General features: G+C 64.5%; 41 protein-coding genes (1 of these 41 only partly in view). 26 read left to right on the top strand and 15 right to left on the bottom strand.

Annotated features, from left to right (window positions below; all coding sequences use genetic code 11):
- The first annotated feature begins 210 nt into the window (after positions 1–210).
- The 7 genes from AC1RKI_RS24610 (at position 211) to AC1RKI_RS24580 (ending at position 8,333) form a co-directional block, all read left to right on the top strand.
- Positions 211–603 (top strand): OsmC family protein, encoded by a 393-nt coding sequence (locus tag AC1RKI_RS24610; RefSeq protein WP_061957655.1) that lies wholly within the window; start codon positions 211–213, stop codon positions 601–603.
- A 384-nt stretch (positions 604–987) separates the two neighbouring features.
- On the top strand, positions 988–1,809 hold the full coding sequence (locus tag AC1RKI_RS24605; protein WP_341248437.1) for a hypothetical protein: 822 nt from the start codon (positions 988–990) through the stop codon (positions 1,807–1,809).
- A 355-nt stretch (positions 1,810–2,164) separates the two neighbouring features.
- A complete protein-coding gene (locus tag AC1RKI_RS24600) occupies positions 2,165–2,797 on the top strand; it encodes a response regulator transcription factor (RefSeq protein ID WP_061957654.1) in 633 nt (210 codons plus the stop codon).
- The gene (locus AC1RKI_RS24595) at positions 2,794–3,351 is read left to right on the top strand and encodes an Hpt domain-containing protein (protein ID WP_251164836.1); all 558 of its coding nucleotides are present in this window, start codon (positions 2,794–2,796) and stop codon (positions 3,349–3,351) included. The genes AC1RKI_RS24600 and AC1RKI_RS24595 overlap by 4 nt, the downstream gene beginning before the upstream one ends.
- Complete coding sequence (locus AC1RKI_RS24590; RefSeq protein ID WP_341248433.1) at positions 3,344–4,321, top strand: DedA family protein/thiosulfate sulfurtransferase GlpE; 978 nt, start codon at positions 3,344–3,346, stop codon at positions 4,319–4,321. Before AC1RKI_RS24595 ends, AC1RKI_RS24590 begins: the two co-directional genes overlap by 8 nt.
- Positions 4,322–4,442: 121 nt before the next feature.
- A complete protein-coding gene (locus AC1RKI_RS24585) occupies positions 4,443–7,202 on the top strand; it encodes a hypothetical protein (protein ID WP_492797674.1) in 2,760 nt (919 codons plus the stop codon).
- 120 nt (positions 7,203–7,322) lie between these two features.
- Positions 7,323–8,333, top strand: a complete 1,011-nt coding sequence (locus tag AC1RKI_RS24580; RefSeq protein WP_061957651.1) for an LLM class flavin-dependent oxidoreductase — start codon at positions 7,323–7,325, stop codon at positions 8,331–8,333.
- A gap of 83 nt (positions 8,334–8,416) precedes the next feature.
- Here AC1RKI_RS24580 and AC1RKI_RS24575 read toward each other — a convergent pair whose 3' ends face one another.
- Positions 8,417–9,979, bottom strand: coding sequence for a methyl-accepting chemotaxis protein (locus tag AC1RKI_RS24575; protein ID WP_492797676.1), 1,563 nt, complete (start codon positions 9,977–9,979; stop codon positions 8,417–8,419).
- A 170-nt stretch (positions 9,980–10,149) separates the two neighbouring features.
- On the opposite strand from AC1RKI_RS24575, the gene AC1RKI_RS24570 reads away from it, so the two are divergent.
- Positions 10,150–10,899: a lipoyl protein ligase domain-containing protein gene (locus AC1RKI_RS24570; protein ID WP_492797678.1), complete on the top strand. Its 750-nt coding sequence runs from the start codon at positions 10,150–10,152 to the stop codon at positions 10,897–10,899.
- An 18-nt stretch (positions 10,900–10,917) separates the two neighbouring features.
- On the opposite strand, the gene AC1RKI_RS24565 is transcribed toward AC1RKI_RS24570, so the two are convergent.
- A complete protein-coding gene (locus tag AC1RKI_RS24565; RefSeq protein WP_150982098.1) occupies positions 10,918–11,580 on the bottom strand; it encodes a DUF3047 domain-containing protein in 663 nt (220 codons plus the stop codon).
- A 55-nt stretch (positions 11,581–11,635) separates the two neighbouring features.
- Here AC1RKI_RS24565 and AC1RKI_RS24560 point away from each other — a divergent pair, with 55 nt between their 5' ends.
- The 4 genes from AC1RKI_RS24560 (at position 11,636) to AC1RKI_RS24545 (ending at position 15,279) form a co-directional block, all read left to right on the top strand.
- Complete coding sequence (locus tag AC1RKI_RS24560) at positions 11,636–11,770, top strand: hypothetical protein (RefSeq protein WP_492797680.1); 135 nt, start codon at positions 11,636–11,638, stop codon at positions 11,768–11,770.
- 135 nt (positions 11,771–11,905) lie between these two features.
- Positions 11,906–12,718, top strand: coding sequence for a polysaccharide deacetylase family protein (locus tag AC1RKI_RS24555; RefSeq protein ID WP_492797682.1), 813 nt, complete (start codon positions 11,906–11,908; stop codon positions 12,716–12,718).
- Positions 12,719–12,811: 93 nt separating this feature from the next.
- On the top strand, positions 12,812–14,920 hold the full coding sequence (fusA, locus tag AC1RKI_RS24550) for an elongation factor G (RefSeq protein ID WP_061957648.1): 2,109 nt from the start codon (positions 12,812–12,814) through the stop codon (positions 14,918–14,920).
- Positions 14,921–15,027: 107 nt separating this feature from the next.
- Positions 15,028–15,279 (top strand): GlsB/YeaQ/YmgE family stress response membrane protein, encoded by a 252-nt coding sequence (locus tag AC1RKI_RS24545; protein WP_061957668.1) that lies wholly within the window; start codon positions 15,028–15,030, stop codon positions 15,277–15,279.
- Between the two features lie 49 nt (positions 15,280–15,328).
- Here the strand turns inward: AC1RKI_RS24545 and AC1RKI_RS24540 are convergent, their stop codons facing one another.
- From AC1RKI_RS24540 to argG, 3 genes are all read right to left on the bottom strand, one after another.
- Complete coding sequence (locus AC1RKI_RS24540; RefSeq protein ID WP_492797684.1) at positions 15,329–18,349, bottom strand: transglycosylase domain-containing protein; 3,021 nt, start codon at positions 18,347–18,349, stop codon at positions 15,329–15,331.
- A 257-nt stretch (positions 18,350–18,606) separates the two neighbouring features.
- Complete coding sequence (locus AC1RKI_RS24535; RefSeq protein WP_061957647.1) at positions 18,607–19,632, bottom strand: aldo/keto reductase; 1,026 nt, start codon at positions 19,630–19,632, stop codon at positions 18,607–18,609.
- Positions 19,633–19,834: 202 nt separating this feature from the next.
- Positions 19,835–21,160 (bottom strand): argininosuccinate synthase, encoded by a 1,326-nt coding sequence (gene argG / locus AC1RKI_RS24530; RefSeq protein ID WP_061957646.1) that lies wholly within the window; start codon positions 21,158–21,160, stop codon positions 19,835–19,837.
- Positions 21,161–21,417: 257 nt separating this feature from the next.
- Between argG and AC1RKI_RS24525 the strand changes: the two genes are divergently transcribed.
- The 3 genes from AC1RKI_RS24525 to AC1RKI_RS24515 all read left to right on the top strand — a co-directional run bounded on the left by AC1RKI_RS24525 (position 21,418) and on the right by AC1RKI_RS24515 (position 22,817).
- Positions 21,418–21,846 carry a VOC family protein gene (locus AC1RKI_RS24525; protein WP_061957666.1) on the top strand — a complete coding sequence of 143 codons (429 nt, stop codon included), beginning with the start codon at positions 21,418–21,420 and terminating at the stop codon, positions 21,844–21,846.
- 91 nt (positions 21,847–21,937) lie between these two features.
- Complete coding sequence (locus AC1RKI_RS24520; protein ID WP_492797687.1) at positions 21,938–22,150, top strand: SlyX family protein; 213 nt, start codon at positions 21,938–21,940, stop codon at positions 22,148–22,150.
- 91 nt (positions 22,151–22,241) lie between these two features.
- A complete protein-coding gene (locus tag AC1RKI_RS24515) occupies positions 22,242–22,817 on the top strand; it encodes a DUF1439 domain-containing protein (RefSeq protein WP_061957644.1) in 576 nt (191 codons plus the stop codon).
- 103 nt (positions 22,818–22,920) lie between these two features.
- Here AC1RKI_RS24515 and AC1RKI_RS24510 read toward each other — a convergent pair whose 3' ends face one another.
- Both AC1RKI_RS24510 and AC1RKI_RS24505 read right to left on the bottom strand, forming a co-directional pair.
- Complete coding sequence (locus AC1RKI_RS24510) at positions 22,921–23,775, bottom strand: NAD-dependent protein deacetylase (protein ID WP_150982094.1); 855 nt, start codon at positions 23,773–23,775, stop codon at positions 22,921–22,923.
- A complete protein-coding gene (locus AC1RKI_RS24505; protein WP_223506002.1) occupies positions 23,776–23,979 on the bottom strand; it encodes an oxidoreductase-like domain-containing protein in 204 nt (67 codons plus the stop codon).
- Between the two features lie 309 nt (positions 23,980–24,288).
- Here AC1RKI_RS24505 and AC1RKI_RS24500 point away from each other — a divergent pair, with 309 nt between their 5' ends.
- Together AC1RKI_RS24500 and AC1RKI_RS24495 are read left to right on the top strand one after the other, a co-directional pair.
- Positions 24,289–26,553 (top strand): patatin-like phospholipase family protein, encoded by a 2,265-nt coding sequence (locus tag AC1RKI_RS24500; RefSeq protein ID WP_492797689.1) that lies wholly within the window; start codon positions 24,289–24,291, stop codon positions 26,551–26,553.
- Positions 26,554–26,792: 239 nt separating this feature from the next.
- Positions 26,793–27,641 (top strand): IclR family transcriptional regulator domain-containing protein, encoded by an 849-nt coding sequence (locus tag AC1RKI_RS24495; protein ID WP_061957642.1) that lies wholly within the window; start codon positions 26,793–26,795, stop codon positions 27,639–27,641.
- A 154-nt stretch (positions 27,642–27,795) separates the two neighbouring features.
- On the opposite strand, the gene AC1RKI_RS24490 is transcribed toward AC1RKI_RS24495, so the two are convergent.
- On the bottom strand, positions 27,796–28,590 hold the full coding sequence (locus AC1RKI_RS24490; RefSeq protein WP_492797690.1) for a flagellar brake protein: 795 nt from the start codon (positions 28,588–28,590) through the stop codon (positions 27,796–27,798).
- 198 nt (positions 28,591–28,788) lie between these two features.
- Positions 28,789–29,673, bottom strand: a complete 885-nt coding sequence (locus tag AC1RKI_RS24485) for a LysR substrate-binding domain-containing protein (protein ID WP_150982101.1) — start codon at positions 29,671–29,673, stop codon at positions 28,789–28,791.
- Here AC1RKI_RS24485 and AC1RKI_RS24480 point away from each other — a divergent pair.
- Entirely contained in the window at positions 29,584–29,808 is a 225-nt protein-coding gene (locus AC1RKI_RS24480) for a hypothetical protein (protein WP_170292636.1), read from the top strand. The genes AC1RKI_RS24485 and AC1RKI_RS24480 overlap by 90 nt on opposite strands.
- A gap of 3 nt (positions 29,809–29,811) precedes the next feature.
- The gene (locus AC1RKI_RS24475) at positions 29,812–30,435 is read left to right on the top strand and encodes a LysE family translocator (protein ID WP_061957640.1); all 624 of its coding nucleotides are present in this window, start codon (positions 29,812–29,814) and stop codon (positions 30,433–30,435) included.
- Here the strand turns inward: AC1RKI_RS24475 and thpR are convergent.
- Genes thpR through AC1RKI_RS24460 form a run of 3 tightly spaced genes read right to left on the bottom strand, consistent with a single transcriptional unit; the run spans position 30,419 to position 33,073 of the window.
- Complete coding sequence (thpR, locus tag AC1RKI_RS24470; protein WP_492797691.1) at positions 30,419–30,982, bottom strand: RNA 2',3'-cyclic phosphodiesterase; 564 nt, start codon at positions 30,980–30,982, stop codon at positions 30,419–30,421. The genes AC1RKI_RS24475 and thpR overlap by 17 nt on opposite strands.
- Positions 30,983–30,998: 16 nt before the next feature.
- Positions 30,999–31,559, bottom strand: a complete 561-nt coding sequence (locus AC1RKI_RS24465) for a methylated-DNA--[protein]-cysteine S-methyltransferase (protein ID WP_492797692.1) — start codon at positions 31,557–31,559, stop codon at positions 30,999–31,001.
- Positions 31,556–33,073, bottom strand: coding sequence for an AlkA N-terminal domain-containing protein (locus AC1RKI_RS24460; RefSeq protein ID WP_492797693.1), 1,518 nt, complete (start codon positions 33,071–33,073; stop codon positions 31,556–31,558). The genes AC1RKI_RS24465 and AC1RKI_RS24460 overlap by 4 nt, the downstream gene beginning before the upstream one ends.
- Before the next feature lie 208 nt (positions 33,074–33,281).
- Between AC1RKI_RS24460 and AC1RKI_RS24455 the strand changes: the two genes are divergently transcribed.
- From AC1RKI_RS24455 to AC1RKI_RS24440, 4 genes are all read left to right on the top strand, one after another.
- A complete protein-coding gene (locus AC1RKI_RS24455) occupies positions 33,282–36,158 on the top strand; it encodes a M16 family metallopeptidase (protein WP_492797695.1) in 2,877 nt (958 codons plus the stop codon).
- Positions 36,159–36,214: 56 nt separating this feature from the next.
- A complete protein-coding gene (locus tag AC1RKI_RS24450; RefSeq protein ID WP_061957636.1) occupies positions 36,215–36,586 on the top strand; it encodes a hypothetical protein in 372 nt (123 codons plus the stop codon).
- Between the two features lie 374 nt (positions 36,587–36,960).
- The gene (locus tag AC1RKI_RS24445) at positions 36,961–37,263 is read left to right on the top strand and encodes a putative quinol monooxygenase (RefSeq protein ID WP_061957635.1); all 303 of its coding nucleotides are present in this window, start codon (positions 36,961–36,963) and stop codon (positions 37,261–37,263) included.
- On the top strand, positions 37,235–37,582 hold the full coding sequence (locus AC1RKI_RS24440) for a hypothetical protein (protein ID WP_492797697.1): 348 nt from the start codon (positions 37,235–37,237) through the stop codon (positions 37,580–37,582). Before AC1RKI_RS24445 ends, AC1RKI_RS24440 begins: the two co-directional genes overlap by 29 nt.
- On the opposite strand, the gene AC1RKI_RS24435 is transcribed toward AC1RKI_RS24440, so the two are convergent.
- From AC1RKI_RS24435 to AC1RKI_RS24425, 3 genes are all read right to left on the bottom strand, one after another.
- Positions 37,563–38,111 (bottom strand): hypothetical protein, encoded by a 549-nt coding sequence (locus tag AC1RKI_RS24435; protein WP_492797699.1) that lies wholly within the window; start codon positions 38,109–38,111, stop codon positions 37,563–37,565. The two genes, AC1RKI_RS24440 and AC1RKI_RS24435, sit on opposite strands and share 20 nt — an antisense overlap.
- Positions 38,112–38,249: 138 nt before the next feature.
- Positions 38,250–39,407, bottom strand: a complete 1,158-nt coding sequence (locus AC1RKI_RS24430; protein WP_061957661.1) for an acyl-CoA dehydrogenase family protein — start codon at positions 39,405–39,407, stop codon at positions 38,250–38,252.
- A 123-nt stretch (positions 39,408–39,530) separates the two neighbouring features.
- Positions 39,531–39,845: a hypothetical protein gene (locus tag AC1RKI_RS24425; protein WP_150982087.1), complete on the bottom strand. Its 315-nt coding sequence runs from the start codon at positions 39,843–39,845 to the stop codon at positions 39,531–39,533.
- Between the two features lie 389 nt (positions 39,846–40,234).
- Here AC1RKI_RS24425 and AC1RKI_RS24420 point away from each other — a divergent pair, with 389 nt between their 5' ends.
- The 3 genes from AC1RKI_RS24420 to AC1RKI_RS24410 form a co-directional block, all read left to right on the top strand.
- The gene (locus AC1RKI_RS24420; RefSeq protein ID WP_061957632.1) at positions 40,235–41,548 is read left to right on the top strand and encodes an MFS family transporter; all 1,314 of its coding nucleotides are present in this window, start codon (positions 40,235–40,237) and stop codon (positions 41,546–41,548) included.
- 108 nt (positions 41,549–41,656) lie between these two features.
- Positions 41,657–42,601 (top strand): LysR family transcriptional regulator, encoded by a 945-nt coding sequence (locus AC1RKI_RS24415; RefSeq protein WP_061957631.1) that lies wholly within the window; start codon positions 41,657–41,659, stop codon positions 42,599–42,601.
- 33 nt (positions 42,602–42,634) lie between these two features.
- Positions 42,635–42,703, top strand: the start of a protein-coding gene (locus AC1RKI_RS24410) for an aminoacyl-tRNA deacylase (protein WP_061957630.1). Its footprint extends 405 nt past the window's final position; the window shows 69 of its 474 coding nt (coding positions 1–69); its start codon is at positions 42,635–42,637; the stop codon falls past the right edge of the window.

The following is a 42,703-nucleotide window of genomic DNA, read 5'->3' as shown; positions in this document are numbered from 1 at the left end:
CTTGCCAACACTGCCTTGGCAGCGCGCTTCGTGTTGCGAGGGGGCGAATATTAGTGGACTACCGCCGTCTGCGCAAGCGCTTTCTCGCAAAATCCTCAATAAAGCCAAAAAGAGCATCATGAGACACTAAATACGCGCCCTACCAAGCCATGTATAGAATCCAACAGGCTGGCGATTCGGCCATCCACCCACCAGACAAGGAATAGACGCATGACAATCGCAGCGAAGTGGCAAGCGAGTTCGGGGTCGAGCATTTGCGAGCTCGGCAATGGCACCGCGAAATGGCAGGCCGATCTCGACGCCCCGATGGGCAATCCCGCGATCCCCAACCCCCACGATCTGCTGGATTCGGCCCTTGCCGCCTGTACTGCACTGACGCTGCAGATCTACGCCAAGCGCAAAGGCTACGAATTGCAGGAGGTTCTGGTGAACGTTTCGCATGAAGAAACGAGCGGCTCCTACAAGATGATCCGCCATGTAGAAGTGCGCGGCAACTTCACGGCAGCTATTCAGGAGGACTTGCTGCGCGTCGCAAATAAATGCCCGGTTCACAAATCCCTCTCGGCACAGATCACGATCGACACGACATTGAACGCCGCCTAGTACATTGACCCGACAAATGATAATCGTTATCATTTGAATCCTCGGGTTCAGACACGACCTGAGTCAGCAAATGGGTTTCCGGGCACGCCAGCGTGTCCGGCCTTTTTCTCTTACGCCGAATGCCGGCCTGGCATTGCGCGTCATCTTCCTGACCCACATCGCGCGCAACGTTGCTCCTCAGCGCGAACCAGAGTTCATCCCGGACCGCATCCCGCCGCAGTAGGGTCCCCCTTCGCCGCATTGTTCGCTGGCCCACGCAGTAACTGTTGCGAGGAGCCGCTTTCACCACTTGCAAGCTTTATGGCCCATTACCGGACGCTTAACATGGAACCCAAAAAGAAAACGTGGGATAGCGAGCAGGGACGCATCGGGAGCGGGGACACCTTGGCGAACTACATGGAAGAGTATTGCGCGCGCATCCGCCGTGGCGGTGTTCGCGGCATCGCGGAAAAACCGATCGTCGTCGATCGGGACGGCACATATCAGATGACTTATGTGCCTTTCGAACATCGCAATCCGGGTGCGCGGCTGATATTGGCGAGCACGACGCCTGGCCATGCCCACGTGCGGCTCGCCGCGACGGTCACCGCCGAACTGCTGCAGCTACGCACGCCGGGCCTCACCATTCAGCGCGAACACAAGCGCCGCGTCGAACTGGGCGGTCAAATGATTCGGCCGAATCTGATCCGGATGCTCGACCACTTCGGCGTGCCGGCGCTGATCGGCCTGCCGCATGCCGCGGCCCTCTGGAACGAAGGCTTCGACATGGTTCAGCCTCTGGCGCTATTACCCCACGCCACGACAAGGCGCGGCCTGGCCTTCGACGGGCCGTTCGACGAACTTGCCAATGTGCCTATGCTGCGCATGGTGTTCGAGAACCTTTTCCTCGCCCAATTGCCGCAGTACCGCGCGGACGCTCTTTACATCGCCCTGGGCCGAACCTCGTGGGCCGGACTGCTCCATGCAGTAGCCCTGGGCCTGCTGGAGCGGCGCCAACTGATCGGCATGATGCCTGTGCCGGCGCGCGCGGGAAGCATGGTGAAGTATTTCCTGCGCGAAATCGGGGTGAGCGATCTGTCGCCAAACGATCCGGTCCGGCATCGCATTGCGTGGCTCGATGCTGCCCATGCCGAAATGGAAGCGGGTGTGCGTCGCATCCGTGCCACGTTGGCGCCATCGAGCCAGCCGGACCGACTGATCGCATGAACGCCCGAGTGCGGGCGGCCTCAGCGCCGGCCAAGTGACATATGCCCCACTACAGTGGGGAGCAGCGAGCGCGAAATGCGTCGATAACCCCTCTTGAGGAATCTGACCTCCTCGCATTCCCGATTGGCGACCCCCGTAACGCACGGCGGGTCGCTATTTTTTTGTGCGGCCCCACTTGGATAGCGTTCCGGAAGCGCTTCCGGCAGCCGCGGTTTCGACTTGGCGCAGATATTCCGCATCTAGGGAAATTTCCCACAAAAATTGCAGAAGCGTCGCATTTCCCGCGGGCTGCCAGCTCCCTATACTGCGCCGACATGTAGATCGCCGAAGCACCCGTCGGCACCGTGAGCCAGGCATGACAACCATCCTTATTGTCGACGATCATCCGGCGATGCGACTCGCCCTGCGCGCGCAGCTGGCGCAGTTGCTCGGCGTAAAGCGCATGTACGAAGCCGACAATGGGCAGACGGCCATCGACGCCGTGCGGCAGTTCAAGCCGGATCTGGTGGTACTGGATCTCGACATCCCGCGCATGAGCGGGCTGGACGCCGTACCGCGCATGCGGACGTTTCATCCGGAGGTGCGCGTGCTGGTACTGACGGCGCAGGACGCCGTGCCTTTCGCCGCGCGCGCGTTCCAGGCTGGCGCGCAGGGCTTTGTCAGCAAGACCCAGGAACTTGAATCGATCGTGCGATGCGTGGAAAGCGTGCTCGGCGGCTTCACTGTGTTTCCCAGCCCCAATCCGCGCGACACGCCGCGGGAGGGCCAGATCGTCGGCGACAGCGAAGGGCTACGCAAACTGACCGACAAGGAGATGGAGATCCTGCGCATGCTGGCGCGGGGCATGTCGAACAAGTCGATCGGCAAGGCGCTGTTCATCAGCAACAAGACCGTGAGCAGCTACAAGACGCGCATCATGGACAAACTGAGCGCCGAATCCCTCGTTGATCTGGTCGATTTCGCGCGCCGCTGTCGGCTGATCCCATGAGCTTGCGCGCCGCTCGTCCAAGGCTGGCGGCGGACGAACGCCACGCAATCGGCGCCACGCTCGCCAAGGTGGCGCAGCACGATGCGCAAGTAAAAACCGTGCTGCTGCAGAGCCTGCTCGATGCGAATGTCGTCGATGCGGCGGATCTGCAGGGCGCGGTATCGCGGCGCGATTGGCCGGAGGTTCATCGCTGCGTGCACCGCATCAAGGGCGGTGCGGCGCTGGCACGCTGCCCTACGCTGATCGCCGCTGCCAAATCGATCGAATCCGCGGCAGGACAAGGCAACGCCGCTGTGGTCAACGCGCTGCTGCCACGCTTCATCGCGATTGTGTCCGAATTCAACGACACGTTGTCGATGCTATTTCCGCTGAAGGACGTTTCCGAAACGCACGGGCCACCACGGGATTCAACGAATTTGAAGGACAGTGACACATCGCCCGCGTGCAAGCCGCGTCAAGCACTGGCACACTGTGAGCCTGTTCCGGCCGCGCCCCCCAAATCCTCAAGCTGCCGCCGGCAACGTCAATTCCGGCGGGAGACATGTCGTGGGTGATTTGCAGGCCTTGCTCGATGGTCACGGGCTGATGCTGGTATTCCTGAACGTTCTGGCCGAACAGGCCGGGCTTCCGGTGCCGGCCTACCCCATGTTGTTCGTGGCCGGCGCGCTGTCCATGCAGCCCGACGGCCCTTCCATCGGCGCCGTGCTGTTCGCGGTGATCGCCGCCTGCCTGATCGCAGATACCGCGTGGTATTTCGCGGGCAAGCGACTCGGCCAGCCGATGCTGCGCACAATCTGCCGCGTCTCCATTTCGCCAGATACCTGTATCCGACAGACGCAATCGCTGTACCTGCGCGTCGGGCCGCGCTCGCTGGTGTTTGCCAAGCTGTTGCCCGGCGCGGGCGCGCTCTCCACGGCCATGGCCGGCATGACCGCAACGCCATTTCTGACCTTCCTTTTCTACGATGCGCTGGGTGCCCTGGTATGGGCGGGCGGCGCGCTGCTGGCCGGCGTGGTCTTCAGCGATTTCGTCGATACGATTCTTGCCGCCTTCAGTGAATACGGCCATCTCGCCGTGCTGGCCGTACTCGGCGCGCTCGCGCTGTTCATTGTCTGGCGCTTCTGGCAACGGTGGCGCCTGCTCAAGCGCACCGGTCGCATTCCGCGCATGACCGTCATGGAACTTGAACAACGGCGCGGATCTGGCGACCGGCCTCTGGTCGTGGTCGATGTCCGCGCGCACGACGCCACGCCGATCGAGCGCATTCCCGGCGCGGTCGTGATGGGCTTGCATGCGCCGTTCGATGCGCTGGCCGATCACGATGCAAGCAGCGATATCGTGGTGTATTGCGCCTGTCCGCACGAAATGTCGGCGGCGGTGCTGGCCGAGCGGTTACGCACGGCTGGCTACGCCAATACGTGGGCGCTCGCCGGCGGATTCGACGAATGGAAGCGCCTGCAGGGCAAGCTCGGCGAACACGCCGCAGTCGCCGATACCACCACCCAGCAGGCCGCCGCACACTAGCCGCCTTAGCCGCACCAGCCGCGCAGCCGTTTCGTCACAAGTTGGATATGTTGTGCCGCCGTCGGCATTCCGGCGGTCGATTCCTATACTGGGGCCAGACCGATTGTGAACGGGAGGCACCATGCGGGGAGAAGACCATGTCCATGGTTGCGAGGACGAATCCACACGCATAACGCATCGCCGGCGCGCGCTGGGCCTGGACGAGCCGCCGGGGCCGCGCAGCAATCGGGCACTGGCGCTGTCTGGCGGCGGCATCCGCAGCGCCACGTTCTGCCTCGGCGTTATGCAGGCGCTCGCCGAGGCGCCTCAACCTCGTCCCCCAAGCCAGCCCGATCCGGTCGCCCTTCCCTCTGCCGCGCCCGCAACGCCTGGCGAGACGCCGGGTACGCGCTCGATCCTGGCGCGTTTCGACTATCTGTCCACGGTCAGCGGCGGCGGATACATCGGCGCTTTCTTCGTCAGCCTTTTCGTTCCCGGCCGATTGCGGCGTGGCACCAATCCACAACAGGCGGCCGAAGATGCATATCGCACGATGCAGTACGAACCGCCGGGCCGCATCCGCACGGACGCTTCCTATGCCGACGCGCCCGGGCGCGCCGCCGTTGCGTGGCTGCGAGAGAACGGCCGCTACCTGACACCCACCGGCGCGGGCGACAATCTTTACGCCGCGGCGGTCATCGTGCGCAACTGGCTGGCCATGCAGTACGTCATCGGCAGCGCGCTGCTGGTCGTACTGGCCGCCTTGGCGCTGGGATTGCATCTGGCCACCAGCGCCTGGCCAGCCTTGGGGCGCAGCGAGATGGATCTGCTGCATGATGCCCGCCAGGCCATCAACGAAGGCACGCTGGCGATCTGGTGGAGCGAATATCTGTGGCTGCCGGTGATCTGCGGGCTGCTTCTGGCGGTGCCGCCCGGCATCGCCTACTGGCTGGTCTATCCGCGCTCGGATGATCCGCGCCAGCCGGTCCGGCCGTTCAACAAGGCTGTGTTGCTGGCGATCGTGGTGGGCGGCATGTTCTTGCTGGCGGGATGGTGGTTCCAGAGACTTGGCGCAGCGCCGCGGCTGGCCGGTGCGTGCCTCGCCATCGGCGTGCTCGCGTGGCTCGGCGTGTTGGTATGCCTCGCCTTGCTGCTGCCGGCGCCGCGCAGCGTCTCGAACTATCGCGTCCGCGCCACGCGCGCATTGCGCGGCGCCATGACGCTCACCGGCGCGCTGGCTGCGCTGGCCATTGCCGATTCCCTGGCCCGCACCTGTTACCTGTATAGCTTCATGGCGATACACCCGTGGGGCGCCATCGTGCCAGCCGGCGCGTCTGGGATGCTCGTTTGGCTGGTGCGCTATGGCGCGGTGCTGCTCGACAACGGCAGGAAGGGCGAAAGCGATTCGACATGGCGCACATGGCTGGGGCGCTTGCCGATCTCGTTGCTCGCGGGCATCGCTGCGGCACTGCTGGCCGTGATGCTGTTCGTGCTGTGGTCGTGGATCGTGCTGTGGGTGCGCTGGGACGGCGGAGAGCCTGTCGACTGGCTCGTCTATGGCAAGGCTTGGACCGCGCCGGCCCTGGCCACCTTGACGGTGCTGGCGCTGTGCATGGCCGTGGTGGTCGGCCGCTTTGCCGGTTTTCTGAATCTCTCGACACTGCAGTCGTTCTACGCATCGCGGCTGACGCGCGCGTACCTCGGTGCATCGAACGGCCATCGCTTCCAGGCGCCAGCGGCCGATGCGGACGATCGCCAGCGATTCAGCGTGGCCGAGCCCGCGCCCGACGATGCGCTCAATCTCAACGATTACTACGATCCTCGCGTTCTGGCCCCACTGCACCTGATCAACGTCACGCTAAACCAGACCGTCGATCCCGCCGAACAACTCGTGCAGCGCGATCGCAAAGGCAAGCCGCTATGCATCGGACCGGGCCCCGCGCTCGTGCAGCCGGGCGGCGCGCAGCAACTGCCGGCCGACGCCTACGTGCGATTCACCGTTGACGGACGTCTGTGCCGCGCACAATCGCAACAGGCGGGCGGCAGTCCCGCACAGGCAACGGAGATGTCGCAGGCGCGTACCGTCGGCGACTGGATCGCAGTCTCCGGCGCGGCGGTGTCCACCGGGCTGGGCCGGGCATCGACGTTGGGCACATCGCTGCTGCTCGGGCTGGCAAATATTCGGCTTGGCATCTGGTGGCCATCGCACATGGCCGACGTGCCCGCCGCAAGCGGCGCGGCGCGAACCGCCGCCGACAGGGGCCACGATGCGCCCGGCATGCTGGCGCGGCTGTTTCGTACGCAGTGGTATCTGGCCTGTGAGTTGACGGCCCGATTCCATGGCACGCGCCGACGCTGGCAATATCTGTCCGACGGCGGACACTTCGAAAATACCGCGGTCTATGAACTGCTGCGGCCGGAGCGGGCCGTCGGGCTCGTCGTCATGTGCGATTGCGGTTGCGACCCCAACTACCGTTTTGGCGACCTGGCCAATCTGATCCGGCTGGCACGCATCGACTTTGGCCTGGAAATCGCTGTAGACCGTAGCGCCGCAACCGATCCCGTACTGGGAGAGGTATTCGGCACGCCCGAGGACTTCGCACCCGACGCCCCGCCCGCGTCGCAAGAGAAAGTGGCGCTGTTGCTCAACGTTTACAGCGCCGGTCAGGCAGGCGCGCCCGATGGGCCGCCGCTGATGCGCATCGTCGTCATCAAGCCAAGACTGACAGCGTCCGCGCCCGCCGATGTACGCCAATACGGCGCGCTGCATCCGAATTTTCCGCAGGAAGGCACCGCCGACCAGTTCTTCGACGAAGCGCAGTGGGAAAGTTACCGCGCGCTGGGCGTGACGATCGGCCGCCGCATCGCCACGGGCGCAATCGCGACGCGGCTGTTCGGCTAGCGCAGTGTGTCCACACCGCCGGCATGGCTTCTCGCGCGGCGCCAGCACGATCGGTCGCGTGTGACTACCATAGCCCGTCCCTGAATCGAATCCGCGCGGCCTGTGCCGCACGTGAACGCAATGATCCCCTACTCTGTGCTCGACCTTTCACCCATCGCGGAGGGCAGCCAAGCGGCCGACGCCATGCACAACACGCTGGCGCTGGCGCAACATGCCGAACGCCTCGGCTATCGGCGCTTCTGGCTGGCCGAACACCACAACATGCCCGGCATCGCCAGCGCGGCCACGGCCGTGCTGATCGGCTATGTCGCACAGGGCACGTCGACGATTCGCGTGGGCTCCGGCGGCATCATGCTGCCCAACCATTCGCCGCTGGTGGTGGCCGAACAGTTCGGCACGCTGGCTGCGCTATACCCGGGACGCATTGACCTTGGGCTGGGCCGCGCGCCTGGGAGCGACCAGGCGACAGCCCGGGCGCTGCGACGCCATCTCGATCACGACACCGCCGACAGCTTCCCGCAGGACGTCGAGGAACTGCGCGCCTACTTCGACGATCCGCGACCCGGCCAGCGCGTGCGTGCGGTGCCAGGTGCGGGCCTGAAGGTGCCGCTGTGGTTGCTGGGGTCAAGTCTATTCAGCGCGCAGCTTTCGGCGGCGATGGGACTGCCGTTCGCGTTTGCTTCGCATTTCGCGCCCGGTTTCATGCGCCAGGCTGTCGACCTCTATCGACGCACTTTCCGTCCTTCCGAGCAACTCGACCGCCCGCACGTGATGCTTGGGCTCAATGTATTCGCAGCGGATACCGACAGTGAGGCGCGCCGCCTGTTCAGCTCGCTGCAGCAGCAGTTCCTGGCGCTGGTGCGCGGCGCGCCGGGACAACTGAAGCCGCCGGTCGACGACATCGACCGCTTGTGGGATGCGAGCGAGGCGGACCACATCCGTCGCTCGCTGGCGTGTTCGGTGGTTGGAAATCCGGCAGCCGTGCGCGAAGGCATCCAGCGTTTTGTCGACGACCTGCGTCCCGACGAGCTGATGCTGACCGGCCAGATCTACGATCACGAGGCACGCCTGCATTCGTTTGCCATCGCGGCAGACGCCATGCAATCGCTGCAGGCGACGCCGAGCGTCTGAGCGTCTGAACGCCTCGGCGATCAAAAAAAATCCGCGGACCAGCGCCGCGGATTTTTTTGCCGCTTCCCTTGACCTTGCGTGGCTCAGGCGTGCGCGAGCCGGAACGCCGAGACCGCGCGCATCATCGAGTCCGCCTGCTCGGCCAGCGACTGCGCGGCGGCGGCGGCTTCTTCCACCAGCGCGGCGTTCTGCTGCGTCACCGAATCCATCTGCGTCACGGCTTGCCCCACCTGCTCGATACCGGTGCTCTGCTCGGCCGACGCCGCGCTGATTTCGCCCATGATGTCTGTCACGCGCCGCACGGCGTTCACCACTTCCTGCATGGTTTCGCCCGCCTTGCTCACCAGCGTGGAACCGTTGTCCACCTGCGCCACGGAATTGTCGATCAGCGTCTTGATTTCCTTGGCGGCGTTCGCGCTGCGCTGCGCCAGGCTGCGCACCTCGCCGGCCACCACGGCAAAGCCGCGGCCCTGTTCGCCCGCGCGCGCCGCTTCCACCGCTGCGTTCAGCGCCAGGATATTGGTCTGGAATGCAATGCCTTCGATCACGCCGATGATGTCGACGATCTGGCGCGACGCCTGATTGATCGCGCCCATCGTGGAGACCACTTCGCTGACCACCTCGCCGCCGCGATTGGCAATCTCCGATGCATTGACGGCCAGCGCGCTGGCCTGTCGCGCGTTGTCCGCATTCTGGCGCACGATACCGGTGAGCTGCTCCATGCTCGACGCGGTCTGCTCCAGCGCCGACGCCTGTTCCTCGGTGCGCTGCGACAGGTCGTGATTGCCGGCGGAAATCTGGTTCGTCGCCGTCGCAATCGACCCTGCCGCGCCGCGAATGTCGCCCAGCGTGGCGGACAGCCGCTGTTGCATCTGCTGCATGGCCGCCAGCACGCTGTGATTGTCATTGGCACGCACCTGAAGCGGCATGGTCAGGTCGCCGCCCGCGATGCGCGTCACCGCCTCCACCGCGTACGCCGGCTCGCCGCCCAGGCTGCGTTTGACCGTGCGCATGATCAGGCCCATCACGGCGGCAATCAATGCGCCGATCAGCAACGTGCTGACCAGCGCGTTGATCAGGTTGGCGCGGAAGGCGTCTTCGATATCGATCAGGAATACGCCGGTGGCCACGAACCAATCCCAGTCGGCCACATGGCGCCCGTAGGTGAGCTTGCGCTGCGGATTTTCCGTACCGGGAAGGCGGCCTCGATACATCGAAAATCCGGCGTCCTCGCCCGTGGTGCGGCGCGCGCCATCGATAATCGCGCGGTACACGTAGACACCGTCCGGATCCTTGAATTCGCCGACCATATTGCCTTCGGTCTGCGGTAGGCCCGGATTCAGAATGACCTGCGGCTTGGAATCGACCACGAACAGGTAGCCGTTCTGGCCAAACCGCATTGCGCGCAGCGCATCCTTGGCGGCCTTCTGCGCGTCTTCCTTCGTCATGGTGCCCTTGGCCGCGCGCTCGACGTACAGCTTGACGATGCCTTCGCCCGTCGCAACCAGCGACTTCAGGCTGTCGCGGCGCTCGGCCATCATGACCGATTTGGCGTGGAAGGCGTTCCAGGTGCCGAGCGCAAGCAGCAGCAGCCACATGACGGCAAGCGCCGCCCAGAGTTTGGTATTGAGCGTAAGACGGTTCATGATGCGTGCGGGAGTATCCATAAGGCGGGCGTATTGCCTTAGAGATAACGGCATGCTGTGCGCAATTTTTTAGCAGCGTTCTCGCACGCCGGCCCAGGCGCGTGGAAAAATGCACTATCCGTCGCGCGCCACGCGCATGAGCCCTGACCACAACGACCGACATGACCAACATGAGCGTAAAACCGTTTGCCTTCGTCGACCCGCACCCGACCCATGGCGACCCGCTCCAGGACGAACTCGCGCTGCTCGATCACGCCGCGCGGGTCGGACCGGTGGCGCAGTTGTGGGAGGCGCCGCTGTCGCTGGTGATTCCGCGCAGCTATCTGCGCCAGCCGAATATCGAGACGGTGCGAGCCGATTTCGCGGCCAGCGGTTGTCCGGTGTTCTTGCGGATGTCGGGCGGCGGCCTGGTGCCGCAAGGGCCGGGCATCCTCAACATCAGCCTCGCCTATGCGGTGCCCAAGGGCGCCGCCAGCTGGATGGAGCCCGTGTACGTGCATCTGTGCGAAGTCGTCGCCGAAGGCCTGCGCGCCGTTGGCGTCCAAACCCATTGGCAGGCGGTGGAAGGATCGTTCTGCGACGGCCGTTACAACCTCGCCTGGGGCCCACCCGAAGGCGCGCGGAAGATCGCCGGCACCGCGCAATACTGGCGACGGGCGCCAGCCGAGGCGCAGACGCCGGACGGCCAGCGCCATTTGGTGCTTGCGCACGCGGTGCTGCTCGTCGATGTCGATCCGGTGGAAATCAATGCACGCGCCAACGCCTTCGAGGCGGCCATCCAGAGCGGCCGCCACTACGATCCGGCAAAGGTCGTCAGCGTGAAAGAAGCAGCGGGGCTCGGCGACGCGACAGGATTGACCGCTCGCGTGCGCGACGCGATTCGCGACGCCATCCGGCGCATGCCGGCACCGGGGCAATGACCCGGCGCGTCTGCGGCGCTACTGCGCCGCGGTAAAGCGGATGTCGCCGTACCACGCGCGCGCGCGGGCGCCAGTGTTGTCGGAGTCGGTCAGAATCCCGTAGCCGGTCAGCTTGCCGGGCTTTTCGTGAAAGGCGCGCTCGAAATCGCTGGCAACGTTGCGGCGCAGGTTCTGCCATTTGCCCGGCTCGCTGCCCACCACGATCATCTGCACCCGGCTGGTGTGCGGATTCGGGATGATGGTGCCAACCGGCGCGCTGTTGGTCCAGATGTACATCAGCGTGGCATAGGGCAGTTTGTCGCCCGCAGCGCTTGCGGCAACCATTTCGACCCGATCGCCGACCGACAGATTGCTGCTTTGGCCGTCGAAGAAGAACACAAGGCGCGCCGGTGCGTCTTCCTTGTCGCCGACGTTGTTGTCGGCGCCCGGAATCGGCGCCGCCACCTTCCAGCGCCATTTGACCACCGGCGTTTTCGCCAGATCGACATCGCCGGCATGCACCAGTCCGGACGCTGCACCGCTGGCATCGGCCTGCAGCACGGTGGTACCTTGGTCGGCCACCAGTGTGTACTGCGTCAGCTTCTTCCCGGATACGACAGGGCGGTTCTGCCATCCGCCGGGCAGTGCCCCACCCGGCTGCGCCGCGGAGAACGCGACGCCTGGATCGGCTGTCTGCGCCATTGCGGCCGCACAGCAACCGAGCGCACACATCATTGCGAGAAGCGGGGAGCGCAGCATGGATACCACCTTGGTGTCGGGCATATCGTGGAAAGATTCTTTTCGCTCGATCATTCTAGGCAGCCGCGCGCCCCGGTGTTGTGCGGTCAATGCTGAATTTGTGATCGGACTGGCGCTGACAAGCCAGACGTGAAACAGTCAGGGACTGCCGACGGGGCATCTACTGTTTATCCTGTGGCTTCCGTCTTTGTCGCGTCGAATTTATCCTGCCTTGAAGATCACATTATCTGAACGAATGCGCCTGGCTGCGAGCCTCGGCGTGGCCGCAATGCTTTCCTCTTGCGCGCTGGGCCCGGTCACGCCGCTGGACGCCGACACCGCGGCCGGCGTGGCGCCGGTGCGCTTCCTGCTGACTTTCGACGACGGCCCCGACAGCGGCCCCGATGGCAGTACGCCGCTGATCCTGCGGCAGCTTGCCGACAATCCCGTCGCGCCGGGCATCAAGGCGCTGTTCTTTGTCCAGACCGCGCACCCGCGTCGCGGCGGCGGTCAGGCGGGACAGGACCAGATGCGCGCCACCTGCGCGCAAGGCCAGCTGATGGCGGTGCATAGCGGCGTGGTCGAAGGTCATGTCCCGCATACCAAGCTGGCGGCCGACGTGCTGGCCGCTTCGCTGCGCCGCGGCGAGGCCGATATCGTCGCGCAATGCGGCCATGTCACCAAGGTGGTGCGTCCGCCCAACTGGCTGTACAGCAAGGCCACGCTCGCGACGTACCAGGCAACCGGACTCGACATGCTGATGGCCGATGCCAACGCACGCGACGGGAAAATCTATGGCTGGCATATCAGCCTGCGCAGACGCCCGCATATGCGCCATGAACTGGAACGCGTGGGCCAGGCCATGGCGGCGCGGCGGATACCGGTGGTTGACGGCGTGACGCCGGTGATCGTGGCATTTCATGACACCAACGATTTCACCGCGTCGCACATGACGGACTACCTGCAGATTCTCGTCGACACCGCGCGCGATAACGGCTTGCCGCTTGCCGATCCGCCGTTCTATACCGATACAGGCGCGGCCGAGAACGCCGCACTGGCGCGCGCCAGACAGGGCGTCTATGCACGCGACGCCTGGCCCTGAAACCCGCTATGCCTTACACGTCGCAGGGAAATACGTGCGCGAAGCGGAAGTGCTACGCTAACGGCCCGTGGTGCCCTTATCAGGAGAAACACCGTGCCCCGCAAGACCCCCATCGAACGCTATCGAAACATTGGCATCAGCGCGCATATCGACGCCGGCAAGACGACGACGACCGAGCGCATCCTGTTCTATACCGGCGTGAATCACAAGCTGGGCGAGGTGCACGACGGCGCGGCCACCATGGACTGGATGGAGCAGGAGCAGGAGCGCGGCATCACGATCACGTCGGCCGCCACCACGGCATTCTGGAAGGGGATGGCCAACAACTATCCCGAGCACCGCATCAACATCATCGATACCCCGGGCCACGTCGATTTCACGATCGAAGTGGAACGCTCGATGCGCGTGCTCGATGGCGCGTGCATGGTCTATGACGCCGTGGGCGGCGTGCAGCCGCAGTCCGAAACGGTCTGGCGCCAGGCCAACAAGTACAAGGTGCCGCGCATCGCATTCGTCAACAAGATGGATCGCGTCGGCGCCGATTTCTTCCGCGTGCGCGACCAGATTCATTCGCGTCTGAAGGGCAACGCCATTCCCATCCAGATCCCGGTAGGCGCCGAGGACAATTTCCGCGGCGTGGTGGATCTGGTCAAGATGCGCGCGATCGTCTGGGACGACGTCAGCCAGGGTCTGCACTTCGAGTACGTCGAGATTCCGGCCGAACTGCAGGCGACTGCCCAGGAATGGCACGACAAGATGATCGAGGCCGCCGCGGAGGCCAGCGAGGAACTGCTGGACAAATACCTGAGCGGCGAGACGCTGAGCGAGGAAGAAATCAAGGCCGCACTGCGCAAGCGCACGGTGGCCGGCGAAATCGTGCCGATGCTGTGCGGCAGCGCCTTCAAGAACAAGGGCGTGCAGGCCATGCTGGACGCAGTGATCGACTACCTGCCGTCACCGGTCGATGTGCCGGCCATCATGGGCCACACCGAGGACGACAAGGAAGCGGAACGTCATCCCAGCGACGACGAGCCGTTCTCCGCGCTGGCCTTCAAGATCATGACCGATCCGTTCGTCGGCCAGCTGATCTTCTTCCGCGTGTATTCGGGCGTGGTGAATTCCGGCGACACGGTCTACAACCCGGTCAAGGCCAAGCGCGAGCGGCTTGGCCGGATCCTGCAGATGCACGCGAACGTGCGCAACGAAATCAAGGAAGTGCGCGCGGGCGATATCGCCGCCGCGGTGGGCCTGAAGGAAGCCACCACGGGCGACACGCTGTGCGATCCCGACAAGGTCATCATCCTGGAGCGCATGAGCTTCCCGGAGCCGGTGATTTCGCAGGCCGTGGAACCAAAGACCAAGGCGGACCAGGAAAAGATGGGCATCGCGCTGAATCGCCTGGCGCAGGAGGATCCATCGTTCCGCGTGGCCACCGACGAGGAATCCGGCCAGACGATCATCTCCGGCATGGGCGAGCTGCATCTCGAGATCCTGGTGGATCGCATGAAGCGCGAATTCGGCGTGGAAGCATCGGTCGGCAAGCCACAGGTGGCGTATCGCGAAACGATCAAGAGCACCGCCAAGGATGTGGAAGGCAAGTTCGTGAAGCAGTCGGGTGGGCGCGGCCAGTATGGCCACGTGGTGCTGGACTTGGCGCCGCTGCCGCAGGGCGGCGGGTATGAATTCGTCGACGCCATCAAGGGCGGCGTGGTGCCGCGCGAGTACATTCCGGCCGTCGACAAGGGCATCCGCGAAACGCTGGAGTCTGGCGTGCTGGCCGGCTATCCGGTGGTGGACGTCAAGGCCACGCTGGTATTCGGTTCGTACCACGACGTCGACTCGAACGAAAACGCGTTCCGCATGGCTGGCTCGATGGCGTTCAAGGAAGGCATGCGGCGCGCCAAGCCGGTGCTGCTGGAGCCGATGATGGCCGTGGAGGTGGAAACCCCAGAGGAATTCACCGGCAACGTGATGGGCGACCTGTCATCGCGCCGCGGCATCGTGCATGGCATGGAAGACATCTCGGGCGGCGGCGGCAAGATCGTGCGCGCCGAGGTGCCGCTGGCGACGATGTTCGGCTACTCCACATCGCTGCGCTCGCTCACGCAGGGGCGCGCCACCTTCACCATGGAGTTCAAGCATTACGCCGAAGCGCCAGCGAACGTGGCCGAGTCGGTGATCAGCTCGCGCAGGGCCAACTGATATCCGCCGGCGGGCGGCAGGTTTGCGGGCGAGACCTGCCGCACCTCCGGCGGTGCCAATTCGTGGCATGATCGGTCCCGGTCACTCTTCACTTGAAGGAGCGCGTCATGATGGCATTTATCGGCACTTTGTTCGTAGGACTGATCGTCGGTTTGCTCGCGCGGGCCATCAAGCCCGGCGACGACAAGATGGGCTGGATCATGACGATCCTGCTGGGTGTGCTCGGATCGCTCGCCGCGGGCTATGTGGGCCGCGCGATGGGCTTGTACGAGCCGGGCCAACCGGTGGGATGGATCGCGTCGATCATTGGCGCAATCGTGCTGCTGATCATCTACGATATGGTGCGCCGCAAGGCCTGAGGCCGGCCGCCTTCCACCGCAATCACCGCAATCACCGCAATCACCGCAATCACCGCTGGCAGCGCAGCAGCGTGGCATCGCTGCCGGGCGCTGCCATCGCGGTGATCTGCGGCCCAAGCGTGCGCAGCACGCGCACGGCCAGCGCACTGGTGAACGAATAGCGCGCGGCGTAGGGCTCGCGCACGTGCAACGTCACCGTGCCAAAGTAGCGATCCCCCAACAGAAACACAAAGGTTGCGGACCGATTCACGGTGCGCGACGCAATCACGCGGCCGCCGGGGCCGTAGGTCTGGAACACCTGATCGCCCGTGCCAGTCTTGCCGGCAATCTGCAACGGCGCGCCTTGCGGCTGACCCTTGCGGTTGAGCGGCACGAACGCCCCATTGATCGACTTGGCCGTACCGTTCTGCACCACATCGAGCATCGACCTGCGCACCAGGACCGCGATTTCCGGCGCGATCAGCGGCTTGCCCGGCTGCGGCTGCAGGCCGTAGGCGGTGGCATAGGGCGTGTCGGAGGCAAACGAGAACGCGCGGATCGTGGCGGGCTGTGCGTCCACGCCGTTGTTCAGGATGATGCCGGCCAGTTCCGCCAATGCCGACGGCCGATCCCCCGACGCGCCGATCGCGGTCGCGTAGGACGGCGTCAGCGAATCGAACGGATACCCCACGCGTTGCCAGCGCTTGGCAATCTTGACGAACGCCTCGCGCTCCAGCAGCGTGCGGATGCGGCCGTCCTGTCCCAGCTTGCTGCGAGTCTTGAACAGCCAGGCATACACGGTCTGCCGATCGGGCGCGCTGGCGGCGAGGATTTCCTTGAGCGGAGCGTCGGGATGCGTATCGAGATATTCGACCATCCATAGCTCGAGCGGATGAATGCGCGACAGGTAGCCGCGATCGTTGAGATTGAACTTGTCGTGCCCGTACTTCACGTAAAGCGCTTGCAGATCCTCGTCGGCAAGCTTCTGCTTCGGCATCCACCGGCGCAGCGTGCGCGCGTACGTCTCGAAGTCGATATGGGGCCGCACGCTCAGCAGCGTCACGGACAGCCGCACGGCAGCCAGATGCGGCGTGGGCTGCTTGACGCGCCCGAGCAGGACGTCCAGGCGTTCGTCGTTCGTCTTGCCGCGATAGCGCTGCCAGAAGTTCACCATGAACGCGCTGCCTTCCTCATCGGCAAATCGCTCAAGATACGCGCGCCGCCCAGGGTCGTTGCGATCTTCGAGAAGCGACCCCGCCTCGGGATGCGCCCGAAATACTTCGTAGCGCACGATGTCGCGCATCATGCGGATGAACACCAGGTTCACCGAATGCTGGAAGCCGACGCGCACGGTCATCTGGCGCTCGCCTTCCCATTTCTCGAAGTTTGTGAAGCTTTGCATGCCGCCACCGGTGTAGAACGCCTCGCCCGGATTGCCGGAGTATTTACGCTCCATCGCGGCCTCGAGCATCGCGCCGCGCTCGCGCTCGTCCGGCTTTGCCTTGATCAGGTAATCGACGGCCCAGCGCGTCAGCGCATCCTGGCGCGGCACCTGCAGCGCCCGCAGCTGCGCCGGGCTCATGCCCGCATACCGGTCGTGCAATTCGTTGATAATTTCCAGATAGGTCACCAGCGTGCGCAGCTTGGCCGTCGAGCCAAGGTTGAGCCGCGCGCCGGCGTTGATATCGAACGGCTGGTTCACGTTATCGGCCTGCACGCGCACTACCGCCGCGTTGCCCACACGCTCGAACAACGTAAAACTGGCGACCAGCCTGGAAGGATCGTCGCTTTCCTTGAGCAAGTTCTTGCCGTACAGGCCCATCTCGTGCGCCGCTGCCTTGTTGCCGATGCGCAGCAGCGTCTCGGTGGCCTGGCGTTGCGCCTCGCGGTTGATCGTGCTGTCCACCGTCAGATCCAGCCGGTCGAGATCGTATCGGCTGTCGACGCCGATCATGTGCTGCACGTCGTTGCGCACCTGGTTGACTGCCTTGCGCGTGACCCAGGGCGCCGGGTCTTCGCGGCGCGGCGGCGGCGCCTTGTCCAGTTGCTGCGCCAGCGCCGCATCGCGCAGCTCCGGCGTGATCGCGTTGGCGGCGGCCAGCAGGCGCAGATAACTGCCCGTCAGCGCGTCGAGATTGGTGTCGTCGCGGCGCAGGTGATATGACGGGCGCCGTTGCGAGATGATCAGCGACAGCGCGCGCTTGTACGTTTGCGCTTCGCGCGCGGTGGGATGGCGCGGATCCATTTCGCGCAGCAACCGGTTGGCCTCGGCAAAGTCCTCGCCGTACCAGACATAGAGCGCATCGCCGATGCCGTTCACCTCGCCGTGGCCGGCGCGCGCGGACAGCGGCACGGTGTTCAGGTAATCGACAACGATGTTTTCGCGCGCGTGCTGCGTGTCCGGGCCATCCCTGTAGGCGCGTAGTGAAGCCGAGGTCATCTGCCGGAACTTGTCCGGGATCGACTGCGTCTTGCCTTCGGGCGAATGACGGTATTTTTCGATCTGCGTGGCCAGCGTGCTGCCACCCGGCCGTTCGTGATGGCGGTCGACCACGCGGATGCCCTGGTCGATCACCGCGCGCGACAGCCGCCGCCAGTCTACGGCCGGATTCATGGTCGGATACTCGGGGTTCAGCAGCGTCTGGTTCTCGACATACAGCAGCGACGCCACCAGCACCTTCGGGATCGACTCGAAATTGTCGTACTGGCGCTGCGGATAGCGATCCATCGACATGGTCAGCGCGTTGCAGTCGCGCACCAGCAGGCCGGCCTGATTTTTTTCGCGATAGGGCGGGAAAATGCCCTGGTCCATCAGCCGCACCATGTCGAACGACATGCGCGCCTGCGAGGTGGTGACGAAGCCCAGCTTGTGCAGGCGCTCGCCAAATTCGCCGAGGCGTTCGTAGCCCAGGCGTTCGTCGTAGGGACCGGAATGGGGATAGCGGATGCTGTCGCTGGCGCCAGGCTCGATCGAGTACGTCAATGACTTGCCGAGCCGGCTCATGTAACGCGCCTGCCATTGGGACGATCGAACCTCGTTGGCGACGAGGCTCACAACGATGTAGACGCCGCCGCATACGGCGACAGCCATGCCAGCGAGAATCCAGCCACGACGTGACACGTTTCGCATCCGGTTGTGCCGGGCCGCCGTTTCGGCAACCCTGGCGGCTCAAAGCCCACGCCCGGTAGTCATCATCTGACGCCACCAGATGCTTTCATATTACGCGGATCAACGGCAGATTGCGCGGCGGAAGTTGGCTCTCGCACGTATTCAAACGCTACCCGTGCGCGTTGCGCAACAGGCAGCCGGAGCATCACACTGCCACGTCAGATGTGGCGTTGTAGATATTACGCGACAGCCACCGGACGACCGCCGAACGGATAGTTCGGATCGTTGTAGCCGTGCGTCGATGCATGGCCGCGCGGCACCAGTTCGTCCACCATCGATTCTTCCTGCGCCGAGATCGACGCGCCCACCGCACCGAAATAATCCTCGAACTGTGCCAGCGTGCGCGGCCCGGCGATCACGGAACTGACGATCGGATTTGCCAGCACCCACGCAGTGGCAAACTGGCCCGGCGTCAGGCCGCGGCCTTCGGCGTGGGCCTTGAGCGTTTGCGCGATCACCAGCGATTCCTCGCGGAACTCGGTCTCCATCATGCGCTTGTCGGCACGTCCCGCGCGCGAGTCCGTCGCCGGCGCCTGGCCCGGCAGATACTTGCCGGTCAGCACGCCGCGCGCAATCGGGCTGTACGGCACCACGCCCAGGCCGAAATGCTGGCACGCCGGCAGGATCTCCACCTCGGGCATGCGATTGAGCAGGTTGTAGTACGGCTGGCAGGCCACCGGACGCGGCACACCGAGCCTGTCGCACAGCGCGGCGATTTCCGCGATACGCCAGCCACGGAAGTTCGACACGGCCCAATAGCGGATCTTGCCGGCGCGGATCAGATCGCCCATCGCGCGCACGGGCTCTTCCAGGTTCGTCCCCACGAAATCCCGATGCAGGTAGAGGACGTCGACAAAATCGGTGTCCAGGCGCCGCAGGCTGTCTTCCAGCTCGCGCATGATCCAGGTGCGCGAATAGTTCTGCTGGTTCGGCCCGCTGCCCATGGCGTTGCCGAGCTTGGTGGCCAGCACCCACGCGTGGCGATCGCCCTTCAGCAGACGGCCCACCATTTCCTCGGACGCGCCCTTGGTGTAGACGTCGGCGGTATCGATGAAGTTGACGCCGTGCGCACGGGCGCTTGCCACGATCCGGCCGGCCTCGGCTTCATCGGTCTGGTCGCCGAACATCATGGTGCCCAGGCACAGGGCGGACACGTTCAGGTTGCTGGCGCCGAGACGGCGGTACTGCATGTGGAAATCTGGCATGGCAAAAAATCCCCGATGAAGGCCGAAGCAAAGGTAAGCGCCGGCCGCCGCGGCCGGCATCGTGCATTGTGCCGCGTTGTGGCCGGCCTTGCAGACGGGCGCGGACGCTGCGAAGCGGGCGGGACGCCGGCGCAAAAAGAAAAACCGGCACGATCGCTCGTGCCGGTTTCCGTGTACGGCCTGCCCGCCGGGGCGCGGCGTATCAGTCTTCCAGCTTTGGCAGCGCCGCGCTGGTCTTGGTCGACAGCAGGCCCGACTTGGCGTAGGTCTGCAGCTTTTCGCGCGTGTCGACGATATCGAGCGTGCGCATGGTCAGCTGGCCGATGCGATCCAGCGGCGTGAACATCGATTCGCCCTTTTCCATCGTCAGCCGTTCGGGCTTGTAGGTCAGGTTCGGCGACGTCGTGTTCAGGATCGAGTAATCGTTGCCACGGCGCAGTTCGATCGTCACTTCGCCGGTCACGGCGCCAGCCACCCAGCGCTGGGCGGTCTCGCGCAGCATGATCGCCTGCGGGTCGAACCAGCGGCCTTGATACAGCAGGCGGCCCAGGCGGCGGCCGTTGTCGCGGTATTGCTCGATCGTGTCTTCGTTGTGGATGCCGGTGATCAGGCGCTCGTAGGCGATGAACAGCAGCGCCAGCCCCGGGGCTTCGTAGATGCCGCGGCTCTTGGCCTCGATGATGCGGTTCTCGATCTGGTCGCTCATGCCCAGCCCGTGACGGCCGCCGATGACATTGGCTTCCATGAAGAGGTCCACCGCGTTGGCGAACGTCTTGCCATTCAGCGCGACCGGCTGGCCTTCCTCGAAGCGCACGGTCACTTCCTCGCGCTTCACTTCCACGTCATCGCGCCAGAACTGGACGCCCATGATCGGCTGCACGATGCGGATGCCCGAATCGAGATGCTCCAGGTCCTTGGCCTCGTGCGTGGCGCCAAGCATGTTCGAATCGGTCGAATAAGCCTTTTCGGCCGACATCTTGTAGTCATGGCCGTTTTGACGCATGAACTCGGACATTTCGGCGCGGCCGCCCAGTTCGTCGATGAACTGCTGGTCCAGCCACGGCTTGTAGATCTGCAGGCCGGGGTTGGTCAGCAGACCATACCGGTAGAAGCGCTCGATGTCGTTGCCCTTGAAGGTGCTGCCGTCGCCCCAGATGTTGACGCCGTCGTCCTTCATCGCCGCCACCAGCATCGTGCCGGTCACCGCGCGGCCGATCGGCGTGGTGTTGAAGTACGTCACGCCGGCCGTCGAGATATGGAACGCGCCGCATTGCAGCGCGGCGATGCCCTCGGCCACCAGTTGGGCGCGGCAATCCACCAGTCGCGCGGCTTCGGCGCCGTAGGCCATCGCGCGACGCGGGATGTCGTCGTAGTCGGGCTCGTCCGGCTGGCCCAGATTGGCCGTGTACGCGTAGGGGATGGCGCCTTTCTGGCGCATCCAGAGGAGCGCGGCGCTGGTGTCGAGTCCGCCCGAGAAGGCGATTCCGACGCGCTGGCCGGAAGGAATGTGCTGCAGGATGGTAGTCATCGCCAGAAAACCAGGTGAATTTGTCGGCTCTTGGGGCGCCCCCGCACGATCGTGCCGCGCGGCGAGCCGGTCCGGCGCCCGAAACTCGTAACCGTCAATTGTGACATGGCGCAGCGTCAGCGCCAAACGCGGCGGGGCCGAAAATAAATGTGGACATCGTTCGACCGCTCAACTAGTCTTTTGTGGACGGCGTACACAAATGCCGCTTCCGTTCACCGCCCGGCCATATCCGGGTCATAACCCAGCAGGAGATGTCGATGTCTTCGAAAGTCCAGTCGTATCTGTTTTTCGATGGTCGCGCAGAGGAAGCGGCCGAGTTTTACAAGACCGCCATCGGCGCGAAAGTGGAAGGGCTGATGCGGTTCAAGGATGCTCCGCCCGACGCGGGCCCCGGTTGCGGACCGGGCGCGGGCAACGCCGACAAGGTCATGCATATGGCGCTGCAGATTGGCGACACCACGGTGATGGGCTCCGATGGCGAATGCAAGGGCAACACCGAATTCAAGGGCTTTGCGCTGTCGATCACGGTGCCGACCGGCGCGGAAGTCGACAAGACGATCAACGCGCTGGCCCAGGGTGGCCAGGTCGTGATGCCAGCCGCAGCCACTTTCTTCAGCGAGCGATTCGGCATGGTGGCCGACAAGTTCGGCATCACGTGGATGGTGCTCGTGCCGACCAAGGAATAGCCTGCGCCCACGGATCGGGCGGGGCGGGGGCGCAGGTTGGATGGGGCAACCGCGTCCCGCGTACAATGCGCGGCCAACCGGAGAAACGCGCATGGAATCCCGCCTGACCGATCTCGAAATCAAGGTCGCCTTCCAGGAGGACCTGATCGAAACGCTGAACCTCACCGTCGCCCGCCAGCAGCAACAACTGGATCTTCTGCAAGCCCAGTTCCGCGCCCTCTATCAGCAGGTGCGGTCCAGCGCGTCGAACGCATCGACCGCCGCCGAGACCGATCCGCACCACGAGATCCCGCCGCATTATTGAGTCGCCCGCGCCGCCGGCGTCACATTCCGGAACGATGGCCTGCCCTGCCCGGTCACACCGGCTATCGACCACGACCACGCGCTCCGATTTCATGATCCTGACTGCGATTGCGAAGATGTTCCCGCGGCGGCTGGCGGCCCTGGTTTTTGCCGCGTCCGCGCTTGGCACGGCACACGCCGCCTACAACGTCTGGACTGGCGAATACACATTCACCAAGGCAGAACTGCAGAGCGCCGTCGACCAGCGGTTCCCGACCACGCTGCGCTACGGCGAACTGGTCAGCGTCCAGCTGTCCCATCCGCGCCTGGTGCTGGACGAGGCCACCAATCGCGTTGCGACCAAGGTGGACGCCGCCATGACCAATACAGTGATTCCCTCGCCGCCGATCAACGGCACCATGACGCTCAACAGCGGACTACGCTACGACGCCACGCGGCGCGCGGTGTTGCTGGACAATCCGACGGTGCAGGACGTACAGGTGCAGGGCATGGCCCAGTATTCCCAGCAGCTCAATGCGATCGGCGCGGTGGTGGCCGAGCAGTTGCTCAAGGACTACCCGGTGCACACCTTCAAACCCGAGGAATTGCGCTTCAACGGCAAGGACGTCGAACCGGGCGCCATCACTGTCGCGCCAGACGGCATTCGCGTGCAGGTCAACCTGCGCTAGCGCTGCGGCGGCCGGCAACCGCCGCGCAACGCCGCCGCAAGTCCTGCGCCCTTGTGACGGCAATCGCCAGCGCCGCAGGCCTTGCCATCGCCCGATCCCATCGTCACTGCGCAGCGAGGCCCAGCGCCGCAGCCAGCCCGGCCAGCGCCGGGCCGATCGGCGCGGCCACCTTCAGCGTCAGCAATGGATCGGCGCGGGTGGTTCCCAGATTGAGCGCGGCAATGGGAATGCCGCGCTCGCGAGCCCAGAGACAGAACCGATACCCCGAAAACACCGTCAGCGACGAGCCAATGACCAGCATGGCGTCGGAAGCATCGAGCGCGGCGCGGCCGGCTTGCACCCTGTCGCGCGGGACCGATTCGCCAAAGAACACCACATCGGGCTTGAGCACGCCTTCGCAGACATTGCAGATCGGCACCGCGAAGTTATCGAACAGCGGCGACTCCAGATGCGCATCGCCATCGGCGGCCGGCAGCGCGTCGATATCGCGGAAATCGGGATTGTGCTGCCACAGCCAGCGCTGGATATCGGCGCGCTCGTATCGGGTGGCGCAGGACAGACAGATCACCTTGCCGATACTGCCGTGCAACTCGATCACGTCCCGGCTTCCCGCGCGCTGATGCAGGCCGTCCACGTTCTGCGTGACCAGCGCTGACACACGTCCGGCATCGCCAAGACGCGCCACCACGCGGTGGCTCACGTTCGGCTGCGCGCTCGCCGCCACGGGCCAGCCCACCATGCTGCGCGCCCAATAGCGCTGGCGTGCGGCATGGCCGCTCATGAACGCGCTGATGGTCATCGGCGCCGAACGTTGCCAGCGGCCCTGTTCGTCGCGATAGCCGGGAATGCCGGAATCGGTGCTGATGCCCGCGCCGGTCAGCACGAACAGGCGCGGATGGCGTTGCACGAAGTCGGCAAGCGCGCCGGAAAGATCGACGGCGATATGCTGGTCCACGATTCAGGAGGCCGTGTCGATGCGCACGCGCCCGGCCTGGCGGGCCTCCCAGGCCTTCAGTTCCTGCCGATAGCGTTCCATTTCATCGTTGTAGAAATCGAACACACAGGGGTCGCACCCGCTCTGGCAGCACTCGTTGTCGCCGGGACGCTCTGGCGGCAAGGGTTTGGGGTCGGCGGGAGCAGGAAACGTCTCGTGGCTGGACACGGCAAATGCAAGGAAAAGCGGGGACCGCGCCAGTATATGCCGCTTGCGCAAAGTGGATGGGGCCGGGCAACGGTGCGCAAGGGCACACGTCTGAATTTGATCTTCACGATTCAGCGCGCATGATGAATTGTTTCGCGCAAGCAGTGCGCGCGCGCCACGACTGCTAGTGTTGCGGCACATCGGTATCGCCAATCTCTTGCCATGGTCCTTGCCTCGCGGGTCCCGTCTCTGTTGCGTCAGGCCACCCACTGGTCGGCAAGGGTGCGCGCGACGCTTGCGACGCTGTGCGTCGCGGCGGCGTGGTCCGCGATGCCAACCGCCAACGCGGCCGAGGCAGGCCGCCAGTTGCTGCCGCCCCCCAATCCGGCGCCCACTGCACCGGCGCCGTTGGCGCCAGCCGATCCCAATACCGCCATCGTCAAGCCGGTTGGTCCGCCGCATCCGGTCGGACGGCCAAAGATCTGCGTGGTGCTGTCCGGCGGCGGCGCGCGCGGCGCTGCCCATATCGGCGTGCTGAAGGTGCTCGAAGCGCTGCGCGTGCCGATCGACTGCATTGCGGGCACCAGCATGGGATCGCTGGTCGGCGGCGCCTATGCCACGGGCATGAGCATCGAGGACATGGAAAAGCTGGTTGGCACCCTGTCGACCGATGCGATCTTCAAGGAACGCCCGCCGCGTCAGGATCTGGCGATTCGCCGCAAGATCGACGACCACACCAATCTAGTGACGCCGGAGATCGGTGTGCGCGGCGACGGGCTGCTGCTGCCCAAGGGGGTGGTTTCGGGCGTGCAACTGGAAACCGTGCTGCGCCAGTTGGCCAACGCGCCGGGCTATCGCGATTTCGACGCGCTGCCGATTCCCTACCGGGCCGTCGCCACCGATCTGGTCACCGGCACGCCCGTGGTGTTCAGCGAGGGCGAACTGGCCAACGTGATGCGCGCCAGCATGTCGGTGCCCGGCGCCGTGGCGCCGATGGAATATCAGGGCAAGCTGCTGGTCGATGGCGGCCTGACCGACAACCTGCCCGTGGACGTCGCGCGTGCAATGGGCGCCGACATCATCATCGCGGTAAACCTCGGCACGCCGCTGATGAAGCGCGACGAACTGACCTCGCTGATCGGCGTGACGGGACAGATGCTCAATATCCTGACCGAGCAGAACGTCCGTACATCGCTGGCGTCCCTGAAGCCGGACGATATCCTGATCCTGCCCGAGCTCGGCGATTTCTCTGCAAGCGATTTCAATCACCTGCCCAAGACCATCCCGATCGGCGAAGATGCGGCGCGTCGCCAGTCCGATCGCCTGGCCGTACTGTCACTGCCACCGGACCAGTACGCGCAGCTGCGCACCGTCCAGCGCGCGCTGCCCCCGCCAGATCCGCGCCCGGCCGACGAGATCCGCTTCGCCCCGATGGAACGCGTGAATCCAAAGTTCGCGGCCGCCACGATGGAAACCCGCCCCGGGGAGCCGATCACGCAGGAAACCCTCGATCGCGACATGCGGCGGCTGTTTGGCACCGGCGATTTCGAGCATGTGAACTATCGCTTCCTGGAAGAGCCCGGCAAGCACGTGATGGCCGTCGATGCCGTGGAAAAAACGTACGGCCCCAACTACCTGCGCTTCGGGCTCGGCTTGAGTTCCGATTTCCGCGGCAACGCCTATTTCAATCTGCTGGCCAGCTACCGCCGCACGTGGCTCAACTCGCTGGGCGCGGAATGGCGCAACGATGTGCAGGTGGGCCAGACATCGAGCCTGATCAGCGAGTTCTACCAGCCGCTCGACACGCGCCAGCTGTTCTTTGTGGCGCCACGCATCGAACTGGAGAGACGACCAGTCAATGTCTACAACGGCAACAACAAGATTGCCGAGTATGACTTGCGCCGGACCGACTTCGCGTTCGATGTCGGCAGCCAGTTCACCAAGTACGGCGAGGCCCGCGTCGGCGTGGTGATCGGCCACCAGAACGTGTCGTTGTCCACCGGGCCTGTCTCGCTGGCGCCGGCCACCACGAACAGCATCGATCGCCGCGCCATCACCGGCCGATTGTTATTCGACCAGCTCGACAGCATCAACTTCCCGCGCTTCGGCTATGGCGGCACGCTGAACATTTATTCGTCGCAGGGCTCGATGGGGGCGACCAATACCTATACCAAAGGCGAAATCACGGCCACCGGCGCGTATTCGTCCGGCAATCACACCGTGAATATCGGCGTGCGCGCCGGCAGCAATATCGGCGGCCCCGGGCTGCCGCGCTACGACCTGTTCCAGTGGGGTGGATTCCTGCAGCAGTCGGGCTATAGCACCGGCCAACTGATTGGCGGCAATCTCCAGTTTGCGCGGCTGGTGTATTACAACAGGCTTGCCAATCAGCCCCTGCTCGATGGCGTCTACGCCGGCGCGTCGCTGGAAGCCGGTCGCGTCGGCGCGCCGCTGGCGCCCGCGAATCCCACCGGCCTGCTGAAGTCCGCATCGGTCTTTCTGGGAGTGGACAGCCTGATCGGGCCGCTCTACCTGGCATACGGCCGCGCCGCGGGCGGGCAGTACGCGTTCTACCTTTTCCTCGGAAAACCCTGACCGCCGGTCGGTCGTCCGCAGAGCACAAAGCGCCTAACGCCGGACCCCCTCCGAAGTTGTATGTAATGTCTTTGTGCAGTTGTCTATACTCATTTTTGTCGCCAAGACCCCCGTCTTGACAGACACCCCCTTCCCCCGTCGCCGTCGCATCGGCGACATTTTTTTGCCCAAAATTCGGCAATCGTCCTGCCGCGGCGGTAAGATGCGCGATTATCGAACGCCGCATGTTCCCCTGTTTCATGGACGCCCCCAGCCCCCTCAATATCAAGCCCGCGCAGGCCGACACGGTGCGCGCCGCGCATCCCCCGGCAGATATCCTCAACAGCTTTGCCGGCGATCCGAATTTCATGCTGTCGCTTGCGCGCGGTCTGACCGTGCTCGAAGCTTTTTCCGAGCGCAAGCGGCCGCTCACGATTTCGCAGGTGGCGCAGCGCACGCAACTGTCGCGCGCCTCGGTCCGCCGGTGCCTGTACACGTTGGAGCAACTGGGCTATGTGAGCCAGCAGGATGGCCACTTCGCGCTGCGTCCGCGCGTGCTGCATCTGGGCCACGCCTATTTCTCGTCGACCTCGCTGGTATCGCTGGCGCAGCCGATCCTGGACAGCCTCAGCGCGCGCGTTCATGAAACGTCGGCGTTGGCGATCCTGGATGGCATCGACATTCTGTATCTGGTGCGCTCGGAAGTGCAGCGCGTGTTGACGCACGCACTTGGCATGGGCAGCCGCCTGCCAGCCTATTGCACGTCGACGGGCCGCCTGTTGTTGGCGCACCAGCCCGACGCCGTGCTCGAAGCATTCTTCGAACATGCCGAACTGCGGCCGCGTACGCTGCTGACCAAGGTCTCGCGCCCGGAACTCGAGGCCGCCTTCGAACGCGCGCGCGAACTGGATTACGTACTGATCGACGAGGAACTGGAGCCCGGCCTGCGGGCGATTGCCGTGCCGGTGCGCTCGCAGACGGGCGCGGTAGTGGCAGCCATCAGCGTCAGCGTCAAGGCCAACAAGGTGGGCGAATCTGAAATGGTGGCGCGGCTGCTCGGCCCGATGCGGGAAGCCGCCGCCGCCATCGGCAAGCTGGTCGGAACCTGACGGCACGCAGCGCGCGCCAGCGCGCCATCAGCAGCACGCGGTCTTGCGGCGGGGCCGTTTCCAGCCCGCCAGGCACCCATCGACCCGCCAGGCACTTCAATGATCGGGCGACGATCGACGCCGATCCGCCCGCATCAGTCCCGATCGGTCCCAATCAGCCGCGATGTGCCAGTTCGAGCTGGAACACCAGCCGCTGCAGGAAGTTCTCCATGCGGCCGTCCGGATTCAGGAAGGCGCAGCCGTAGTGGTGCACGGTATTGTCGTCAAAGCCGACCAGCCAGTGTCCCACCACCTGCATGTCCAGTTCCAGGCGGCCGAGGTCGCCAAAGTCAAGCCGGCATTTCTTGATCACCGTGCCCACCGGCAGCAGGTCCGAGCCGACCGCGCGCGAGCGCAGTCCCACGCCGGAAAGCGAAAGGTCGGCAATGTCGAGCGACAGCGTCTTCTTGTCCGCGCTTTCGGGCAACTGGATTTCGCACCGGTAGCCCTTGGTCAGCAAAGTGCGCGCGCGGAAGTGGCGGCGGCGCTGGAAGTGATAGAGCTTTTCCGGAAAGTCCGCGAGAAAGGCCGGACCGCCCTCGAAACGCGTGGCGCCCGGCGCGCCGACCACGAAGTTGACGGGGACACCGCGCAGCAACCCCGAAAAAGCGTTCTGTTCCGACGACATCAGCGCCTGACGCTCGCCATCGGCGCGGCACCAGTCGAAAACAAAGGTCTTGTTGGCGGGGTCGACGTGGAGAATCGACGTCACGATTTCGGAGCCGCCCTTCGAGCGCACGTTCAGCAGGCACTTCTGCCAGGCCATGTCGCGCAGCACGGTGCCGATTTGCGAACTGTGTGTCAGCCGGTAGCGTTCATCCAACTGTGCCGCGTCCTGCTCGATCGGCTCGTCCTCGAAGTCGGACGTGGATTGGGCTGCCTGAGGCCCGCGGGGATCTTGAAGACTCATGGGATACGCTACGTCGAAAGGTGGTTGCGCCGCGGGCCGCCTTTGACGGACAAAGCACTAAACATCGCATTTGTCTGAATTCTGGCGGCGGCCAGCGCCGCATGGTAAGCGCGGCACCTTAGCCGCGCAAGCATATGCCATGGCCTTCGGCAAAATACGACGCAACTTTAGCGACCGACTTCCGGGGGGTAGCGTCCGCTACGCTTTCTGCCCAGATATCCGCGCCGCGTGCGACTCCTCCGCTTCGGCGCGCAACCAGTCGAGCAATGCGAGCCGACGCGGGTCATCGGCGAATGGGACCGGCGAGATCAGGTGGTATGCCGAGCCGTCGGCCACAAACCCGAGCGGTGCGGCGAGGCGGCCTTCGGCAAGCTCGTCGGCGGCCATCAATTCGGAAGCCATCGCCCAACCCAGACCGGCCGCGGCAGCCTGCAGACTCAGATAGAAGTGTTCGTACCACGCGTCTTGCCGCCCAGCGATCGCGCCGGCACCGGCACAGCGCGCCCAACGCTGCCAGGCGTCCGGGCGCGTGCGGGTATGCAGGAGAGGGACGTCCCGCAGGTCCGTGCGGGCCTGATCCGGCCGACAAACCGGCCCGACCCGTTCCGGCGCGAGTTCCCGCGTGTGCCAGCGCGGATCGAACGGAAAATCGTTCCGTCGCAGCGCCACATCGACGCCGCTGGCCGCGAAATCGATCGCCCCGCCTGCGGCCATCAGATGCAAGGGAATGTCCGGGTAGGCTGTAGAAAAACGGCTCAGTCGCGGAATCAGCCAACGCATCGCAATCGTCGGCTCGCACGACAAGACCAGCGCGGCATTCGGGGCCGCGATGCGAATTTTCTCAGCCGTGGCCGCCAGCAGTTCCATCGATTGCGTGGCGGCGGCGTGCAGCGTCCGGCCTGCCTCGGTCAGGAACACTGCCCGGTTGCGTCGCTCGAACAGCGCCACGCCCAGTGCGTCTTCCAGCTGGCGGATCTGCCGACTGATGGCGCCATGCGTCAGATGCAGCTCTTCGGCTGCGCGCGCGAAATTTTGATGGCGGGCAGCCGCTTCGAAGAAGCGGATCCAGCCCAGCCAATGCATCGATGGCATGCCGATCAGTCAGTTTTTCTCACGGAATTGGCGCAGTATACATCGCTTTCCGTACCCATTTCTGCGGGCCACAATGACGTGGATTCCTTGCCGTGCGCAAAACCGTCATCCACAAAAACTGACTGAAAAATGAGTTCATTCGCGGAAATCCTGGCAGTTGCGACGATTACCATCCTTGCCGTCATCAGTCCGGGGCCGGACTTCGCCATGGTCACGCGCAACAGCTACCTGTACGGGCGGCGCACCGGGCTGTTGTGCGCGCTGGGGATAGGGCTCGGCGTGCAGGTGCACGTGGCCTACACCATGTTCGGGGTATCGCTGTTGATTGCTCACGCCCATCAACTGCTCACCGTCATCAAGCTGCTGGGCGCGGCGTACCTGATCTGGATCGGTCTTCAGACATTGCGCAACCGCACTGCGCTGAGTGTCGACACTTCGGCGGCGCCTGCCATGTCCGGCGCGGCGTCGCTGCGCATGGGGTTCCTGACCAATGCGCTGAATCCGAAGACCACGCTGTTCGTGGTCAGCACGTATACGCAGGTGGTGAACGTCCATACGCCGCTGCCCATGCAGTTTGGCTATGGATTGTTCATGTCCATCACCCACTGGGTATGGTTCAGCATCGTCGCATGGTGCTTCGGCTCGGCCACGCTGCGCGCCGCGATGCTGCGCCGCCAGCGTCTGCTCGACAAGCTGATCGGCTCCACACTATGCGGACTGGGCGTGGCGCTCGGCGTCAGCAATCTGGGCTGACGAGGGGCTGCGTCGCGAGGGGGTACGTTTCGCGCTCGGCATGCCGGGCGCCGTCCGGTTTGAGAAAACTCTCAACGAGTGCAAACCGGTCGACGCGCCATGGCGGCATTGTCAACGCGCCATGCCGTGACAGCCAATCGCGCAGGATCGTGTCAGGCACGCCCGGACGGCAACGCGCCAGTGTCAGATGCGGCCAGAACCGGCGCGCCTCTGCGCCGATTCCTTCGTTTTCCAGCACGCGATCGATGGCGTCGACCAACTGCGCAAGCGGCGCGGATGCCGACAGCCCCGCCCACAACACCGCGCCGCGCCCGCTGCGAAAGCGGCCTACGCCGTCGACCTGCAACGTCATCGCGCTTGCGCGCACCGTGCGCAACCCCAGCGCCACGCGCGCCGCCAACGCTTCATCGCGTTGGCCAAGAAAACGAAGCGTGAGGTGCAGTTGCCCCGGCAGCGTGGGCCGGATACCGTCGTGAACCGGCAAGGTGCGCAACAGATCGACCGCAAGCTCGTGCGGCAAATCGATAGCGACAAAGAGCCTGGGCACGGCTACCGTGCCACTATCACGCGGGCAAAGTCGCGGATTCGAACGCCAGCGCCGCCTGCACGCCCACAGCGCGGTGGGCCACCGCGGCATCGAGCACGCCTTCCAGCGCGAGCAGCGCGCGCTTGCGATCGACGCCACCGGCATAGCCCGTCAGCGCCCCGGACGCACCCACCACGCGGTGGCAAGGCACGATGATCGATAACGGGTTGCGTCCCACGGCGCCGCCCACCGCGCGCGAATGGCTCGGCGGCAAACCCAGCCCCGCCGCAAGTTGCCCGTAGGTCGACGTCTCACCGAAATCAATGTCCCAGAGCGCTTGCCAGATGCGCTGCTGGAAACTGCTGCCGACAAAGCGGAAAGGCACCGTGAACGTGTGCAGCGCCCCGTCGAAATAGGCCGCCAGTTCGTCGGCGGCCTGCGCCATCACGCGCGCGTCTGCCGAAGGAATCGGCTCGACAGGTCTGGCGTGGGCCGGATAGTACTTCTGTCCCGAGAAGAACACGCCCGTGAGCACGCCGTCCTCTGCGCGCAGCAGGATGTCGCCCAGTGGGCTGTTCGTCAGTCGATAGCTGTTCATGCTGCCTGCTCCTCAATGTCGCTGTCCTGCCGGGCGTTGCCGCCGTCCTTGCAAAGTTCGTATCGATGCCAGAGATGAATCGCCGCGTAGGCGCGCCAGGGCGCCCACTGCGCGGTCTTGGCCTGCATCGCACGCGCGGTCGATACGCCGAGCACCTTGCGCAGCGCGTAATCGGTGGCGGGAAACGCGTCCGGCCAACCAAGCGCGCGCATCGCCACGTACTGCGCCGTCCAGTCGCCAATCCCGTCAATCTCCAGCAATTGCGCGACGGTTTGCTCGGGTGTGGCATGCGCATCGAGGGCGATGTCGCCCGACGCCACGCGATGCGCCAGGGCACGAATGGCGCGGATTTTTGGAATCGACACACCGACGGCCTGATAGTCGGCATCTGCTAACGCCGCCAGCGATTGCGCAGTCGGAAACAGGTGCGTCAGCGCTGGCTGCCCGATCGGAGACGCCTCTCCGCCCATGACGTCTTCCGGCAGCGCTTGTCCGGCCATGCGCACCAGCCGGGCCAGAATCCGTCTGGCGTGCACGACCGAAATCACCTGGCCGACGATCGCCCGCACCGCAATTTCAAATCCGTCGAATGTTCCCGGCAGGCGCATGCCCGGCGTTGCCGCGGCAAGATCGCCTAGATGCGCATCGACGATATCTGGCCGGCAACCCAGATCGCATAGCCGGCGCACCCGGCCCAGAACCTGCGGGATGACGTGCGCGAGCGAAGCGGAAAGTGTCACGCGCACCACGGTGCGTTTGGGTACGTGCTCCAGACGTACCCAGCCAGCGTGCCGGACGCCTCCCGATTCGATCGCGATGGTGCGCGAATAAACACCACCGTGACAGTGATCGATACCGTCGATGGCCCGCACAGCGAGGAATTCCAGCAGCTCCGCCCACGCCAACGGCAGCCGGTAACCCAGTTCGAACACCAGCCGGTCCGCCATGCCGTCCGCCGCACGTCGACGCATTGCCAGAGGCGTCAGGCCGTAGCGATCCTTCAACACGTCATTGAAGCGCCGCACGCTGCCAAACCCGGCCGCCAACGCCACTTCCGTCACCGTCAACGTGGTGTCGGTCAGCAGGCGCTTGGCCAACAGCAGCTTCTGGGTCTGTGCATATTCGTGCACGGAAACGCCAAACTCGGTGTCGAACAAGCGGCGCAAATGCCGTTCCGTCACGCCGATCCGCGCGGCAAGTTGCGCCACGCCTGCACCGGTCATGAAGCCTTCGTCGATCAGCGTGGCAGCGGCTTGCGCCAGACGTCCCGAAATATCGGCCAATCCATGGCCTGGCGCCAGTTCCGGACGGCATCGCAGGCATGGCCGGAAACCGTGCTTTTCCGCTGCCGCGGCAGATTCGTAGAACGTGCAGTTCTCGCGCTTGGGCGTGCGCACGGCACAGACCGGCCGGCAGTACACGCCCGTCGACGATACGCCCACGAAAAAGCGGCCGTCGAAACGTCGGTCGTGTGAGGCAATGGCCTTGTAGCAGGTGTCGGGATCGAGTTCCATGGCGTGCATCGTACTGCTTTGCAGCCTCTCAAATACGCTGGAATCGGACATTCTCCTCGCGCTGCCGCAAAGAGGAAATGTCCCCGATTCTGAAAGTGCGCTCGCACGCGTTGGTTTGCGCATTGCAGCAGCTAGAATCTGTTCACCGCGGCCGTGCCACGCCGCCCGGCGCCGATCGGCGCCCTATGTGGAGCATTCTGGAGCCTGCATGAAACGTCGTTCCGTCGTCGGTGTCGTCCGTACTGCCAGGCTGGCGGGCTTCGCTTGCGCCGCCCTGCTGGGCCTGCTGTCCGCGCCCGCCCTGGCGGCGCGAGCCGACGCCGCGCCCTCGCCACATGCCGCGCCACCGGTACAGGCCGTCCGCGTGGCCAGCGTGGAAGGCATTACGGAATACCGGCTGCCCAATGGCTTGCGCGTGCTGTTGGCACCCGACGACGCACAACCTACCACCACCGTGAATGTCACATACCTGGTGGGCAGCCGTCATGAGAACTATGGCGAAACCGGCATGGCGCATCTGCTGGAACACCTTCTGTTCAAGGGCACGCCGTCGCTGCCGGGCAAGACCATTCCCACGGAATTTGCGCGGCGAGGCATGCAGTACAACGGCACGACGACGCAGGACCGTACCAATTTCTTCGAGACCTTCGCCGCCAGCGACGACAACCTCGACTGGGCCCTGCGCATGGAAGCGGACCGCATGGTCAACAGCTTCGTCGCGCGCAAGGACCTCGATAGCGAGATGACCGTGGTGCGCAACGAAATGGAGATTGGCGAGAACAATCCCATGCGGATGCTGCAACAGCAGATGTATGCCGCGGCGTATCGCTGGCACAACTACGGCAAGGCCGTGATCGGCGCGCGCAGCGACGTCGAGCGCGTCGGCATCGAGAACCTGCAGGCTTTCTATCGCCGCTATTACCAGCCGGACAACGCGGTACTGGTGGTGACGGGCCAGTTCGATCCCGCGCGCGCGCTGGCCGGCATCGAGCGCTCGTTCGGGCCGATTCCGCGCCCAAGCCGCGTATTGCCCGTCGAGTACACCATCGAGCCCGCACAGGAAGGCGCACGCGAGGTGCTGCTGACGCGCCCGGGCGACAGCAGCATCGTGGCGGCGATGTATCACGTCGCACCCGGCGCGCATCCCGATATCACGGCCATCGACATGCTGTCCGTCATCCTGGCCGATTCGCCGGGCGGCCGGCTCGAGCGCGCGCTCGTTGACAGCCGCAAGGCCGCCTGGCAGGGATCGTTCTTCACGTCGATGAAGGACCCTGGCGTGATCCTGTTTGCAGCGGGCACGGCACGCGACCGGCCCATCGAGCCGGTACGCGATGCGCTGGTGGCGGCCATCGAAAGCTTCGGCACGCAACCGGTCACCGAAGAAGAAGTCGAGCGCGCCCGCGTGCGCCTGCGCAATGCGTACGAAAAAACCCTCAACGATCCCGCCGCCTACGGCGTGGCGCTGTCGGGCGCCATCGCCAAGGGCGACTGGAGGCTATTCTTCATCAACCGCGATCGCGTCGAAACCACCACGCTGGCCGATGTGCAGCGTGTGGCCGAAAATTACTTCCGGCCGACCAACCGCACCGTTGGGGAGTTCCTGCCGGGCGACAAACCGCAACTCGCCAGCATTCCCGCCGCGCCCGATTTGGCCGCGATCGCGCAGCAATACGTCGGCAAGCCGGCGGCGCAGGCCGTAGCGGCGTTCGATCCCAGTCCCGCCAATATCGACGCCCACACCGTGCGCGAGACGTTGCCCAACGGCATGCGGCTGGCGCTGCTGCCCAAACCGTCGCGCGGCGAGTCCGTCCATGGCACGTTGATCCTGCGGCTCGGCAACGCCGATGCGCTGCAGGGAAAGACCTCGATCGGCGCGCTGACGGCGGCCATGCTCGATCGCGGCGCAGGCGCGTTTGATCGTCAGAAAATTGCCGACCGGTTCGAAGCCCTGAAAGCCAACGTGGCGATTTCCGGCAGCGCCGAGCGGCTTACGGTCCGGTTCGAGACACGCCGCCAATACCTTCCGGATGTGCTGGCGCTGCTGCGCACGGTGCTGCGGATGCCAACGTTCCCGGCTAACGAGCTGGAGACCCTGCGCGCCAGCAGCATCGCCGGCGTGGAAAGCCAGCGCAACCAGCCCGGCGCGATGGCACCGAATGCGCTGGGTCGGTATGGCAACCCCTATCCGGCGGGCGACCCCCGCTACACGCCGACATTCGACGAAAGTGTGACGCGGCTGAAAGCCGTTTCGCTGACTGATCTGCGCGATTTCCACGCGCGCTTCTACGGCGCCGAACACGCGCAGCTTGCCCTCGTCGGCGATTTCGACGCCGATGACGCCATCCGGCAGGCAGCATTCCTGTTTGGCGACTGGCGCGCACAGGTGCAGTTCGAAAGGGTCGATCGGCCTTTCGTCGACATCCCGGCCACGCAATTCAAGCTGGACGCTCCCGGCAAGGCCAATGCGGTGTTCCAGGCGTCGCAACCCATCGACCTCATCGACGATTCGCCCGACTACCCGCTGTTGCTGATTGCCAGCCGCGTACTGGGCGGCACCGGCATGCGCAGCCGGCTGGCGGACCGTCTGCGCCAGCACGAAGGCATCAGCTATGGGGTCTCGAGCTCGGTCTCTGTCGGCGCACTCGATCGCGCGGGCCGCTTTGGCCTCTGGGCCGTGTACGCGCCGCAGAACCTGCCGCGCTTACGCAACGCGGTGGAAGAAGAGATGTCGCGTTTTGTGCGTGACGGCGTGACGGCCGCGGAGGTCTCCGAAGCTGCCAGCGGGTTGTTGCAGCAAGGAATCATCAGTCGTACGCGCGACGCCGCGCTGGCCGGCGCGCTGGCCGATCAGGCATATCTCGGCAGAACCATGGCCCATACCGCCGCAATCGAGGACAGCATCCGTCAAGCAACGCCGCAGGCCGTGAATGCGGCAATCCGGCGCTATCTCGGTCCGGCAACACTGACGCAAGCGTTTGCCGGAGACTTCGGCGGGACCCCTGCCGCCGCGCCGGGCGCCACTTCCCCGGCGGAATCGGCACCGGCTGCGGCCGCAGCCGCGCACGAAGTCACGAAGCCTTGAGACAAGCGGTCGATCACTGTATATTCATACAGTCTTATTGAGATGTTGAGGTGTGGATGTCAATCGTGCGAGCTGGCAGCAAGACCGAAGCGCTCAGGCTTCTGGACTCGAATCAAATGCTGGCGCTTGAGCTGGACTACGAGACAGGCTGGCAAGACGCCGTGGAACTTGGCCGTCTGGGAGAAAAACGCGGTATCAAAGTGCAATATCGCGGACAGGAAAGCATCGCTGTCCGCACGCGGGATGCCTTGATCGAAGGGCTTGGCAAACCCAAGACAACGTTCCGGCAACGAAATCTGTATTGCCAGTTCGACCTCGGCTCGATGGCCGACCATGAACTGCTGGAGCTGGAAGCCAAAGCGGCCCGGCTGGGCGACTACATCCTGGCAGGCCACCTGTTGCGCGACATCGACCTGGTCTGGTCGTAGCACCCTGTCGCCTGACGCTCTGGCGCCCTGACGCTCTGACGCTCTGACGCTCTGACGCCCTGACTGTGGGCGGCGGACGTAAATGCAACATGCGGGTGTATCCCGCTTCCGTGCGCGCACCGGTGGCTAGAAGAGCAGTTTCAGCGCGCAGAATGAATGCGTCGGTCCACGGCAAGCCAGGTACTCGCTGCTTGACCGTGCATCGGCTCGCTAAGGTCCACGCTGGGCGCCGGTATCGGTCCTTCGCTGGTAGACTGATTTCGACTACGTGGAGCAGGCCGCTTCGTCGCTCGTGGTGGCGATCCGGTCATCATTACGTTGGACCCGCTGGAAGGTGGGCTAAGTGATGTCTGTTTAGCAACCGGAGACATGTCATGGTCAAACTCGCGTTGTTCGTTCGCCTGGAAGCCAAGCCCGGAAAGGAGAAAGAGGTAGAGAACTTTCTTCTAAGTGGTCTCGCCCTCGTTCAGGCGGAGCCAGCTACAACGGCCTGGTTCGGCCTCCGCTTGGGGCCGTCCACCTTTGGCATCTTTGACGCGTTTCCAGATGAGGCTGGGCGGCAAGCCCATCTTTCCGGCAAAGTCGCAGCCGCGCTTATGGAAAAAGCAGGTGAGCTATTCGCCGAGCCGCCGTCAATCGAAAAGATTGATGTTCTTGCTGCAAAGCTGCCCGGCTGAGCAAGCTCAGCAAGTCGCTCGAGCTGACAGCTTACTGGCGCCGTTAGTGCGCGTTGGCGCTCCGTTTGATGCCTGCGTTTGGATAGCCACCAGTTGTCCCGTTCGTTTGAAGAACGCCATGGGCGCACTCGATCCGCTCTGGGAATATGGCGGCATCCATAGGAACGCCTTCACCATTAGGCTCATTCCACAACGCAAGACTACTGGGGAGCGCGCCAAGCTTGACTGGACGCTTGGCTCTTTGCTAAGCCCGGCCGCCAACCGTGCAAATTTCGATTGGCGCTGGCACCTGACGCCAATTATTGCCAGACGCGCGTAGCGCCGGCCCACCGGGCGGCGGCAGATGCGTGCATCATCGCGCAGTCGGCTTCGGAAGCCGTCGTGGACGGTTGTTCGGTCCCGTCGAAAGCCGTGCAGCACAACACGGCCGTCACCAGTGTCTTGATATGTCCTCGCCCGGACTCGACAAGTGCGGCGACGCGCTCATATCCGTCGAGCACGATCAGGCTGTCGCCCGCGTTTGGGCGCAGTTCCAGTTCGTACAGGTGATCGCATTCGCAGCGCATCCGGCCGCCCGATACGGCCAGGACGATCGCGCTGGGCAGCGCCAGGCCGCAGTCGCGCACGGTATCGCGCAATCGATCGAGGTGCGCCTGCGCGCGGTAGTCGCGCGCCGAATGGGTCGGCTCAGGGCTCGCGGTCAGCGCCATCAACTCATTGGCCGACACCGCCAGCGTATAGGCTTGCACCATGGTTCGGTACGTTGCCACCACGGCGCGCAAGCGATGCACGCCGTCTTCGTTGGCAGCGCGCTGAACTTGCGCACCCGTTGTCTGGATTTTGTTCATCCTGTCTCCTGTCCCGTGCTTGGCCGGTGTCATGCGCAGCGTGTCAACAAAACGAAGCAGAGCGATTTCGGCTGCGCGGCGACACAAAACGGGTCGCCGCGCAGCGCCGCGTCAACGCCAGAAGCGCTGGCGCGCCGCTTAGTCGCGCAGCAACTGCTTGGCGATGATGATCTGCTGGATTTGCGTCGTGCCTTCGTACAGGCGCAGCAGGCGCACGTCCCGGTAGAAACGCTCGGCCTTATATTCGGCGATATAGCCGGCGCCACCGTGGATCTGCACGGCGCGGTCGGCTACGCGGCCGACCATCTCGGTACAGAACATCTTTGTGCACGATGCCAGCATGCTGACTTCTGGATCGCTCTTGCCGGCCGGCTTTGCGTCGTAGCGCTGCGCGCAGTCGCGCACCATCGACAAGCCTGCATAGAGTTCGGCCTGGCTGTCGGCCAGCATGCCCTGGATCAGTTGGAAGTCGCCGATCGGCTTGCCAAATTGCTTGCGCTCCTTGGCATACGCCACCGCGTCCGTGATCAGCCGATGCGCCATGCCGCAAGCCAGTGCGGAGATATGCAGACGGCCGCGATCCAGCACCTTCATGGCGGTCTTGAAACCGACGCCCGGAACGCCACCGATGATGTTTGCGGCCGGCACGCGCACGTTCTCAAGCACCACGTCGCACGTCTTGGTGCCACGCTGTCCCATCTTCTTGTCCGGCTTGCCGAGCGAGATTCCCGGCGTGTCGGCGGGCACGATGAACGAAGAGATACCCGAGGCGCCCGGGCCGCCGGTGCGCGCCATCAGCGTGAAGGCGCCGGCGCGCGGCGCATTGGTGATGAAGCGCTTGGTGCCGTTGATGACATAGTGGTCCCCGTCGAGCTCGGCGCGCGTCTGCAACGACGCCGCGTCGGAACCGGCGTTCGGCTCTGTCAGCGCGAAGGAGATCACCAGTTCGCCGCTGGCGATCCGCGGCAGGTAATTCTGCTTCTGCTCCTCGGTGCCATCCATCAGGATGCCCTGCGAGCCAATGCCCACATTGGTGCCGAACACCGAGCGGAACGCGAAGGCGGTGTGGCCGAGGTCATAGACCACATCGCATTCCTGCGACATCGACAGGCCGATGCCGCCGTAGTTTTCCGGGATCGAGATGCCGAACAGGCCCATCTCCTTCATGTCGGCCACGATATCGGCCGGCACGTCGTCGATTTCTTCCAGCGTGTCTTCCGCCGGCTTCAGGCGCTCATCGATAAAACGCTGCACCGAAGCGCGCAGCAGGGAAAAGGATTCGGCGTCGAGGGCCATGGCAGTCTCCATCAAGTCGACACAACAACAATGGGCGCCAATGGTACGCCGACCATCGAATTTGACAATCCACGCGGAGTTGTACAGAACCGATAATTATTTTTGACAATAACGCGCCGGGCGTTATTCGGCGCATTTCGCGCGGGCCAGCTTTTCACGCGAGTAGCCATATGCCACGCGCAATTGGTGTTCGATGGCGTCGGCCTGATCCAGGCAGGCAAACACGAGGTCGTCCTTGAATTTCTGGGTCACGCCCTTGAGGCGTGGCGCCTCGTAGGAAATCTGCCGCGCGCGACAGCGCATTTCCAGCAGCGCGGGTTCGGACGCGGTCCGCAACTGGCCCTGATCGATACGCTGGCACTGGACGAGATCGGGCTCGGCCCAGACCACGGCGGGCACCATCAGCAGCGCAATCCAAAGGTTTCGCAGCACGGACATTGACAAGAGGATCGAAGAATGCGGCGCTGAAAATTGAATCGGCCTGCATGATTGCGCAGCCCCGCGGACCATGAAAGGTATCCGCATGACGAAGCTCAGGCCAGTGAAAATTTTCAATGGCCTCGCTTCGCATTTGGCGGCGCCTATAAAAACTCTATCCAATGATCGGAACAATGCCGTGCAAATCCTATAGGCGATAAGGATCACGCAATGATTCGCCCGCATCATGCGGCAGGCTGCCGCTGGGCAGCCCGGAAAATCCGGGGTACGCTTGCCATGCACACGGGTTCTGCCCTGCGGCCCGCCACTCAGGTATCGCGCTGGCCCGCCGCCCCGCATCCCGTTCCGATTCAGCGGCGCCACCGCCGTCAAGTACACAAGAAGGTCCTATGACAGACATCGCCTCCCCCAGCCTCTCCGGCACCGCACCATCTCCCGAGGAAACCAGAAAACGCGTCTTTGCCATCGTTGCCGCTTCGTCGGGCAATCTGGTGGAGTGGTTCGATTTCTATATCTACGCGTTCAGCGCGATCTACTTCGCGCCATCGTTCTTCCCCAAGGCGGACCCTACTGCGCAGCTCCTGAACACCGCCGGCGTGTTTGCGGCCGGCTTCCTGATGCGCCCGATCGGCGGATGGCTGTTCGGCCGGATCGCCGACCGCAACGGCCGCAAGAACTCGATGCTGATCTCGGTGGTCATGATGTGCTTCGGTTCGCTGCTGATTGCGTGCCTGCCCACGTATGCCGCCATCGGCAACCTGGCGCCCGCGCTGCTGCTGCTGGCGCGCCTGCTGCAAGGCCTGTCGGTCGGCGGCGAATACGGCACCACCGCCACCTACATGAGCGAAGTGGCGCTCAAGGGCCGGCGGGGCTTCTTCTCGTCGTTCCAGTATGTGACGCTGATCGGCGGCCAGTTGCTGGCCGTGCTGGTGGTGGTTGTGCTGGAGCAGCTGCTGACCGAGGCCGAACTGAAGGCCTACGGCTGGCGCATCCCGTTCGTGGTGGGCGCGATCACGGCCGTGGTGGCATTGCTGCTGCGCCGCACGCTGCACGAGACGACCACCGCGCAGCAACGCAACAGCAAGGAAGCGGGCAGCGTGGCGGAGCTTTTCCGTCATCACAAGGCCGCGTTCTTCACCGTGCTGGGCTACACGGCGGGCGGGTCGCTGATTTTCTACACGTTCACCACGTACATGCAGAAATTCCTGGTCAACACCGCTGGTCTGCCGATCAAGACGACCAGCTACGTGATGACCGGCTGCCTGTTCCTCTACATGTGCATGCAGCCGTTCTTCGGCGCGCTGTCCGACCGCATCGGCCGTCGCAACAACATGCTGTTGTTCGGCGCGCTCGGCGCCATCGCCACGGTGCCGATCCTGACCGCGCTGAAGACTGTGTCGAGCCCCGAGCTGGCTGGCCTGCTGATCTGCATCGCGCTGGCCATCGTCAGCTTCTACACGTCGATCAGCGGCATCGTTAAGGCCGAAATGTTCCCACCCGAAGTGCGCGCGCTCGGCGTGGGCCTGGCCTATGCCGTCGCCAACGCGCTGTTCGGCGGCACCGCGGAATACGTGGCGCTTGGGCTGAAATCGATCGGCCACGAGAACGCGTTCTACTGGTATGTCACGGCCATGATGGTGCTGGCGTTCCTGGTCAGCCTGCGCCTGCCGCGCCAGGCCAAGTACCTGCATCACGAGCACTAGGGCGAGCGCCGCGCGCAGCGGCGTCGGTGCGCACCGACGCCACGGCGAACGGCCATGGCACACTGAGGGGCCTTCGGGCCCCTTTTTCGTTTCCACGCCAGCCTCGTCATGGATCTCAACGCCCTGCGCCTGTTCGTCGACATCGTCGACGCCGGCAACCTCAGCGCCGCCGCCCGCAAGCTCAAGATGACGCGCGCCAATGTCAGCTATCACCTCAAGGCGCTCGAAGAAGAACTTGGCGTGCAACTGCTGCGGCGGACCACGCGTCACGTGGAACCGACGCCAGTGGGCGCCGGCCTGTACGAGCACGGCCGCAACATCCTCGGCGAGGTGGCCGCCGCAAACGCGCTGATCAGCAGCATGGGCAAGAGCCTGCAGGGCCATGTGCGGCTGTCGGTGCCGACCGGGCTGGGCCACGCGCTGCTGTCGCCGCTGCTGGTGCAGTTCAAGCGCCGCTATCCTGATATCACGCTCGATGTGGTGTTCGACAACCGCATCCACAATCTCGTCTCGGAGGATGTGGAGGTGGCGCTGCGCATCATTTCCACGCCGCCCGATTCGGTCGTCGCCACGGAGATCGGCACGGTCGACTGGGTGGTGTGCGCCGCGCCGTCATATCTGCAGGGCCGCGCGATGCCGACAGTGTTGGCAGATCTCTCCGCGCATGACATCGTCTGCGCGTCGCCGATCGGGCAGAAGCTCAAGGCGGCAGGCACGCGGCACGACACCGGCGAGCGCGAGCAGGTTGTACTGGAGCCGACACTCAGCTCCGAGAATTTTGCCTTTCTGAAGGACGCCGTCGTCAGCGGCCTCGGTATCGGCATCTTTCCACTTTACGCGGTCGGCGCCGACCTCCGAGACGGCACGCTGGCACCCTTGCTGCCGGCATACCGGATCAGCGTGTTCGGCAGCAAGCTCTACATGCTGACGATGCCCAATCGCTACCAGACCATGGCCACGCGCTACCTGCTGACGTTTCTGAAGACCGAATTGCAGGCGGTCTGGCCCCGCGTGGGCGCCGGCAGTGCCTATAGTGAGAGCACCCAGGACTGAACCGCGCGCTGGCGCGGAAGGAAGGTAGTCATCATGGCAATGGCAGGCACCCTGGCTGGCAGGCTCAGCCGCATGAACAGCCAGTTCGACATCATCCGCCAC

It is taken from the genome of Cupriavidus sp. GW822-FHT06G04 (assembly GCF_058799075.1).
Note: the sequence above shows the minus strand (reverse complement) of the source record. Positions and strands in the feature narration are given on the sequence as shown.

Coding starts and splice junctions, on each gene's coding strand:
- AC1RKI_RS24610 (WP_061957655.1), top strand. CDS start 211: ATGACAATCGCAGCGAAGTGGCAAGCGAGTTCGGGGTCGAGCATTTGC.
- AC1RKI_RS24600 (WP_061957654.1), top strand. CDS start 2,165: ATGACAACCATCCTTATTGTCGACGATCATCCGGCGATGCGACTCGCC.
- AC1RKI_RS24595 (WP_251164836.1), top strand. CDS start 2,794: ATGAGCTTGCGCGCCGCTCGTCCAAGGCTGGCGGCGGACGAACGCCAC.
- AC1RKI_RS24585 (WP_492797674.1), top strand. CDS start 4,443: ATGCGGGGAGAAGACCATGTCCATGGTTGCGAGGACGAATCCACACGC.
- AC1RKI_RS24580 (WP_061957651.1), top strand. CDS start 7,323: ATGATCCCCTACTCTGTGCTCGACCTTTCACCCATCGCGGAGGGCAGC.
- AC1RKI_RS24575 (WP_492797676.1), bottom strand. CDS start 9,979: ATGAACCGTCTTACGCTCAATACCAAACTCTGGGCGGCGCTTGCCGTC.
- AC1RKI_RS24570 (WP_492797678.1), top strand. CDS start 10,150: ATGAGCGTAAAACCGTTTGCCTTCGTCGACCCGCACCCGACCCATGGC.
- AC1RKI_RS24565 (WP_150982098.1), bottom strand. CDS start 11,580: ATGGCGCAGACAGCCGATCCAGGCGTCGCGTTCTCCGCGGCGCAGCCG.
- AC1RKI_RS24560 (WP_492797680.1), top strand. CDS start 11,636: ATGGATACCACCTTGGTGTCGGGCATATCGTGGAAAGATTCTTTTCGC.
- AC1RKI_RS24555 (WP_492797682.1), top strand. CDS start 11,906: ATGCTTTCCTCTTGCGCGCTGGGCCCGGTCACGCCGCTGGACGCCGAC.
- AC1RKI_RS24545 (WP_061957668.1), top strand. CDS start 15,028: ATGATGGCATTTATCGGCACTTTGTTCGTAGGACTGATCGTCGGTTTG.
- AC1RKI_RS24540 (WP_492797684.1), bottom strand. CDS start 18,349: ATGGCTGTCGCCGTATGCGGCGGCGTCTACATCGTTGTGAGCCTCGTC.
- AC1RKI_RS24535 (WP_061957647.1), bottom strand. CDS start 19,632: ATGCCAGATTTCCACATGCAGTACCGCCGTCTCGGCGCCAGCAACCTG.
- argG (WP_061957646.1), bottom strand. CDS start 21,160: ATGACTACCATCCTGCAGCACATTCCTTCCGGCCAGCGCGTCGGAATC.
- AC1RKI_RS24525 (WP_061957666.1), top strand. CDS start 21,418: ATGTCTTCGAAAGTCCAGTCGTATCTGTTTTTCGATGGTCGCGCAGAG.
- AC1RKI_RS24520 (WP_492797687.1), top strand. CDS start 21,938: ATGGAATCCCGCCTGACCGATCTCGAAATCAAGGTCGCCTTCCAGGAG.
- AC1RKI_RS24515 (WP_061957644.1), top strand. CDS start 22,242: ATGATCCTGACTGCGATTGCGAAGATGTTCCCGCGGCGGCTGGCGGCC.
- AC1RKI_RS24500 (WP_492797689.1), top strand. CDS start 24,289: ATGCCAACCGCCAACGCGGCCGAGGCAGGCCGCCAGTTGCTGCCGCCC.
- AC1RKI_RS24495 (WP_061957642.1), top strand. CDS start 26,793: ATGGACGCCCCCAGCCCCCTCAATATCAAGCCCGCGCAGGCCGACACG.
- AC1RKI_RS24490 (WP_492797690.1), bottom strand. CDS start 28,590: ATGAGTCTTCAAGATCCCCGCGGGCCTCAGGCAGCCCAATCCACGTCC.
- AC1RKI_RS24480 (WP_170292636.1), top strand. CDS start 29,584: ATGCGTCAGATGCAGCTCTTCGGCTGCGCGCGCGAAATTTTGATGGCG.
- AC1RKI_RS24485 (WP_150982101.1), bottom strand. CDS start 29,673: ATGCATTGGCTGGGCTGGATCCGCTTCTTCGAAGCGGCTGCCCGCCAT.
- AC1RKI_RS24475 (WP_061957640.1), top strand. CDS start 29,812: ATGAGTTCATTCGCGGAAATCCTGGCAGTTGCGACGATTACCATCCTT.
- AC1RKI_RS24465 (WP_492797692.1), bottom strand. CDS start 31,559: ATGAACAGCTATCGACTGACGAACAGCCCACTGGGCGACATCCTGCTG.
- AC1RKI_RS24460 (WP_492797693.1), bottom strand. CDS start 33,073: ATGGAACTCGATCCCGACACCTGCTACAAGGCCATTGCCTCACACGAC.
- AC1RKI_RS24455 (WP_492797695.1), top strand. CDS start 33,282: ATGAAACGTCGTTCCGTCGTCGGTGTCGTCCGTACTGCCAGGCTGGCG.
- AC1RKI_RS24450 (WP_061957636.1), top strand. CDS start 36,215: ATGTCAATCGTGCGAGCTGGCAGCAAGACCGAAGCGCTCAGGCTTCTG.
- AC1RKI_RS24445 (WP_061957635.1), top strand. CDS start 36,961: ATGGTCAAACTCGCGTTGTTCGTTCGCCTGGAAGCCAAGCCCGGAAAG.
- AC1RKI_RS24440 (WP_492797697.1), top strand. CDS start 37,235: ATGTTCTTGCTGCAAAGCTGCCCGGCTGAGCAAGCTCAGCAAGTCGCT.
- AC1RKI_RS24435 (WP_492797699.1), bottom strand. CDS start 38,111: ATGAACAAAATCCAGACAACGGGTGCGCAAGTTCAGCGCGCTGCCAAC.
- AC1RKI_RS24430 (WP_061957661.1), bottom strand. CDS start 39,407: ATGGCCCTCGACGCCGAATCCTTTTCCCTGCTGCGCGCTTCGGTGCAG.
- AC1RKI_RS24425 (WP_150982087.1), bottom strand. CDS start 39,845: ATGTCCGTGCTGCGAAACCTTTGGATTGCGCTGCTGATGGTGCCCGCC.
- AC1RKI_RS24420 (WP_061957632.1), top strand. CDS start 40,235: ATGACAGACATCGCCTCCCCCAGCCTCTCCGGCACCGCACCATCTCCC.
- AC1RKI_RS24415 (WP_061957631.1), top strand. CDS start 41,657: ATGGATCTCAACGCCCTGCGCCTGTTCGTCGACATCGTCGACGCCGGC.